The 45,232-nt window shown below is 69.7% G+C and carries 46 protein-coding genes and 3 tRNA genes; 26 read left to right on the forward strand and 23 right to left on the reverse strand.

What is annotated here, in order from left to right:
- The 6 genes from ACO1X9_RS08055 to ACO1X9_RS08080 form a co-directional block, all read left to right on the forward strand.
- A partial coding sequence (locus tag ACO1X9_RS08055; protein WP_486350307.1) for a DNA gyrase C-terminal beta-propeller domain-containing protein occupies positions 1–880 on the forward strand: 880 nt, incomplete at its 5' end.
- Positions 877–1,281, forward strand: coding sequence for a DUF3566 domain-containing protein (locus ACO1X9_RS08060; protein WP_486350308.1), 405 nt, complete (start codon positions 877–879; stop codon positions 1,279–1,281). The genes ACO1X9_RS08055 and ACO1X9_RS08060, both read left to right, overlap by 4 nt.
- A 36-nt stretch (positions 1,282–1,317) precedes the next feature.
- Positions 1,318–1,391 (forward strand) — tRNA-Ile (locus ACO1X9_RS08065).
- A gap of 84 nt (positions 1,392–1,475) precedes the next feature.
- A tRNA-Ala gene (locus ACO1X9_RS08070) sits at positions 1,476–1,548 on the forward strand.
- A gap of 374 nt (positions 1,549–1,922) precedes the next feature.
- Complete coding sequence (locus ACO1X9_RS08075; RefSeq protein ID WP_486350309.1) at positions 1,923–5,378, forward strand: NACHT domain-containing protein; 3,456 nt, start codon at positions 1,923–1,925, stop codon at positions 5,376–5,378.
- Positions 5,379–5,638: 260 nt separating this feature from the next.
- A complete protein-coding gene (locus ACO1X9_RS08080; RefSeq protein WP_486350310.1) occupies positions 5,639–6,397 on the forward strand; it encodes a hypothetical protein in 759 nt (252 codons plus the stop codon).
- Between the two features lie 137 nt (positions 6,398–6,534).
- Here the strand turns inward: ACO1X9_RS08080 and ACO1X9_RS08085 are convergent, their stop codons facing one another.
- The 8 genes from ACO1X9_RS08085 to ACO1X9_RS08120 form a co-directional block, all read right to left on the reverse strand.
- Entirely contained in the window at positions 6,535–7,383 is an 849-nt protein-coding gene (locus tag ACO1X9_RS08085) for a helix-hairpin-helix domain-containing protein (protein ID WP_486350311.1), read from the reverse strand.
- A 6-nt stretch (positions 7,384–7,389) separates the two neighbouring features.
- Positions 7,390–7,908: a hypothetical protein gene (locus ACO1X9_RS08090; RefSeq protein WP_486350312.1), complete on the reverse strand. Its 519-nt coding sequence runs from the start codon at positions 7,906–7,908 to the stop codon at positions 7,390–7,392.
- Positions 7,905–8,624: a 4Fe-4S single cluster domain-containing protein gene (locus ACO1X9_RS08095; protein WP_486350313.1), complete on the reverse strand. Its 720-nt coding sequence runs from the start codon at positions 8,622–8,624 to the stop codon at positions 7,905–7,907. The genes ACO1X9_RS08090 and ACO1X9_RS08095 overlap by 4 nt, the downstream gene beginning before the upstream one ends.
- Positions 8,617–8,829, reverse strand: a complete 213-nt coding sequence (locus ACO1X9_RS08100) for a DUF2997 domain-containing protein (protein WP_486350314.1) — start codon at positions 8,827–8,829, stop codon at positions 8,617–8,619. Before ACO1X9_RS08100 ends, ACO1X9_RS08095 begins: the two co-directional genes overlap by 8 nt.
- Before the next feature lie 28 nt (positions 8,830–8,857).
- Entirely contained in the window at positions 8,858–10,492 is a 1,635-nt protein-coding gene (locus ACO1X9_RS08105) for an AAA family ATPase (protein WP_486350315.1), read from the reverse strand.
- Positions 10,489–11,325 (reverse strand): hypothetical protein, encoded by an 837-nt coding sequence (locus ACO1X9_RS08110; protein ID WP_486350316.1) that lies wholly within the window; start codon positions 11,323–11,325, stop codon positions 10,489–10,491. Before ACO1X9_RS08110 ends, ACO1X9_RS08105 begins: the two co-directional genes overlap by 4 nt.
- A gap of 78 nt (positions 11,326–11,403) precedes the next feature.
- The gene (locus tag ACO1X9_RS08115; RefSeq protein ID WP_486350317.1) at positions 11,404–12,543 is read right to left on the reverse strand and encodes a DNA glycosylase AlkZ-like family protein; all 1,140 of its coding nucleotides are present in this window, start codon (positions 12,541–12,543) and stop codon (positions 11,404–11,406) included.
- Positions 12,500–13,039 (reverse strand): hypothetical protein, encoded by a 540-nt coding sequence (locus ACO1X9_RS08120; protein ID WP_486350318.1) that lies wholly within the window; start codon positions 13,037–13,039, stop codon positions 12,500–12,502. Before ACO1X9_RS08120 ends, ACO1X9_RS08115 begins: the two co-directional genes overlap by 44 nt.
- A 102-nt stretch (positions 13,040–13,141) precedes the next feature.
- Between ACO1X9_RS08120 and ACO1X9_RS08125 the strand changes: the two genes are divergently transcribed.
- Entirely contained in the window at positions 13,142–13,681 is a 540-nt protein-coding gene (locus tag ACO1X9_RS08125) for a peptidylprolyl isomerase (RefSeq protein WP_486350319.1), read from the forward strand.
- Positions 13,682–13,703: 22 nt separating this feature from the next.
- The gene (locus ACO1X9_RS08130; RefSeq protein ID WP_486350320.1) at positions 13,704–14,597 is read left to right on the forward strand and encodes a rhomboid family intramembrane serine protease; all 894 of its coding nucleotides are present in this window, start codon (positions 13,704–13,706) and stop codon (positions 14,595–14,597) included.
- A gap of 81 nt (positions 14,598–14,678) precedes the next feature.
- Here ACO1X9_RS08130 and ACO1X9_RS08135 read toward each other — a convergent pair whose 3' ends face one another.
- On the reverse strand, positions 14,679–14,930 hold the full coding sequence (locus tag ACO1X9_RS08135) for a cell division protein CrgA (RefSeq protein ID WP_486350321.1): 252 nt from the start codon (positions 14,928–14,930) through the stop codon (positions 14,679–14,681).
- A gap of 93 nt (positions 14,931–15,023) precedes the next feature.
- On the opposite strand from ACO1X9_RS08135, the gene ACO1X9_RS08140 reads away from it, so the two are divergent.
- From ACO1X9_RS08140 to ACO1X9_RS08150, 3 genes are read left to right on the forward strand one after another with little or no spacing between them, the layout of a single operon-like run.
- Positions 15,024–15,830 carry a class E sortase gene (locus ACO1X9_RS08140; protein ID WP_486350322.1) on the forward strand — a complete coding sequence of 269 codons (807 nt, stop codon included), beginning with the start codon at positions 15,024–15,026 and terminating at the stop codon, positions 15,828–15,830.
- On the forward strand, positions 15,830–15,988 hold the full coding sequence (locus tag ACO1X9_RS08145; protein WP_486350323.1) for a hypothetical protein: 159 nt from the start codon (positions 15,830–15,832) through the stop codon (positions 15,986–15,988). The genes ACO1X9_RS08140 and ACO1X9_RS08145 overlap by 1 nt, the downstream gene beginning before the upstream one ends.
- Positions 15,985–16,623: an anthranilate synthase component II gene (locus ACO1X9_RS08150; protein ID WP_486350324.1), complete on the forward strand. Its 639-nt coding sequence runs from the start codon at positions 15,985–15,987 to the stop codon at positions 16,621–16,623. Before ACO1X9_RS08145 ends, ACO1X9_RS08150 begins: the two co-directional genes overlap by 4 nt.
- 62 nt (positions 16,624–16,685) lie before the next feature.
- On the opposite strand, the gene pknB is transcribed toward ACO1X9_RS08150, so the two are convergent.
- The 7 genes from pknB to ACO1X9_RS08185 are packed head-to-tail and all read right to left on the reverse strand — an operon-like array spanning position 16,686 to position 25,496.
- Entirely contained in the window at positions 16,686–18,416 is a 1,731-nt protein-coding gene (gene pknB / locus ACO1X9_RS08155) for a Stk1 family PASTA domain-containing Ser/Thr kinase (protein WP_486350325.1), read from the reverse strand.
- Positions 18,417–18,446: 30 nt separating this feature from the next.
- Positions 18,447–20,108 (reverse strand): protein kinase domain-containing protein, encoded by a 1,662-nt coding sequence (locus tag ACO1X9_RS08160; protein WP_486350326.1) that lies wholly within the window; start codon positions 20,106–20,108, stop codon positions 18,447–18,449.
- On the reverse strand, positions 20,105–21,553 hold the full coding sequence (locus tag ACO1X9_RS08165) for a peptidoglycan D,D-transpeptidase FtsI family protein (RefSeq protein WP_486350327.1): 1,449 nt from the start codon (positions 21,551–21,553) through the stop codon (positions 20,105–20,107). The genes ACO1X9_RS08160 and ACO1X9_RS08165 overlap by 4 nt, the downstream gene beginning before the upstream one ends.
- Before the next feature lie 2 nt (positions 21,554–21,555).
- On the reverse strand, positions 21,556–22,938 hold the full coding sequence (locus tag ACO1X9_RS08170) for an FtsW/RodA/SpoVE family cell cycle protein (protein ID WP_486350352.1): 1,383 nt from the start codon (positions 22,936–22,938) through the stop codon (positions 21,556–21,558).
- Positions 22,939–22,996: 58 nt separating this feature from the next.
- On the reverse strand, positions 22,997–24,262 hold the full coding sequence (locus tag ACO1X9_RS08175) for a PP2C family protein-serine/threonine phosphatase (RefSeq protein ID WP_486350328.1): 1,266 nt from the start codon (positions 24,260–24,262) through the stop codon (positions 22,997–22,999).
- A 2-nt stretch (positions 24,263–24,264) separates the two neighbouring features.
- Positions 24,265–24,792: an FHA domain-containing protein FhaB/FipA gene (locus tag ACO1X9_RS08180; RefSeq protein ID WP_486350329.1), complete on the reverse strand. Its 528-nt coding sequence runs from the start codon at positions 24,790–24,792 to the stop codon at positions 24,265–24,267.
- An 8-nt stretch (positions 24,793–24,800) separates the two neighbouring features.
- Positions 24,801–25,496 carry an FHA domain-containing protein gene (locus ACO1X9_RS08185; protein WP_486350330.1) on the reverse strand — a complete coding sequence of 232 codons (696 nt, stop codon included), beginning with the start codon at positions 25,494–25,496 and terminating at the stop codon, positions 24,801–24,803.
- Between the two features lie 116 nt (positions 25,497–25,612).
- Here ACO1X9_RS08185 and ACO1X9_RS08190 point away from each other — a divergent pair.
- Positions 25,613–25,698 (forward strand) — tRNA-Leu (locus ACO1X9_RS08190).
- A gap of 62 nt (positions 25,699–25,760) precedes the next feature.
- Here ACO1X9_RS08190 and ACO1X9_RS08195 read toward each other — a convergent pair.
- Complete coding sequence (locus ACO1X9_RS08195) at positions 25,761–26,543, reverse strand: DeoR/GlpR family DNA-binding transcription regulator (RefSeq protein ID WP_486350331.1); 783 nt, start codon at positions 26,541–26,543, stop codon at positions 25,761–25,763.
- A gap of 47 nt (positions 26,544–26,590) precedes the next feature.
- On the opposite strand from ACO1X9_RS08195, the gene galE reads away from it, so the two are divergent.
- From galE to ACO1X9_RS08215, 4 genes are read left to right on the forward strand one after another with little or no spacing between them, the layout of a single operon-like run.
- Complete coding sequence (gene galE, locus ACO1X9_RS08200; protein ID WP_486350332.1) at positions 26,591–27,553, forward strand: UDP-glucose 4-epimerase GalE; 963 nt, start codon at positions 26,591–26,593, stop codon at positions 27,551–27,553.
- A gap of 58 nt (positions 27,554–27,611) precedes the next feature.
- Complete coding sequence (locus tag ACO1X9_RS08205; protein WP_486350333.1) at positions 27,612–28,220, forward strand: hypothetical protein; 609 nt, start codon at positions 27,612–27,614, stop codon at positions 28,218–28,220.
- Complete coding sequence (locus ACO1X9_RS08210; RefSeq protein WP_486350334.1) at positions 28,217–28,945, forward strand: SDR family NAD(P)-dependent oxidoreductase; 729 nt, start codon at positions 28,217–28,219, stop codon at positions 28,943–28,945. Before ACO1X9_RS08205 ends, ACO1X9_RS08210 begins: the two co-directional genes overlap by 4 nt.
- Positions 28,945–29,511 (forward strand): TetR/AcrR family transcriptional regulator, encoded by a 567-nt coding sequence (locus tag ACO1X9_RS08215; protein ID WP_486350335.1) that lies wholly within the window; start codon positions 28,945–28,947, stop codon positions 29,509–29,511. Before ACO1X9_RS08210 ends, ACO1X9_RS08215 begins: the two co-directional genes overlap by 1 nt.
- Before the next feature lie 400 nt (positions 29,512–29,911).
- Here the strand turns inward: ACO1X9_RS08215 and ACO1X9_RS08220 are convergent, their stop codons facing one another.
- Positions 29,912–30,808, reverse strand: coding sequence for a bile acid:sodium symporter family protein (locus ACO1X9_RS08220; RefSeq protein WP_486350336.1), 897 nt, complete (start codon positions 30,806–30,808; stop codon positions 29,912–29,914).
- 52 nt (positions 30,809–30,860) lie between these two features.
- On the opposite strand from ACO1X9_RS08220, the gene ACO1X9_RS08225 reads away from it, so the two are divergent.
- Positions 30,861–31,922 carry an NAD(P)-dependent alcohol dehydrogenase gene (locus ACO1X9_RS08225; protein ID WP_486350337.1) on the forward strand — a complete coding sequence of 354 codons (1,062 nt, stop codon included), beginning with the start codon at positions 30,861–30,863 and terminating at the stop codon, positions 31,920–31,922.
- On the opposite strand, the gene ACO1X9_RS08230 is transcribed toward ACO1X9_RS08225, so the two are convergent.
- Both ACO1X9_RS08230 and ACO1X9_RS08235 read right to left on the reverse strand, forming a co-directional pair.
- The gene (locus ACO1X9_RS08230; protein WP_486350338.1) at positions 31,910–32,887 is read right to left on the reverse strand and encodes a Gfo/Idh/MocA family protein; all 978 of its coding nucleotides are present in this window, start codon (positions 32,885–32,887) and stop codon (positions 31,910–31,912) included. The genes ACO1X9_RS08225 and ACO1X9_RS08230 overlap by 13 nt on opposite strands.
- Positions 32,884–33,456 (reverse strand): RBBP9/YdeN family alpha/beta hydrolase, encoded by a 573-nt coding sequence (locus ACO1X9_RS08235; protein WP_486350339.1) that lies wholly within the window; start codon positions 33,454–33,456, stop codon positions 32,884–32,886. The genes ACO1X9_RS08230 and ACO1X9_RS08235 overlap by 4 nt, the downstream gene beginning before the upstream one ends.
- A 35-nt stretch (positions 33,457–33,491) precedes the next feature.
- Between ACO1X9_RS08235 and ACO1X9_RS08240 the strand changes: the two genes are divergently transcribed.
- On the forward strand, positions 33,492–34,130 hold the full coding sequence (locus tag ACO1X9_RS08240; protein ID WP_486350340.1) for a LysE family translocator: 639 nt from the start codon (positions 33,492–33,494) through the stop codon (positions 34,128–34,130).
- 40 nt (positions 34,131–34,170) lie between these two features.
- On the opposite strand, the gene ACO1X9_RS08245 is transcribed toward ACO1X9_RS08240, so the two are convergent.
- Together ACO1X9_RS08245 and ACO1X9_RS08250 are read right to left on the reverse strand one after the other, a co-directional pair.
- Positions 34,171–35,682: a molybdopterin-dependent oxidoreductase gene (locus tag ACO1X9_RS08245; RefSeq protein WP_486350341.1), complete on the reverse strand. Its 1,512-nt coding sequence runs from the start codon at positions 35,680–35,682 to the stop codon at positions 34,171–34,173.
- 151 nt (positions 35,683–35,833) lie between these two features.
- A complete protein-coding gene (locus tag ACO1X9_RS08250; protein ID WP_486350342.1) occupies positions 35,834–37,183 on the reverse strand; it encodes an MFS transporter in 1,350 nt (449 codons plus the stop codon).
- A gap of 85 nt (positions 37,184–37,268) precedes the next feature.
- Here ACO1X9_RS08250 and ACO1X9_RS08255 point away from each other — a divergent pair, with 85 nt between their 5' ends.
- From ACO1X9_RS08255 to ACO1X9_RS08290, 8 genes are all read left to right on the forward strand, one after another.
- A complete protein-coding gene (locus ACO1X9_RS08255) occupies positions 37,269–37,721 on the forward strand; it encodes a rhodanese-like domain-containing protein (protein WP_486350343.1) in 453 nt (150 codons plus the stop codon).
- Positions 37,722–37,874: 153 nt separating this feature from the next.
- A complete protein-coding gene (locus ACO1X9_RS08260) occupies positions 37,875–38,531 on the forward strand; it encodes a GntR family transcriptional regulator (RefSeq protein WP_486350344.1) in 657 nt (218 codons plus the stop codon).
- A complete protein-coding gene (locus ACO1X9_RS08265; RefSeq protein WP_486350345.1) occupies positions 38,528–40,033 on the forward strand; it encodes an MmgE/PrpD family protein in 1,506 nt (501 codons plus the stop codon). Before ACO1X9_RS08260 ends, ACO1X9_RS08265 begins: the two co-directional genes overlap by 4 nt.
- Positions 40,033–40,941: a methylisocitrate lyase gene (gene prpB / locus ACO1X9_RS08270; protein WP_486350346.1), complete on the forward strand. Its 909-nt coding sequence runs from the start codon at positions 40,033–40,035 to the stop codon at positions 40,939–40,941. The genes ACO1X9_RS08265 and prpB overlap by 1 nt, the downstream gene beginning before the upstream one ends.
- Before the next feature lies 1 nt (position 40,942).
- Entirely contained in the window at positions 40,943–42,067 is a 1,125-nt protein-coding gene (locus ACO1X9_RS08275; protein ID WP_486350347.1) for a bifunctional 2-methylcitrate synthase/citrate synthase, read from the forward strand.
- A 116-nt stretch (positions 42,068–42,183) separates the two neighbouring features.
- Entirely contained in the window at positions 42,184–43,251 is a 1,068-nt protein-coding gene (locus ACO1X9_RS08280; RefSeq protein WP_486350348.1) for a type III polyketide synthase, read from the forward strand.
- Positions 43,248–43,787 (forward strand): isoprenylcysteine carboxyl methyltransferase family protein, encoded by a 540-nt coding sequence (locus ACO1X9_RS08285; protein WP_486350349.1) that lies wholly within the window; start codon positions 43,248–43,250, stop codon positions 43,785–43,787. Before ACO1X9_RS08280 ends, ACO1X9_RS08285 begins: the two co-directional genes overlap by 4 nt.
- The gene (locus ACO1X9_RS08290; protein WP_486350350.1) at positions 43,784–44,812 is read left to right on the forward strand and encodes an NAD(P)/FAD-dependent oxidoreductase; all 1,029 of its coding nucleotides are present in this window, start codon (positions 43,784–43,786) and stop codon (positions 44,810–44,812) included. Before ACO1X9_RS08285 ends, ACO1X9_RS08290 begins: the two co-directional genes overlap by 4 nt.
- A gap of 129 nt (positions 44,813–44,941) precedes the next feature.
- On the opposite strand, the gene ACO1X9_RS08295 is transcribed toward ACO1X9_RS08290, so the two are convergent.
- A partial coding sequence (locus tag ACO1X9_RS08295) for an HAD hydrolase-like protein (protein WP_486350351.1) occupies positions 44,942–45,232 on the reverse strand: 291 nt, incomplete at its 5' end.

Consider the following 45,232-nt stretch of genomic DNA (forward strand, 5'->3'; position numbering starts at 1 on the left):
CGTCACGACGACCCACCACTGGTTGCTGTTCTTCACCGACAAGGGCCGGGTCTACCGCGCGAAGGCGTACGAGATCCAGGAGGCCGGCCGCGACGCGAAGGGCCAGCACGTCGCGAACCTGCTCGCCCTGCAGCCGGACGAGCAGATCGCCCAGGTGCTCGACATCCGCGACTACTCGGTGGCGACCTACCTCGTGCTCGCCACCCGCGGCGGGCTCGTGAAGAAGACCGCGCTCACCGAGTACGACACCAACCGCACGGGTGGCATCATCGCGATCAATCTGCGCGAGGGCGACGAGGTCGTGTCGGCGATGCTCGTCGAGGACGGCACCGAGGTGCTGCTCGTCTCGCGCAAGGGTCAGTCGATCCGCTTCGCGGCGACGGATGCGGCGATGCGCCCGATGGGACGCTCGACCTCGGGCGTGAAGGGCATGGACTTCCGGGCGGGCGACGCGCTGCTGTCGGCGTCGGTCGTCGCCGACTTCGGTCACGTCTTCGTCGTCACCGAGGGCGGCTACGCGAAACGCACCGCCGTCACCGAGTACCGCGTGCAGAACCGCGGCGGGCTCGGCATCAAGGTGGCCAAGCTCAGCGAGACCCGCGGCGACTTGGCCGGCGCGCTCATCGTCGCCGAAGACGACGAGGTGCTCGTCGTGCTGTCGAGTGGCAAGGTCGTACGTTCAGCAGTTGCCGAGGTTCCTGCCAAGGGGCGGGATACGATGGGCGTCGTCTTCGCCCGTTTCGACGACGAAGACAAGATCATCGCGGTCGCCAAGAACAGCGAACGCAACATCGAGACCGTCGACGAAGCCTCGGCCGAGGTCGCCGAATCCACCGAGTCCCCCGAGCCCCCGGCCGACGGAGAGAGCGAGTCGCAGTGAGCGTCGCGGAGAAGCTGCAGCGCAAGGAGATGCGCCAGACGTCCAGCCGTCAGGTGCGCCTGAAGCTGGTGTACATCGACGTCTGGTCGCTCGTGAAGCTGTCGTTCCTCGTGTGGCTGTGTCTCGGCATCGTGCTCGTCGTCGCGAGCATCCTGATCTGGGTCGTGCTCTTCTCGACCGGCATCTTCGACACGCTCGACGAGACCCTCCGCGACGTGATCGGCGACGAGAACTTCGCGATCGCCGACCGCTTCGGCATCGGCCAGGTCGCACTGTTCGCCTTCATCGTCGCGGCGCTCAACACGATCGTCGGCACGGCACTCGGCGCGATCGGCGGCTTCCTCTACAACCTCAGCGTGCGCTTCACCGGCGGCCTTCTCGTCGGATTCCAGAACTCCTAGAGGCTGGTACGCTGATCCTCGGCCTTCGGGTCGTTCGGGGCTATAGCTCAGGTGGTTAGAGCGCTTCGCTGATAACGAAGAGGTCCCAGGTTCAAGTCCTGGTAGCCCCACGCCGCAAGTCCCCGCGAGGGGACTTCGTCGTTTCGGTGGTCGAGTAGCGCCGCAAGGCGCGTGTCGAGACCGTCACCCGGCACGGGGCCTTAGCTCAATTGGTAGAGCGCCTGCTTTGCAAGCAGGAGGTCAGGGGTTCGATTCCCCTAGGCTCCACTCCTTCGTAGAACCATTCCGTATCTGTGACCCCGCCAGCTATCGCCGGGCGGCGTTCCGCGCGATGACGACGCGGCCAGTACCTCCGAAAGCCCCTCTTCGTCGCCAACACGGCTCCGCTTGCGAGACAGGTCCTGGGTGCGCATCCGGTCGTTGAAGAAGCAGGCTCCAGTTCGCTCCGAGTAGCGGCAGGACTTCGCTCACGCCAAAGGTAGTGACGACTTTCCTCATACTGGGTGGGACGACCGTCTGGTTCGATAGCCTCGATCGCAATCAGGGAGGTGAGAGTCGCAGTGCCATTCCGATACGAAGACCTCGGCCCGGACCGCTTCCAGCGACTCTGCCAAGCGCTCGTCATCTTGGCAGATGACGGTGTGACTGCGACACCGACGGGACAGGCCGATGGCGGCTTCGACGGCTTCCGCCTCGCACCCGGGACAACCATCAAGGAGCAGGCACTCCAGGTGAAGTGGACGGCGGCACCCGATAGAGTTCGTCACCCGGCGGCGTGGCTCCTGAAAGCGCTCGAAGGAGAGGGTCAGAAGATCCAGGCGATGAAGGGGCAAGGGACGAAGACCTACCTGCTCATCACAAACGTGCGAGGCACTGCGGCGCCGGAGCGGGGAGCGATCGACCGGACCAACCGACAGTTGTTGAAGTTGCAGCAGGAGTTGGGCGTTGAACTCAAAGTCTGGTGGCGCGAGGATCTCGACCGTCGCCTAGAACTAGCGCCCGCGGCACTCAAGCACGAGTACCCCGAAATCCTCGTCGGTGCCGCGGCGATGATCGCCTTCCTTCAAGATGCACTGCACCTGCGGGGTGGAAGAAAACAACTTGACGTCCTAATGGACGCCGTGCGGAAACAGCACGAAGACGACTCCGTGATCGGCTTTCGGCAGGGTCGACTCAAACCTACGCCGCTCGACGACCTCTTCGTCGATGTCACCACCACCCCCCGCACCGGGCGCCGAGCCTCCGACTCGAAACCACAAGGCGCTGTCGACCTAATGGCCTCAGCTGGCGGACCCGACCGAAGCGTCATCTTCGGAGCACCCGGGCAAGGCAAGTCGACGCTCGTCCAAAAACTCTGCCAAGTGCATCGAACGAACCTCATAGAACGACACCACGATCAAGACGCGGACGCCGACACTGTCAGGCTCCCCTTCAAGGTAATCCTCCGCGACTACGGCTCGTGGCTAAACGGCGTCGACCCGTTCGCGTTCGAAGAGGATACCAATCGACCGCGAGGCGCTATCGACTCGATTGAATCGTTCGTGTCCCACATGATCAGCGTCGCGTCAGGCGGTCAGACGTTCTCAGTCGACGATCTCGTGAGTATTTGCGATCGACTTCCGACACTGTTCGCTTTCGACGGCCTCGACGAAGTAGCCGACATCGAAGTGCGACAGAGAGTGGTCGACGAGATCACTGCATTCGAAAAGCGAACGCGTCGTCGAGCGAGCCGACCGCGACTCGTCGTTACGTCCCGCCCGAGCTACGACCGCCTGCCCGAACCATCGAGTGACATCTTCATCAATCTGAACCTCGATCCGCTTCACAAGGACCTGCGTCTGAGCTACCTGCGCAAGTGGGCGTCAACGAATAACCTCGACAAGCGCGACCGTCAGCGGCTCGAGCGGATCTTCCGTGAACGGTCCGACCAGGCTCACGTTCGCGAGCTCGCAACTAACCCGATGCAGCTCACGATTCTCCTCTATCTGATTCAGCAACGCGGGGAGTCGATTCCCGACCGACGTACGGAGCTCTACAAGAACTACGTCGAGTCGTTCCTCGACCGGGAAGCGGAGAAGTCTGCCGACGTACTGGAGTTCCGCGACGACCTCGAGATGGTCACCGCATTCCTCGGCTGGTACCTGCAGTCGACAGCCGAAGCAGACAACGGCAACGGTCGTGCGCCTCGTAGCGCCTTGCTCCGAGAGATGCGACACTTTCTCGCCGACAATCGACGCGACACGAGCCTGGTAGAGCGGCTCTTCACCGCGGTGACCCTGCGCGTCTGGGTCCTAACGAGTCGTGTGACAGACACTTACGAGTTCGATGTCCAGTCGATCCGCGAGTACTTCGCTGCTCAATTCGTGTTCGACCGCACCCCAGGTGGCCAAGAGGTATTCACTCGGTTTCACGAGCTGGCGATACGCCCCTACTGGAACAACGTCACTCGCTTCATGGCCGGCTTGTTCCGGTTCAGCGAGAAGTCGCAATTGGCCGACGACTTCCTCGGCCGACTTTGCGCCGGAGAAGACGGGTTCGCCTTCCGCCGCCTAGTGCTGATCCTGCTCGCCGACGGCATCTGGGACCAACACGCGGCGCCCCGCAAACGTCTCGTCACAGCACTCTTCGACCCGCTCGGCGTTCGACTTGCCGTCGACGACTACGGCATCGGCGCCCTCCGGCCACCAACCCTCGATCGGGGTGGACGTGAACTCATCAGCAAGCTGAAGGCCGAGCTTGAAGTCGCGCCAAGCGATGCCTTCGCACCACAACGGGCGATGCTTCTCATGCAGGTCGTGGCCGCCAACGGGCCCCTTCGTTCAGACCTTGACGAGGTCATCACATGGTGGCTCGGCCACGTCACGTCGGGCGCACAAGATCGGGCCGCGTGGGTATCCTTCGGTCGCTGGATGGACGTCGGCACACGCCTCACGAAGACGCAAATTGCCGAACACTTCGAGCCAACGATCGCCGACGCGATCGAACTAGTTCGCATGGGCGCCACAGCAGCAACCCCCGAGTTGGCGGAAGTCATGCTGAGGGTTGTACTCGACGGACACCACGAGGCGCATCTCGAGGGGAAGTCGGATGCCGCAGGGATCGCACGACTCATCGAACCCGCCGATATCCTGGCAACCGATTCGAAGGGGGACCGGCTGGTTTGGCGCCTCCCCCGAAGGGTCGAATCTCGGCTCCGTGATCGCGAACCGGCGATCATCAAGGCGTACACCAGAGCCCACAACCCTTCCGTCGGGCAAGTCGGGACGACGTCGGCGCTTGTCGCGCTCGCCGACGCCATAGCTGGGGTCCACGGGAACAACTGGATCTCCAACGAACTCGTGATCGCAGCTGCACTCTCGAAAGCGCGGACGGGCCACACTGCACAACCAGATGACAAGCCGTTCGGCTACCGGGCTAAGCCTTCGGCACTGCTCCGAGACCTCCGCACATTGGGGCACGAGATCGACTGGTGGTTGAACACCCACGAAATTCTCGACGAACCGCTTGACCAGCAGACTTGGCTCGCGGCCGCTGTGGTGCTCGCCCCCACCGCCAAGGGGCCAGAAATCGTCGACGCGATGATCGAGATCGTTGCCGAACTCGAGCCCCGCCGTCTCGACATCATCTGGCGCTCCCTCGCTAGCCTCGCCGAGGTCATAACGCCACCAGCAGATCACCACCCGCTCCAAGACATCCTCGAGTACTCGCCCGACCTCGCGGCCATGCTCGGGCTCTTCCACGGGCCACGTCTGTCATCCGAGCGAGGAACTACTCGAGGCGAGTTGTGGAAGCAGACCCTGGCTCGGGCCATCTGGCACCGCCTGATGTACGCGCTAGACGAGACGATCACGCCCGACGACCTCTACGTCATTCTCGAAACTGACGGCCCCATGTATCACCACGCGTATGACCGCAACTGGGACTACCCACCCCTATTCGCACAACACATCGAGGATCACCACCCGTGGCCCCTCCTATTGGCGCGGGATCGAGCGGAATCCCAAGCGCGAGGCCTCAACGCTCTCGCGTCAATCGCCGACGACCAAGGATGGTTCGACATCGAGCAAGGTGCGCCCGCTGACCCGGAGGCACGTTAGCCGGAACGTATTCGGCGCGATGAGTAGCGCACGAACGCCGCACGCATCCCGGCTCGACGTGCTCTGCGGGAGTTAGGAACGGGGGCAAGCACAAGGTCGGAGAACAATCGACTGGAGCTTGAGCTGTTCCTGAGACATCAGGACGCAGCCCCGCCGGTGGAACGCGAAGAACACCTTGAACAACGCTTCCGCTAACTTGGCGGCACAGGCTCGCGCGAGCCTGTCGCTCATGGAGCCTTTCGAAACAGACCGAGGAACGCGTGGACAAATCGATAGTGCTCAGGTTGCCGAACGATCTTGAGTATTTGACCCGCCCGCCAGCCCGCGCCCGCGAACTCGCCCGTTCAAGTGACGATCGGTCTTTGTCGGTGCGAATGGAAAAGGATCTACCGAACGCGGCGTTGCAGCGCGTCAACAGAGTGTCTCGGGCAGAGATTGCTTCGGGCACATCCGCGGCTCGGCCCGACTGGCTTGGAGGGAGCGCAATACCACGCCTAGTGATCACAGCACGATACGAGGGCGCCGACGCCTTCGGCGCATCACGCCTCTTGACCGACCTGGACCTCGCGGCCCGCAGAACGGTGGCTGTTCAGCGGCGACTTCTCCGAGCGGAGCAGCCAAAGACGATGCCGCGTGCGATCCCAACGCATCAGGGGGGCCTCCGGATTCTAGAGGCCAGCGAAGGCTCGTTCGAAGTAGTCCTAACTATGTGGGGCGCCTTGGTGAGCCTGGCGACGAGCTCCCCGGTCGCGGTGGCCGGGCTCTTCAGCTTGATCTGGGACGTGACTCGCGCAGGATTCACTGCTGCCCACTGGATTGGTGGTCTCCTGGCCGACGGAGAGGCCGAGCGACCGTCATTGGCCGTGCCGGCGGTAGGCCTTAAATGGGGCGTGAAGCACACAAAGGCACTGCTGCCCGTGATGGAGAGTGCCGTCGAACAGGGGCAGGGGTTCGAACTACTGGTGGATGAGGGCTCGCAGCAGATCAAGCTCACGGTTCTACCGAAGGCGCGAGACTAGGCGTACTCCCCACTTGCGTTCCGGACTGCCTGCGAGCTGGGGCTCTCCCGAGTCACGGGGTACCAGTGGTCCGATGAGCCGCTTCCGTCGGGTTGAGCGGCGTAGCACGGACGTCAGTCCTGCAGCGACCCTGAGACTCAGAGGTCGACGCGGCGGCCGAAGGACTTGCGACGCGGGTGGGAGCAGGTGAGACGGTCGCGCAGTTGCACGAGCTGGTGCGGCTGGAGCCCGAGGTCGTCGGCGAACTCCTGCACCGAGGCGAAGCGACCGCGGCGGGCACGGGCGTCGACGGCGGCGCGGGCGCGCTTTCCGCTGAAGCCGGGGAGCGACTTGAAGTCGTCCTCGGTCGCGGTGTTGACGTCGACCGTCGTCGCCGGCTCCTCGTGCGCCGGCGCGGCGGGCTGCGCGGCGGGAGGCGGCGGCGAACCTCCGCGGCGCCGACCGCGCGGCGGAGGCAGCGGGGCGGGGGCCGGGTCGGCGAGATAGTCGGAGCGATCGGTACCCGACGCCGCGAGCAGCGCGTCGGCCTCCTGGGGCACCTCGGCCGCGCGACGCCGCGAACGGCGGGACGGCTGTCGATCAGCCGGCTGACGACCGGGCCGCGCGGGGCGCGGCGTGACGCCCCGACCCCACCATTGCTCGCCGCGCTCGAGGCGTCCCCAGATCGTGATGAGCAGGCGACGGTTGGCGACCATCGCGTGGATGATCGAGACGAACTGCAGCACGCCGCTCGCGACGATGCGCGCCCCCTCGTCGGGCAGCGTCGCGGCCACGATCGCCCAGATCGCGTAGACGCCCGCCGCGACGAGCCAGGTCGTGCGCAGCAGCATCGAACCGATGATGAGGAAGCCGAGCCACGCGCCGTTGCCGGCGAAGAACAACACGGGCACCAGCCACAGGCTCGTGCCGAGGATCCACCCGGCGCCGGGCAGGCGGCCGCGCGCCGCGGTCGCGGTGACGTCTGCCCTCCAGGCCGGATCGGTCATCGAGGCTCAGGCCCCCGCGCGCACGTTGAGCACCATGGTGACCTCCTGGTCATCCCCGACCGTCTCCGAGACGAGTTCGAGCCCGGCATCCCCCGCCCGGGAGCGGATGCGTTCGGCGACCGCCGTCTGCACGCGCGCGGCGTAGGCGGCGTCGAGTCGCTCGGCGAGCTTCGTCGCCGCCTCGGTCGTCACCGCGGGCGCACCCTTCGCGGGCGTGAAGTTCGCTGCCCAGACACCCTCGGGCGTCGACTGCATGACGAGCTGGATGCCGTCCACCGTCGCCGCGACCTGGTCGCCGACCTCGACATCCACCGCGCCCAGGTCGCCGAGCGCCTTGGCGAGCAGTCCGCGATCCTTCATGCGGGTGCGCACCTGCAGCGTCGTCGCCTCCTCGGCGCCCCCGCCGCGCAGCGAGCTGATCATGCCCGCGACGCCCGCGCCGATGCCGACCGCTCCGGCTCCCCCGGCCGCGGCCGAGGCGATCGCGGCGATGGCGGCGGGGATGAGGATGATGCTGACGCTCATGCGAGCTCCTTCTGTCGTGAGGTGTGACGCGCGAGGTCGGAGCGCACGCCGAGGCCGCCGAGCAGCGCCTCGAGCACGTCGTCGTCGGCCCAGCCGTTGACGGCGATCGTGCCGTCGCGGCCGATGCGGATCTCCAGCCGGTCGAGCCCGCCGTGCTGCTCGATCGCGGCGATCGTGTCGCGGTAGGCGGGGGTCAGGGCGCGCAGCCCCTGGTTGGTCGAGCCGATCCAGGGGCGGATGCCGTCGGGCCGGTCGCGCAGGTACGGTCCGTCGGCGAGGAGGTCGGTCGCGTCGAGCAGTGCGGCGAGGTCGGGGCGGTCGGCCGACCACGCGTGCAACTGGTCGAGCGTGTAGCCCGTGAACGTCATCACGGTCAGGCCGGCGTCTCGGAATGCCTGGGCGACCACCGCGAGGGCCGCCGCCTGGTCGAAAGGCTCCCCGCCGAGCAGGGTGATGCCCTCCGAGCCGGCCGCCCGGGTCGCCGCGACCCACTCCGCGGCGAGCGACTCGGGCGCGTCGTCCCGACCGCCGCGCTCCGCCCACAGGTGCGGGTTGAAGCAGCCGGGGCACTTCACCGAGCAACCCTGCACCCAGATGGCCGCGCGCGTTCCCGGACCCTCCGCCGTCGTGGCGGGGAGGAAGCGCGACCAGCGCAGCGATCCCGCATCCCGAGGGCGCGGGATCGTGAGCGATCCGGGGGGCAGGAGGTCAGTCATCGCCCACCTTCTGCACGGCTGCGGCACTGTCGCCCTGCGCGGTCGCGGTGTAGTCGGCGGTGTACGTGCTCGACGCGACCTCGGCATCCAGCAGGTCTTCGAGCACCGCGAAGTAGTCGAGGCATTCCTCGCCGTACATGCCGACGGTCTCGGCGTGCACGGTGCCGTCTTTGCGGACGCTGACGATGAGCTGCTTCTGCGCCATGAGGGGTGCTCCTTCGTGTCTCGGAAACTCAGAAGTCGACGGTGCGGCCGCCGCGGTGCGACGGGAGTTTGGGCGACTCGGCTTTCGCCGCGGGCTCGACCTTCTCGTCGGCCTCGATGTCTTCGCTGCCGGTCGCGAGCACCGCGCGCATGCTCGCCCATGACCGGATGGCGGCGATGCGCTCGTGCTGCGTGACGGCGAGCGGTACGGTCGTCGCGACCGCCTGCGCCAGGTCTTCCGGCGTGACGGCGCGTCCGCCGGCGAACGCCTCGTACATCGCCCCGACCACGGCCTGCTCGATCTCGGCTCCCGAGAAGTCGACGCTCACCTCGGCGAGCGTCTCGATCACCTTCTCGTCCTTCGCGAGCGGGCCGAGCCCGTTGGCCTCGGTCGTGTGGCGCTTCAGCTGGATGCCCCAGATCTGCCGTCGCTCGCCCGAGGTCGGCAGATCGACGAAGAAGATCTCGTCGAAGCGCCCCTTGCGCATGAACTCCGGCGGCAGGGCGTCGATGTTGTTCGCCGTGGCCACGACGAAGACGGGTTTCGTCTTCTCCTGCATCCACGACAGGAAGTAGCCGAAGACACGCGAGGAGGTGCCCGAGTCGAGCTGCCCGGCGCCCGCGGTGTTCCCCGAGAAGCCCTTCTCGATCTCGTCGATCCACAGCACGCAGGGCGCCGCCGCCTCGGCGGTCGCGATCGCGGTGCGGAGGTTCTGCTCGCTCGAGCCGACGAGCCCCGAGAAGACGCGCCCGATGTCGAGGCGCAGGAGGGGAACGCCCCAGGATGCCGCGGTCGCCTTCGCCGTGAGCGACTTGCCGGTGCCGGGCACACCCGTGATGAGCACGCCCTTCGGGGCGGGGAGCCCGTACGCCTCCGCCTTCGACAGCCACGCGCCGTTGCGGCGCGAGAGCCAGCGCTTGAGGTTGTTGAGCCCGCCGATGCCGCTGAGGTCGGAGGGCGAGTCGACGAAGTCGAGCAGCCCGGCCTTGCGCACCGCCTGCCGCTTCTCCTGCAGCACGACCGCGACGTCGTCTTTCGAGAGTCGCGCGTCGTCGACCATCGCGCGGGCGAACGCGTTCTCCGCCTCGAGCATCGTCAGACCGAGGGCGGCCTGCACGAGCTGCTCGAGCTCGTCTTCGTCCGCCTCGACCGTCACTCCCCCGTCGGAGTTGCTGCTGATCATCGAGTCCAGCAGCGACCGCAGCTCGTCACGGCCCGGCAGCGGGAACTCCAGCAGGGTCGTGACCTTGTCGATCTCTGCCGGGATCGCGAGCATCGGCGACGAGATCATGAGCGTCTTCGAGCGCTCGGCCTGCCGGAAGTCGGCCGCCGCCTCACGGATCTTGCGGATCACCGCCGGGTCGCCCGGGCGGTTGTCACTGCCGAGGAAGGCGTGCAGGTCGCAGAACAGGAAGACCGCATCCTCGTCGAGGCCGAGCGCGTGGTCGAGCGCGCGCACCGGGTTCGTCGTGTTCGCGACCGGACGGCCGTCGGGGCCGGCGAGTCCCACCGCCGTCGTCCAGACCCACGTCTCGCGCGGGTTGCGCAGCGCGGCGGCGACCCGCGTCACCGCCTCCTGTAGGCGAAGCTCCTCGCTCGTCTCCACATAGAGCAGCGGCAGCCGCGCCTTGAAGGCCTGGTCGAGCGTCTGGTCGAAGGTCATCCGTCGGTCTCCGTCGGTTGCGGTGTCGGGGTCGAGGGGGGCGTGGAGGTCGGGCTCGGAGTGGAGGGCGCGAGCTGCTCGATGTCGATCGACCACGCGCCGCGGTCACCGTCGGACTCGATCTCGAACAGCACCCACGAGTCGGGCGCCCACGAGATGCGTTGGTTGACGTCGCCCGAGTCGATGATCGCGCCGCCGTCGCGGTCGTACGCCGTGTAGACGCCGACGAAGAAGATGCCGTCGCCGATGTGCTGGAACCGTGCGCTGACGGCATCCCCGGTGTAGAGGATGACGGCGTTGCCGCGGCCGTCGTAGTCGTCGTCGATCGTGACGAGGTCGGTCACGGGGGCGAGCCGCAGCTGCCACGCGCCGGGTGCCCGCACCCAGAGCTCGAGGTCGTCGCCCGTCGGCACGATGAGGGCGTCGCCGTCGCCGTAGAGGTAGTCGAAGTACTCGGGCCAGGGCTGCTCGCCGCCCGCCTCGGCCAAGTCGGCCGGATTGGTGCGGTAGAGGTCGACCTCGTCGCCGCGCGTGAGCGTCGCACGCAGTGGCGCGTCGAGGTCGGAGGCGGGGATGCGGATGACACCCGAAGCGTCGGCGGCCCACTCCCCCGGCTCGACCTCCTCGGCTTCGAGCGGGTCCTCGTCCTGCCACGGATAGGCGTTCGGGTTGTACAGCCCGCCGCCGGGAACGTAGGGGCCGACGACGAAGGCGTACGCCGAGGTGGCGCCGACGACGACGAGCACGATCGCGGCGACGATCCAGAGCAGACCGTTGGCGAGTCCGAGGCGCCGCGTGGCGATGCCGGACGCGGTCGGCGGCGCGAAGGTCATGCTGGGTGCTCCTCCGCCCGCTCGAGGATGAGAAGAAGGCTCGACTTCACGATAGCCGGTCGGTCGTGCCCGCCGGCGTCACGCGACCCGCAGCCCGAGCCAGCGGGCGAGTGCGGCGATCTCGGCATCCACCGCGTCGCGGGTCTCCGTGTCGAACGGCTGGTCCTCGTGCACGGCGTTGATGCGCAGCGCGGCGACGGCCCGATCGGCCGTCGCGTCGAGCTTGCCGATGAGTCGGTCGCCGTGCAGGATCGGCAGCGCGAAGTAGCCCCAGCGGCGCTTCGCCTTGGCCTTGAACATCTCGAGCGCGAAGTCGAACCCGAAGAGCCCGAGCGCTCGATCGCGGTCGTAGACCAGACGGTCGAAGGGTGAGAGCAGCGCGGTGCGCCCCTCGAACTCGTCGTCGAGCCACGGCAGCACATCGGGATGCACGCGCCAGTCGGCATCCGACCCCTCGATCCGCGCGGGCAGACCCGGCAGCGGGAGGGTCTTCGGCTGCTCGGGAGCGCGCGGCCACTTCGCCGGCGCGACGCCGAGCGCGCGAAGCTGCGTGTCGCGACGCAGCAGCCAGGCGTCGTCGTACGAGATCTCGGGAAGGCCCTCGGGGTAGACCCGCTCGGCGAGGTCCCACACGCGCTGCCCGTTCTCCTGCCCGGAGATCGCGACGAGTCCGCGCATCATGAGCACTTCGAGCATCGTCGTGACGTTGCGGTTGTTCGTCCAGCCCGAGGACGGCCACGGGAACCGCGCCGTGTCGGGGATCTCTCTCGCGTGCAGGGGGCCGCGATCCTCGAGCTCGCGCAGCACGTCGTCGCGGAACTCCGCGTTGATCTCGAGCCACTCGCGCGGCTTCTCGTACATCGCGGGGCGGGCCATCTGCGCGCGGAACATCGCGAGGTGCTCCATCGGGCGGATCATGCCGTCGAGCTCGAGCAGGCTGCGCGTCACCTCGAGTTCGCGCTGCAGATCGTCGGGCTCGTACCGAGAGCCGATCCTGCTCCACAGCACGAGGTCGGCGCTCGGCGCGACATCGGCGTAGGGGTATCGCTGCACGACCCCGAGCGAGCGCACCACCTCGACGACACTCACCGGGCGGTGCGCGTCGAGGCGCTGAGCGCGCACCGCGAGACGACGCGCCTGTTCGCGCGTCAGCTCGATCAGAGCCGGAACCGGATCAGAGGTCGTCGTCGTCGCCGATGTCGGCGCTGCCGGGGTCACCGAGGTCTTCGATCCACAGCTCGTCGTCGGCGCGCAGCGTCTGCCACGCGGCGTACGCGACGCCCGCGAACGCGACGACCCCGAGACCGATCAGGATGTACTTGCCGGGACCCGACGACTTCTTCGGCATCGTGACGACTCCCGCCTTGGTGCCGGCGCGCGACACCTTGCGCACGACCTCCCGCACCTGCGGGTTCTTCGCGGCCTCGAGCACCGCGAGCGCCGAGCCGATCGTGCCCGAGATCGCGGGCAGCACGTCGTCGACGAAACGATCACGGGCCGACGAGGCCGCGTGCGACGCGGTGCGGCGTGCGGAGGCGAAACCTTCGTCGACGCGAGGGCGGATCTCCTCGCGCGCGTAGTTCGCGGCCTGGCGGCGGGCATCCTTCAGAACGTGGGTGGCGTGGTCGATCGCCTCGCGCTGCTCATCCCAGAGCCGCTCGGCGTCGCGCTTGAGCCGCTTGAGTTCGCGCTGCCGCTTGCGGGACAGTGCCATGAGGACCTCCGATGATCGGATCAGGACTTTGCACCATCCTGCCACGCGGGGTCGGATGCGCCGTAGGGCTTGCCAAGGGGACCGTCATGCGACAATGGCCCAATGCCTGCGCCTACGCACGTCGCGACCATCCACACCACCCTCGGCGACATCAAGGTCGACCTCTACGGTCACCACGCCCCCGTCACCGTCGAGAACTTCGTCGGGCTCGCCACCGGCGAGAAGGAGTGGCAAGACCCGGCGACCGGTGAGACGAAGACCACCCCGCTCTACGACGGCGTGATCTTCCACCGCATCATCAAGCAGTTCATGCTCCAGGGCGGCGACCCCCTCGGCAAGGGCATCGGTGGCCCCGGCTACCAGTTCGACGACGAGATCCACCCCGAGCTGCACTTCAACGAGCCCTACCTGCTCGCGATGGCGAACGCCGGCATCCAGATGGGACGCGGCACCAACGGCTCGCAGTTCTTCATCTCGACCGTGCCGACGCCGTGGCTCAACGGCAAGCACACGATCTTCGGTGCCGTCGTCGACGACGAGTCGAAGCGCGTGGTCGACGCGATCGAGGCCGTCGAGACCGACGGTCGCGACAAGCCGCTGGAGGATGTCGTCATCACCTCGATCTCCGTCGACAAGGCCTGACCCCCGCGTGAGCGGCCGGGCGATGTCGGCGGACGTCTGCTACCGCCATCCGCAGCGGGAGAGCTGGACGCTGTGCCAGCGCTGCGGACGCACGATCTGCCCGGAGTGCCAGATCCTGACGCCCTCGGGCGTGCGCTGCCCCGACTGCGTGCGTGAGACGGGCGGCTCCGTGCAGTGGCAGAGCGCGGGCGGCGAGATCAAGCGGCCACCGTCGAAGGTCAGGCAAACCCGAGCACGGCGCACCCCGGCCAGTTCGAGTTCGCCGTTCGCGCAGCGTTTCGGCGAACTGCTCCGGCCGGGTGGCGAGGCACCGGTCCTCAGCTGGGGCACGCTCGCGATCGTCGTCGTGCTCTTCATCGCGGGGTTCGTGACGGCCAACCTGCCGCTCGCGCTGCTGTTCGCCGATCCCACGGTCGCACTCCAGGTGTGGCGGTACGTCACGGCGTCGTTCACCTATCCCGCCATCCCGCAGATGATCCTGAGCATCCTGCTCAACGGGCTGTTCTTCGCGATCACGGCACCCGCCGTGGAGAAGAACCTGGGACGGGGACGCTTCTCGGTCGTGTTCCTGGCATCCGCCGTCGTCGGCAACGCGGCCATGGTGATCGCCGGGTTCTCCGGCTACGGGCTCATCTCGGTGCTGTTCGGGATGTTCGGTGCCTACCTGATCTTCGTCTGGCAGTATCCGCCGGCCCGCACGCAGATCCTCATCATCCTCGGCATCAACCTGCTGATCAGCCTCGCCTTCGGCGCTCGCTCCCTGCCCGCCCTCATCGGCGGACTCATCGCGGGAGCCGGCGCGACCTATCTGATGCAGCGCTACGAGGGACGGAACGCCCGCACCGGCTACCTCATCATCGGGGCGGTCGCCGCAGGGTTCGTGCTCTTCGCGATCATCCGATCACTGGCGTTCTGAGCCCGGGACGGCGTTGTCCACAGGTTCATCCACAGTTGTGGAGGAATCACACCGGTGTGATTCACCCGCGGGTGGAGAGAGTCAGCGCCACCGCGTGGTCATGAAGAAGCCGATGATGAGGAAGCCGAAACCGATCGCGATGTTGCCGACGTCGATGCCCGGCACCGGCAGCAGCCCCTTGCTGAGGTAGAACGTGATGATCCAGGCGAGACCGAGCAGCATGAAACCGAACATGATCGGCTTGAACCACACCGGATTCGGCAGATTCTCACGCCCCTCGTTCTCGCGGGTCTCGGTGCTCCGCGGGGTGGGTGTCGTCTTCGGTCGGGCCATGCGGAGCAGTCTAACCGAGCCGATTCCGAGCGCACCCCGGGCGGGAAGGCACGGGCGTCGGTCGGTCGCGGCTCGCGACGTAGAATCAGGGGCATGACGGACGGGGTCGCGACGATCGACGGGAGCGCGCGTCGCCGTGCCGCGCGCGGGCGCCCCGCCGGAACCAAGCCGCCGCGCCGCCGCATCTCGGTGGTGGGCGTGCTCGGCGAGCTCCTCATCACGGCGGGTCTGGTCGTGCTCGCGTTCCTCGGCTGGCAGGTCTGGCTGGGTGACCTCATCGTCGGCGGGCAGGTCGGGGCGGAAGCCCAGGCGCAGTCGGCCGAGTGGAACGCCGACTATGCCGACGTGCCGCCGAGTGAAGCCGGCGAGCCGGGTCTCACCGACGTCGTGCCCGTCGCGGCTGTCGGTGCCAACGCCGAGCAGTTCGCGACGCTCATCATCCCGCGCTTCGGCGGCGACTACTACCGCCCCATCGCCGAGGGCATCGGCACGCGCGACGTGCTCAACAAGGCGTTCATCGGCCACTACCCGACGACGCAGGTGCCTGGCGAGCCCGGCAACTTCGCGCTCGCCGCCCACCGGTCGAGCGGCGGCGGGCACTTCCACGACCTGCACCAACTCGTGGTGGGCGACCACATCTACGTCGAGACGGCCGACGGCTGGTACCAGTACACCTTCCGCAACCTCGAGTACGTGCGCCCCACCGGTGTCGGCGTGCTCAACGCCGTGCCCCAGGCCGACGGCATCGACGCGACCGAGAGCTACATCACGCTCACGACGTGCAACCCGTTCTTCTCCACCGCCGAGCGGCTCATCGCCTACGGCACCTACGACTCCTTCTACCCGCGAGCCGGCGGCGTGCCCGCCGAGATCGCCTCGAACGTGATCGGAGCGGGCTGATGTACGCGGCGTTGTGGCGGGCTCTGCCCGGACCGTGGTTCGTGCGGGTGCTCATCCTGCTCGTCGCGGTGGCCGCGATCCTCGCGGCGCTCGTGTTCTGGGTCTTCCCCTGGGTCGACACCCTCGTCGCTCCGGAAGACGTCGTGGTCACCGAATGACGCGCGTCCTCGTCCTCGACAACTACGACTCGTTCGTCTACACGCTCGACGGCTACCTTCAGCAACTCGGCGCGGAGACCGACGTCGTGCGCAACGACTCGTTCGCGGCGACGGACGCCGCGACGCGCATCGCGGAGTACGACGCGGTGCTCATCTCCCCCGGTCCGGGAACGCCGGCCGCCGCGGGCGTCTCCATCCCCGTCGTGCACGCCGCGCTCGCCGCCGGATCGCCGCTGCTCGGAGTCTGCCTCGGACATCAGGCGATCGCCGAGGCGCTCGGTGCGACGGTGACCCACGCCGACGAGCTCATGCATGGCAAGACGTCGCTCATCGAGCACGACGGCAGCGACTTCTACGAGGGGGTGCCGCAGCCGTTCCGCGCGACGCGGTACCACTCGCTCGCGGTCGTCGACGGCACCGTGCCCGACGAGCTCGAGGTCACCTCGCGCACCTCCGGCGGGGTGATCATGGGACTACGGCACCGCTCGGCACCGGTCTTCGGCGTGCAGTTCCATCCGGAGTCGGTGCTCACCGAGGGCGGCTACCGCATGCTCGGCAACTGGCTCGCCGACTCGGGGCTGCCCGAAGCTGCGGAGCGCGCGGTCGCGCTCAGCCCGCTCGTCAAACTGGGGTAGCCGCGACACGGGTCTCGACACGCCGCCATCGACGGCTACTCGACGGCCGAGGGGCGGCGTGCTCAGCCGTTGCAGAAGCGGAGCGTCACCGCGGTGCCCTGCGCGACCTCGCCGATCACCGACTGCTCGGTGACCGCGCCACCCGTGCACGACGTGTCGGGCTGGATGTTGACGGGCAGCTGGAGGCTGCCCCCCGAGAGTTGCGAACGGGCGGACGCGATCGGCTGGCCCTTCACGTCGGGCACGAGCACGAGCCCGTTCGACACGACGAGGTCGACGACCGTGCCGACCTTCACCTCGGTCGCCGTGGTGACGATCTCGGTGCTGCCGTCGATCATGACGCCCATGACGATTCCACTCGCGACGTTGGGCGAGTAGGCGACGGTGGTCGCGCCGTAGGTGAGCTCGAGTTCCGCGATCTTGGCCTGCGCTGCCTCCTGCGTCTGGAAGACGAGCCCCGGGAGCGTGACCGGCTGGGGTCCGGAGGAGACGACGAGCTCGATCGTCGTGTCCGGGCCGACGCGGATGCCTTCTTCGGGCGTCTGCTCCATCACGATGCCTTCGGCGACATCCTCGGACGACTCGGTGCGCTGTGAGGTGGTGAGTCCGAGTTCCTGGAGTTCGGCGACCGCGTCGTCGACCTGGGCTCCGACGACGTTCGGCACCTCGACGGCGGCACCCGCGCCGACGAGCTGCTCCGACTGGAGCGAGAAGATCCAGACGCCGGCGGCGACGAGGATGACGAGGAACATCGAGATGCCCGCCCAGATCCAGGCGACGGGCGGTCGGCTCTGCGTGCGGGGGACGCCGTCGTCGCCGTCGTCGTCGGAGAGGCGGCGGAGGGCCGCCTCGGATGCGGCGGTCGAGGCGGGGTTCACCCCGAAGAGGGTCGACGTGAAGTCTTCGCCCACGGGCGCGCGATCGACGGCCTTTCCGCTCACCGCAGCCTCGAGGTCGTGCTTGAAGTCGCCCGCGGTCTGGAAGCGCTCGAAGCGGTCTTTCGCGAGCGCGTGCAGCACGACCGCGTCGAGGGCGGGCGTGACGGCCGGGTTGATCCGGCTGGGAGGCGTCGGTGCCTCGCTCACGTGCTGGTACGCGGTGGCGACCGCGGTCTCGCCCTGGAAAGGCGGACGACCGGTGAGCAGTTCGTAGAGCACGACGCCGGTCGAGTAGAGGTCGGTGCGGGCATCCACGGATTCACCGCGGGCCTGCTCGGGCGAGAAGTACTGGGCGGTGCCGAGAATGGCACTCGTCTGCGCGACCGTCGCCGACGAGTCGGAGATCGCCCGCGCGATGCCGAAGTCCATGACCTTCACCTGGCCGGTGGAGGTGACCATCACGTTGCCGGGCTTGATGTCGCGGTGCACGACACCGGCGCGGTGCGAGTACTCGAGGGCGGTGAGGATGCCGTCGACGACGTGCACGGCCTGCTCGGCGGGCAGAGGACCTTCGGCGACGAGGTCTTTGAGCAGGCGGCCCTCCACGTGCTCCATGACGATGAACGGAACCTGGAGCTCGCGGCCGGCCGAGTCGCGGGCGATCTCCTCGCCGGCGTCGAAGACGCGCACGATCGTCGGGTGCGCCATGCGGGCGGCGGCCTGCGCCTCCTGGCGGAAGCGGGTGCGGAACGCCGGGTCGTTTGCGAGCGAGGGCTTGAGCAGCTTGATGGCGACGCGGCGGCCGAGGCGGGCGTCGAGTCCGACGTGCACGTCGGCCATACCGCCGCGGCCGAGGAGCTCGCCGATCTGATACCGGCCCGCGAGCAGGCGCGGTCCCGCGGAGGTGTCGGTCACCGTGTCAGTGTAACCGCGAGACCGTCACGGTCAGCTGACGGTGATCGAGAGCTGCGGCGACGACGACGACGGAGGCATGTCGGCTCCGCACAAGGCGACGTAGCTGAGCGTGGCGGTGCCGCTGTCCTGCACGATGAACCCGAGCTCCGTGACGCCGGCGCTGACCTCGTTGCCGCCGGCGAGGTTGCCGTTGCTCGTGGTGAACCGGTAGCCGCTCAGCGACGTGCCGCTCGGACATCCCGCGTACGCGGACCAGCTGATCGTGACCTCGTCGTTCGGGGCCACGGGGCCCGCCGGGGTCGCCGTGAGCGCGCCCGGCGCCGGCGGGGAGCCGACCGCGCTGTAGACACGCACCTCGATCTCGCGGCCCTTCTGCAGGTTGCCTTCGGGGTTGATGCTCACCACCCGACCGACGTCACCGGGGGTCGGTGCCGCGGGTCCGGGCACCTGCTTGACCCCGAAGCCGAGCTCGATGAGCGCGTCGCGCGCCTCCTCGTAGGTGAGCCCCACATAGTCGTCGCCGTCGATGTTGACCAGGTTGCTCGACGGTGTCGTCGACGGGGTGACCGGCGGAGAGCTGCTCGAGCCGGTGGGCGGCGGGGTCTCGTCGCCGCCACCGGTGTTCGGCACGACGAGGAGCACGATGATGATCGCGACGAGGGCGACCGCGAGCACCGACACGGCGGCGACGAGCGGCCAGGTCCACGGGCTGCGTCGGCGGTCGGCGATCGGCTGCTCGGCGGTCGTGCCGCGGGCGTCGCCGGAGGGGAGCACGCGCGTGACGGCGCTCGTCGCGCCACCGGCACCGAGCACCTGGGTGAACGTCGCCTCGCGGCCCGCGATGCCGGGGACCGCGGCCTCCGCGCCCGCGATGTCGCCGCGGCGCAGGGCCTGGGCGGCACGCGCGAGATGCGCAGCCGTCTGCGGCCGATCGGCCGGCTTCTTCGCGATGCACGCGTAGACCAGGTTGCGCACGGGCTCCGAGATCGTCACGGGAAGGTCGGGCGGCGCCTCGTTGATCTGCGCCATCGCGATCGCGACCTGCGATTCGCCCGTGAACGGGCGTCGCCCCGCGAGGGCTTCGTAGGCGACGATGCCGAGGCTGTAGACATCCGTGGTCGGTGATGCCGGCGTGCCACTCGCCTGCTCGGGCGACAGATACTGCACGGTGCCCATGACCTGGCCGGTCGCCGTGAGCGGCACCTGATCGGCGATGCGCGCGATGCCGAAGTCGGTGATCTTGACCCGACCCTCGGGCGTGATGAGGAGGTTGCCCGGCTTGATGTCGCGGTGCACGAGTCCGGCCTGGTGGGCGGCCTGGAGCGCCGATGCCGTCTGGGCGACGTAGTCGAGCACCTTGTCGGTGGGCAGCACACGCTCGCGCTCGAGAATCGTGGAGAGCGCTTCGCCGGGCACCAGTTCCATCACGAGGTAGGCGGAGCCGTCCTCCTCGCCGTAGTCGAAGACGTTCGCGATGCCCTCGTGGTTCACGAGCGCGGCGTGGCGTGCTTCGGCGCGGAACCGCTCGAGGAAGCCGGGGTCGCCGAGGTACTCGTCCTTGAGGATCTTGATCGCGACCGTACGTCCGATGACCAGGTCGGTCGCCTGCCACACCTCGCCCATGCCGCCGATGGCGACGCGCGAGGAGAGCTGGTACCGGCCGCCGAAGGTGAGGCCATTGGTAGGTCTCATCTGTTCAACACCGCCTCCATGACCTGCTTCGCGATCGGTGCCGCGATCAGGTTCCCGAACCCCGTGGACCGATCCTCGATCACGACCGCGATAGCGACCTGGGGGTCGTTCGCGGGCGCGAACCCGGTGAACCACAGGGTGTAGGGCTCGCCCGGGCCGTTCTCTGCCGTCCCGGTCTTCCCTGCGACCTCGACACCGTCGATTCTGGCATTGTTCGCGACGCCATTGGCGACGCCTTGCACCATCATCTGGGTCATCGTCGCCGAGGTCTCCGGGCTGATCGGGGTCGAGAACGTCTTGGGCTGGAACTCCTGGAGCACCGAGAGGTCGGGCGCGACGATGCTCTCGACGATGGTCGGCTGCATGAGCACTCCCCGGTTGGCGATCGCGGCGGACACCATCGCCATCTGCAGCGGCGACGTGCGCACGTTGGCCTGCCCGAAGCCGGTGAGCCAGACCTGGGCCTCGTCGTTGTCCTCGATCTGCGGATACACGCTCGGCTCGACGCGCATCGGGATGCCGAACTCCTGTCCGAAGCCGAACTGCTGGGCCTGCTCGCGGATGGCGTCCTGTCCGAGGGCACCGGCCAGCTGCGCGAACGTGGTGTTGCACGAGAGCCGCAGCCCCGTGGCGATCGACGCCGTCTCCGCACCGCCGCACGTTCCATCGGCGGAGTTCGAGATCGGGGTCGACGTGCCCGGGAGGTCGAGCGACGGCGGGTTCGGGAACTCACTCTCGGGGGAGTACTGCCCGCTCTCGAGAGCCGCGGCCGTGACGACGAGCTTGAACACCGAGCCGGGTGGATTGAGGTCGCCCGCGATCGCGCGGTCGACGAGCGGGTCGTTCGGGTCGGCGTCGAGCGCGTCGTAGGTCGCTTCGACGGCGTCGGGGTCGAGCACCGCGAGTCCGTTGGGGTCGTACGTGGGTTTCGAGACGAGGGCGAGGATGGCACCCGTCTCCGGGTCGAGCGCGACGATGGCGCCGCGCTCGTCACCGAGTGCATCCCAAGCCGCCTGCTGCACGACCGGGTCGATGGTCAGTTCGACGGCCGAGCCCTGCGGGTCCTGCCCGGTGAGGATCGCGTTGAGGCGCGCGAGGAACTGGGCGTCGGAGTCGCCGGTGAGGTAGGAGTTGAGCTCGTGCTCGAGGCCGCCCGTCGAGGGCAGCACGGTGAAGAAGCCCGTGACGGTCGAATAGAGCTCCCCCGCCGGGTAGACCCGCTGGTAGTTGTAGCGACTGTCGACCCGCTCGGAGTAGGCGATCGGTTGACCGTCGACGAGGATCGGGCCGCGCTGCGAGTCGAAGCTCGCGTAGAGCACGCGGGCGTTGCGGCCGTCGGACTTGAGGTTGCCCTGCTGGAACACCTGGATGATGCTCGACGACGCGAAGAGCGCGACGAACATCAGCACGACCAGGATGGAGACGCGACGTAGTTCTCTGTTCATGGCTACTCGAGCACCAGCCTCGGTTGCGCGCGCACGGAGTCGGAGATGCGCACGAGCAGCGCGACGATGACCCAGTTCGCGACGAGCGAGGAACCGCCGGCGGCGAGGAACGGCGTCGTGAGTCCGGTGAGCGGGATGACGCGCGTGACGCCGCCGACGACGATGAAGACCTGCAGGGCGACGACGAACGAGAGGCCGACGCCGAGAAGGCGGCCGAAGTCATCCTGACCCGCGAAGCCGATGTGGAAGCCGCGCGAGACGAACACGAGGTAGAGCACGAGCAGCGCGAACAGTCCGATCAGCCCGAGCTCCTCGCCGAGGCTCGCGATGATGAAGTCGCTCTCGGCGAGCGGGGTGATGTCGGGGTTGCCGCGTCCGAGCCCGGTGCCGACGAGGCCGCCGTCGGCGAGGCCGAAGAGTCCCTGGGCGAGCTGGTAGCTCCCGCCGCCCTGGGCATAGAGGTCGGGATCGAAGGTGTTGAGCCAGCCGTAGAAGCGGCCGCCGACGTACTGCAGCGTCTGCGAGGCGACCCACGCCCCACCGACGAAGAGCACGACTCCGAGCACCACCCAGCCCGCCCGGCCCGTGGCGACGTAGATCATGACGAGGAACAGGCCGAAGTAGAGCAGACCGGAGCCGAGGTCGCGTTGGAAGACGATGACCGCCATCGAGAGCGCCCAGAACACGAGGATGGGCCCGAGGTCACGCAAGCGCGGGAAGGTGACGCCGAGCACCTTGCGCCCGACGATGCTGAGCGAGTCGCGCGCAGTGACCAGGTAGCCGGCGAAGAACACCGCGAGGGCGATCTTCGCGATCTCGCCGGGCTGGAAGGTGGCGATGCCGAGACCGATCCAGGCCTGTGCGCCGTTCACGTTGCGCCCGATGATCGGCAGGAACGGCAGCACGAGCAGCGCGATCGCGACGAAGCCCGCGACGTAGCGGTAGCGCTGCAGCGCCCGGTGGTTGCGCACGACGATCAGCACGGCGGCGGCCGAGGCGACCGCGATCGCCGACCAGGCGACCTGCCGCACGCCGAAGGCGTCCCAGCCGAGGTAGCCCTCCGCGATGTCGAGGCGTGTGATCTCGGCGATGCCGAGGAGGTTGAGCAGCGTCGCGATGGGCACCAGGAACGGGTCGGCCTCTGCCGCGACGACGCGCAGCACGACGTGCAGCACGAGGACGAGCACCGAGAAGCCGATCACGAGCCCGAGCACACCCGGGTCGACGCGGCCGAGGGCTCCGAGCTCGGCGAGGATGAGCGCGCAGACGCCGATCCCGATCGCGACGACCAGCAGGGCCAGCTCGAGGTTGCGGCGACGCGCGGGGGCGCGGAGACGGATGCGGATCGACCCCGTGAAGGTCGACGGCGAGCCGCTCGACTCGATCGGCGGGCTCGACACGACGCCCGTTCCCTGCCCGGTGGCGGCGTTCACGGCACGGCGCTCACGGTGTCACGCTCGATTCGGCGGCGCGGCTGAGGCGATCGAGGATGTCGTGGGCGTCGCGCAGGTCGTCGGCGTTGATCGTCGCCTCGACTTGCTGGCGCTGGAACGGCGGGAGGTCGTCAACGAGCAGCTGCGACGTCTGTTCGACATGCGACAGGGCGATCGGTCCGATGTTCTGCTGCACGCCCTGGAAGATCGCGACGCGGCCGTCGTCGGTGGCGCCGACGTAGTAGTGCGTCTGCGTCCACTGGTAGGCGAGCACGATGGCCGCGACGATCGCCGCGACGACGACGAGGGTGCCCACGAGCCAGGTGATGCGACGCCGGCGGGCGCGCCGACGGTCTTCCTCGATGAGCTGCTCGAGGAACTCCTCGCGCTCGGGCTCGAAGTGCGCGTCTTCCGGTTGCGCGGCCTTGAGCGGGTGGAGCAGCAGGGTGGGGAGACGGATGGGGCGCCGCTCGTTCTCCGAACCCTCGAACATGAGGGGTGCGGCGGCCGAGCCCACGAATCCGAGGGGTTCCGGGAGGTCGGCGCCGGGATCGTCGGCGTCGATGTCGGCGATGATCACCGTGACGTTGTCGGGGGCGCCGTGGTCGAGGCTCTCCTTGACCAGGCGGTCGGCGGCACCCTGCGAGGTGCGTACGGTCGCGAGGATCTGGCTGATCTTGTCTTCGGAGACGTAGCTCGAGAGCCCGTCGGAGCACAGCAGCCAGCGGTCGCCTGCCCGCGTGTCGAGGATCTTGGTGTCGATCTCGGGGGCGGCGTCGACATCCCCCAACACACGCATGAGCACCGAGCGACGCGGATGCACGGCCGCCTCCTCGGGCGTGATGCGCCCGGAGTCGACGAGGCGCTGCACGAACGTGTGGTCGGCGGTGACCTGCTCGAGCTTGCCGTCGCGGAAGAGGTAGATGCGCGAGTCGCCGATGTGAGCGAGCGCGACCTGGTTGCCGACCCGCAGGATGCCCGAGACGGTCGTACCCATGCCGGTGAGCTCGCTGTGCTCGAAGACGGTCTCGGCGAGGAGCGAGTTCGCCGCGATGAGGGCCGACTGCAGCGCCGACTCCGCGTCGACCGCCGCGGCGAAGGCTTCGTCGGCTTCGGCGATGCGCTTGGTGGCGATCGCCGACGCCACGTCGCCGCCCGCGTGGCCGCCCATCCCGTCGGCGACGACGAACAGGTGGCGCCCGGCGTATCCGGAGTCCTGGTTGTTGGAGCGGATCTTGCCGACGTGCGAGACCGCGGCGCTCAGTTGCGTCGCCATGCCTACCGCCGCAGCTCGAACGTCGTCGTGCCGATCGTCACCGGGGTGCCCGGGGGGATGGCCGTCGGGAGTGTGACCCGCACGCCGTCGAGGAAGGTGCCGTTGGTCGAGTCGAGGTCTTGGATGACCCAGTTCGCATCCCACAGCATGAGGCGCGCGTGGTGAGTCGAGGTGTAGTCGTCGCGGATGACGAGCCCCGACTCGCTCGACCGCCCGATCGTGAGCTGCTCGCCGGGCAGGTCGATCTCCATGCCTTCGCGCGGTCCGCTCGTGATCACGAGTCGCGTCGGGGTGTCGTCGTCGGCGGCGGGCTCGGCACGGCGCACCGGCTCGGCAGCCGGGGATGCCGTGGGCGCCGAGCGGGCGGGCGCGGTCGGTGCGGGGGCCGTCTCCTGCGGTGCGGGCGCCGGAAGGCGGCGGGCGCGCTGACCGAACAGGTCGGAGCGGAGCGAGTAGATGACGAAGAAGACGAAGCCCCACAGCAGCAGCAGGAAGGCCAGCTGCAGCACGAGGAGGGTCAGTTCGCTCATCACATCACCTACCGGAGATCTGCGAACTGGTCGACGTCGGCGGCTTGGGCGAGCACCCGGAAGACGATACGCGTTCGGCCGATCTCGATCACCGAATCGGCGGGAAGCGGTGCCTTCGTCACCGGCTGACCGTTGAGCTTCGAGCCGTTGGTCGAGCCGAGGTCGTTGACCTGCCCGCGCGTGCCGTCCCAGAGGATCTCGATGTGCTGGCGCGACGTGCCCGAATCGTCGATCGTGATGTCGGCATCCGAACCCCGACCGATGACCGTGCGCGACTTCGCGAGCGGATAGCGTTTGCCGCCGATGTCGAGCACGGGATTCCAGGCGACCTCGCCCTTCACGTTCTGCGACTCGATGCGCACCGTGCCCTCGGCGATGGCGGGGTCGAGCACGAGCTTGATCGAGATGCCGCCGGCGAAGGCGTAATGCTGCGCCTTCGCGTGCCGCTGCACGAGTTCGGTGAGCTCGTCGATGAGCGCGGGACCGACCTCGGTCATGCGCGCGTGGTCGGCTCGGCTCAGGCGCACCGAGAAGCGGTTGGGCACGAGGATGCGGTCGCGCGCGACCACGGCGGCCTTCGTGTCGAGCTCGCGGCGGAGGGCGGCCGCCACCTCGAGGGGCTGCAGACCGCTCTTGAAGGCCCTCGCGAACGCGCCGTTGACGACGCGCTCGAGTCCTTTCTCGAAGCTGTCGAGGATCCCCACGCGGCCCCTTCGGAAGCTGGACGGCACCCTTGTGGGGGCCGTGGCGGTCAGGTCGATGTTAGTCGGGCCGCCCGGGGAAGCCGATGTGAGCACGCCCGTGATACCGTTGCGGTCGCGCGCGAGTGGCGGAATGGCAGACGCGCTGGCTTCAGGTGCCAGTACTCGTAAGGGTGTGGGGGTTCAAGTCCCCCCTCGCGCACCACCTCGAAAAGCCCCGGCTCTCTGGTTCTCAGAGGCCGGGGTTTCTCGTCGACCGGCCTGTCGTCAGTCCGCCGACAGCACCCGCGTGGCACCGGCGGCCGGAACCGTGGCGAGCAGCTCCGCACCGCGCGCCGACGTCACCACGGTCGCGAAGTCGGCGAGGTCGCCGATGCGCCCGAGGTGCCGCTGCCCCACCTTGGAACCGTCGGCGACGAGGATCGCCGACCCGGAGCTGCGCAGCATCGCGCGTTTCACCTCGGCCTCCGGCAGGTTGACGTTCGTGACGGCACCCTGCCGGTCGATCCCGTTGCAGCCGAGGATGGCGACATCGACGTGCAGGTCGGCGAGCGTCGCCGACGCGACGGGATCGACGAGTGAGTGCTGCAGCGGCCGCAGGGTGCCGCCCGTGACGACGACCGTGAAGCGCGGGATGGCGGGCTCGAGCGCGAGCGCGATGCCGAGCCCGTTGGTGACGACGACGAGGTCGGTGAGGTCGGTGCGGGCGACGAGGGCTCGGGCGACGGCGAGCACGGTCGAGCCGACATCGAGCAGGATGCTGCTGCCGTTCTCGACGAGCGCGGCGGCGGCGCGTCCGATGGCCCGCTTCTGCTCCGCCTCCCGTCGCGAGGTGGCCTCGACACTCGCCTCGCGCTGCTCGCTGCGCACCGCCATCGCACCGCCGTGCACCCGCCGCACGCGCCCGGCGTCGTCGAGCGCCTGGAGGTCGGCGCGGATGGTGACCTCGCTCACGCCGAGCGCGCCGGCGGCCTCCGAGACCCGCAGGAACCCGTCGACGGCGACGAGCGCCTCGAGTCGCTCGCGCCGGGATGCGGCGAGCTCGTCCATCCGACTCCTTTCGAAACCGCAAGAGTGTCTTCGATACCGTAACGCGCATGAGCTGGCTCGTCACCGGCGGCGCCGGCTACATCGGATCCCACGTCGTCCGCGCGCTGAAGGACGCAGGCATCCCGGCGGTCGTGATCGACGACCTCTCGACGGGTCGCGCGTCGTTCGTCCCCGCCGGGGTGCCGCTCGTCGAGGGGTCGATCCTCGATCAGGAGCTGGTCGAGAAGGTGCTCGCCGGGCATGCCGTGCGCGGCGTCATCCATGTCGCGGGCTTCAAGTACGCAGGAGTCTCGGTCGAGCGTCCGCTGCACACCTACGAACAGAACGTCGAAGGCACGCGCTCGCTGCTCGCCGCGATGCAGGCGCGGGGCGTCGACAGGATCGTCTTCTCGTCGAGCGCCGCCGTGTACGGGACGCCCGACATCGACCTCGTCACCGAGCAGACTCCGAAAGCGCCCGAGTCGCCCTACGGCGAGTCGAAGCTGATCGGCGAATGGCTGCTGCGCGACCAGGCCGTCGCGACCGGGCTGCGCCACACGTCGCTGCGCTACTTCAACGTCGTCGGCTCGGGGCCGGACGGCGTGTACGACGTGAGCCCGCACAACCTCATCCCGAAGGTGTTCGAGGCGCTCCTCGCGGTTCGCACCCCGTCGATCAACGGCGACGACTACCCGACGCCCGACGGCACGAACGTGCGCGACTACCTGCACGTGACAGACCTCGCGCTCGCCCACGTGGCCGCGGCTCGTCGGCTCGACGCCGGTGAGCCGCTCGAGCCCGCCTACAACCTCGGCTCGGGCGACGGCTCGTCGGTGCGGCAGGTGATGGATGCCGTGGCACGCGCCACGGGGATCGAGTTCACGCCCGGGATCGCACCGCGTCGCCCGGGGGACCCGGCGAGGATCGTCGCGTCGGGCGACCTCGCGACGCGCGACCTCGGCTGGGCGATGCGGTACACGCTCGACGAGATGGTCGCGAGCGCCTGGGCGGCGCGCAGCATCAACGCGTGATGCCGCGGCGTCCGGATTGGCCCGCGCTCAATATTGTACGACCGCATAATTTGGGGGTATGACCGCCGTCGAACCACCCCCCGGCCAAAGGCCCGACCCGATCTACGGCACCGGCGCCACCCTCACCGAGAAGAACCTCGCCCGCGTGACGGGCCTGGTCGGCGCAGTCGTCGTGTGCGGCCTCGTCGGCCTGACCGACGCGGAGGCGTGGGCGCCGTGGCAGTACGCCGTCGCAGCCGTGCTCGCGTTCGATCTCGTCGGCGGCGTCGTGGCCAACGCCCTCGCGCCGGCCAAACGCGAACACGCGCGGCCCGACCGCCCGGGAGACGGGATGCTGGTGCGGCTCGTGCGCCGACCGATCGCGTTCAGCGCGTTGCACGTGCAGCCGATCCTCGTCGGCCTGCTCTTCCCCGGAACGGTCTGGTGGTGGGGCGTCGCGTGCTACGCGATCGTGCTGCTCGCCGTCGTGGCCGTGCGGCGGGTGCCGACGGCGCTCGCCCGGCCCACCGCTCTCGGGTTCGCCGCCGCCGTCGCGCTCGTGTCGCCCGCCCTCGGGAGTCCCGTCGGGTTCGCCTGGCTGCCCGTCGTGATGGCGCTCAAGCTCGTCGTCGCCCACGCCGTGCCGTCCGACGTCGAGACCGCACATCGCGGGGCGGTGCACGCATGAGCCGGCACCTGCTCGTGACGGGCGGTTCGCGCGGCATCGGGGCCGAGATCGTGCGCGGCGCCGTCGCCGTCGGCGACCGCGTCACGTTCACCTACCGCGACCGGGCGGATGCCGCGGACGCCCTCGTCACCGAACTCGGCCCCGCGACGCGCGCCGTGCAGGGCGACGTCGCGACGCTCGACGCGGAGTCGCTCGTCGCCGACGCGGTGGACGCGTTCGGCCCGCTCGACGTGCTCGTCAACAACGCAGGCGTGACGGGGCCGCTGGGCCCGTTCGCCGAACTCGACGACGACGTGCTGCGCCGCATCTTCGAGGTCAACGTGTTCGGGATGCTGCGGCTGAGCCGCGCCGCCGTCGGCCACTGGCGCGCGACGGGCCGGGCAGGTGTCATCGTCAACGTCGGCTCGATCGCCGCGGCGACGGGCGCTCCGGGGGAGTACATCGCCTACGCCGGGTCGAAGGCCGCGCTGGAGTCGATCACGCGGGGGCTCGGGCGCGAGCTCGCGTCGGACGGCATCCGGGTCGTCGCGATTGTGCCGGGCACGACCGACACCGAGATCCACGCCACCGCTGGAGACCCTGACCGTCCCGCTCGCGTCGCGACCCGGGTGCCGCTCGGCCGGGTGGCGCGACCGGGCGAGATCGCCGAGGCGGTGCTCTGGGCATCGTCGGAGCGCGCCTCCTACGTGACGGCCACGTCGATCACCGTCGCCGGCGGACTCTGATGGGCATCGAGCGCGGGGAGCGGCGACGGGAGGAGTTGCTCCGCGCCGCGACGACGTGTCTCGTCCGCGACGGCTGGGCCGGACTCACACACCGCCGGGTCGCCGAGGGGGCGGGCGCCACCGTCGGGCTCGTGCGCTACCACTTCGGCAGCCTCGGCGGACTCCGCACGGCGCTCGCCACCGAGGTGAGCACGGTGCTCATCGCACCGTTCGCGGACGCGCTCGTCGTGACCCGCTCGACGGAGGAGCTCGTCGCGACGACGACGGCCCTCGTACGCGAGGCACTCGCCGACCGCGACGGCGGCATCCTGCTCGCGCAGATCGTGCTCGGCTCTGCGCATTACGCCGACGTCGCCGCGATCGTCACGGCGTCCCTGGAGGGGTCGCTCGCGGCGCTCGCATCCCACCTCGAAAGTCTCGATCCCGCCCGCACGTCGACGACGGCGCGCGAGGCCGCCGAGCTGCTCCTCGCGGCGATCGACGGGCTCATGCTGCGCGGGATCGCGCGCCCGGGGGCGGTCGTGCCGCCGATCGAACCTCTCGTCCGCGCCATTCTCGCCCCCTGAGGCGACCGCAGTTCGACCTCGTCCCCGGCGACACCCCGTCGTCTCGGGCGGATCGCTCGCCGGCCTGCTCTCGGTGTACTCGCTCTCGAAGCAGTCGAACCTCGCGGGCTACCGCGCGGCGTTCGCAGCCGGCGACCCGGCGTTGATCGCCCGCCTCCTCGACGCGCGACTGCACCTCGGCATGTGGCCGCCCGCGCCGCAGCAGGCGGCGATGGTCGCCAGGTACGGTTCTCGCTCACCGCTCCGGGTGTCGCGATCGCCGCCGCGGCGGAGCGGCTGCGATCGCTCTGAACCCGCCCGGGGGTCGGCAACTCAGGAGATCCGCGTCTGAGGCTCCGCTGGCGGTTGCATTCGGCACGAACCTCCTGAGTTGCATCCCACCGAGGGGTGTCCAGGGCGGCTAGGCGGGTGGTGGCGGTGGCGTGATCGCCGGCTCGGCCTTCTTCGCGGGCACGGTGCGCCGGATGAGGAACCCGAACGCCAGCGCCACGAAGAACATGAGCACCCCGTAGATCGCCGCCGGAAGCGACATCTCGACGCTGCCGATGACGGTCTGCGCGATCACGATCGCGAGGGTCGCGTTGTGGATGCCGATCTCGAACGAGCTCGCGACCGCCTGACGCGGCTCGACCCGGAAGAGGCGCGGCACGAAGAAGCCGATGGTGAGCGAGAGCACGCAGAACAGCACCGTGATCCCCGCGAGGCTCGCGAGGTTGGGGAAGAACAGGTCGCGGTTGGAGATGATCGCACCGACGATGACGACGGCGAGGATGATCATCGACGCGATGCGCACGGGCTTGTCCATCTTGTCGGCGAAGGCCGGGGCGAAGCGCCGCACGATCATGCCGAGCACGACGGGGCCGAGCACGATGAGGAAGACCTCGACGGCCTTGCTGAACTGGATGCCGAGGCCCTCCGACTCGGGGAGGAACACCGAGATCGCGAAGTTCGTGAGCAGCGGCAGCGTGAACAGCGCGACGATCGAGTTGATCGCCGTGAGCGTCACGTTGAGGGCCACGTCGCCGCGGAACAGGTGCGAGTAGAGGTTGGCGGTCGTGCCTCCCGGGCTCGCGGCGAGGAGAACCATGCCGACCGCGAGGATCGGCGGCAGTTGGAACAGCACGACGAGCCCGAAGCACAGCGCGGGCAGCAGCACGAGCTGGCAGACGAGCGCGACGACCACCGCCTTCGGATGCTTCCCCACCCGGGCGAAGTCGGCGGGGGTGAGCGAGAGGCCGAGCCCGAACATGATGATGCCGAGGGCGACCGGGAGTCCGATGGTTGTCAACGCTGACATGACGACATCGTGGCAGAGCCGAGCGCTCAGCGGCAGCATCTAACGTGGACGGGTGATGACCGTCACGGCCTACGCCGCCGCCTCCCCCACCGCCGACATCCTGCCCACCACGATCGAGCGACGGGACGTCGGCTCGTCCGATGTGCTCATCGAGATCCGGTACGCGGGCATCTGCCACTCCGACATCCACACGATCCGCGGCGACTGGGGTCCGCAGACCTACCCGCAGACCGTGGGACACGAGATCGCCGGCATCGTCGCCGCGGTCGGTTCCGACGTGACCATGTGGGCTGTCGGCGACCGGGTCGGGGTCGGCTGCATGGTCAACTCGTGCCGCGAGTGCGAGAACTGCAAGGCCGGGCTCGAGCAGTACTGCTGGAACGGCAACATCCAGACCTACGGCGGGGTCGACCGTGACGGCACGGTGACGCAGGGCGGCTACTCGACGCACATCGTCGTCGACCAGGACTTCGTGCTGCGCATCCCGGAGTCGCTCGACCTGGCCGTCGTCGCGCCGCTGCTGTGCGCCGGCATCACCACGTACTCGCCGCTCCAGCACTGGCGCGCCGGCCCGGGTCGCAAGGTGGCGGTCGTCGGGATGGGCGGCCTCGGCCACCTCGGCGTGAAGATCGCCGCGGCTCTCGGTGCCGAGGTGACGGTGCTCTCGCAGACGCTGTCGAAGGAGGCGGACGGTCGCGCCTTCGGTGCGGTGCACTACTACGCGACGAGCGACCCGGACACGTTCGAGAAGCTGAAGAACGGCTTCGACCTGATCCTGAACACCGTCTCGGCCGAGCTCGACATGGCGGCGTACCTGAAGCTGCTGCGCCTCGACGGTGTGCTCATCAACGTCGGCGCCCCGGCCGAGCCGCTGCCCATCCAGGTGTTCACGCTGTTCGGCAACCGCCGGTCGTTCGCCGGCTCGAGCATCGGCGGCATCCGCGAGACGCAGGAGATGCTCGACTTCTGCGCCGACAAGGGCATCGTGCCCGAGACCGAGCTGATCGCCGCCGACGGGATCAACGACGCCTGGGCGCGCGTGCTGAGCTCCGACGTGCGCTACCGCTTCGTCATCGACGTCGCGACGATGGCGGAGCCGGCTCAGCTCGGGTAGGTCAGCCCGATCTGTCGCCGCACCTCGTCGAGGGTCTCCATGATGCCGACGGTCTCCGCCGGCGGCAGGATCTCTCCCGTGAGCTCCCCCGACGCGACGATGCGCTCCAACTCCGCGGCCTGGAACTGCATGCCGCGTCCGTCGACGGTCTCGTCGAAGCGCTCGACGACCTCGCCGCCTTTGTCGTAGCGCGTGAAGCCGACGGGGGTGTACCAGACCGACTCGATCTCGATGCGGCCTTCGGTGCCGACGATCGCCGCGCGGTTCGGCCCGGTGCCGCTCATCTGCGTCTGCAGCACGGCATGCGCGCCCGACGGGTAGCCGAGGATGATCGCGGTCTCGCGGTCGACACCCGCGTCGGTCAGCGTGGCATGGGCCAGCACCGTCGAGGGGGCGCCGAAGACGTCCCACGCGAACGACACGGGGTAGATGCCGAGGTCGAGCAGGGCGCCGCCGCCGAGCTCGGGCTTGTACATGCGCTCGACGTGCTCGTTGTTCTGGTCGTGGTCGGCGAGCAGGACGCGCACGTCGCCGAGCAGACCCTCGGCGAGGATCTCGCGGATGCGCACCATGTGCGGCAGCCAGCGGGTCCACATCGCTTCGAGGATGACGAGGTTCTTCGACGCGGCGAGGTCGACGATCGACCGGGCCTCGGCGGCATCCATCGTGAAGGGCTTCTCGACGAGCACATGCTTGCCGCCCTCGAGCGCGACGCGCGCGGCGTCGGCGTGGGTCGGATGCACCGTCGCGACGTAGATCGCGTCGACGTTCGGGTCGGCGGCGAGCTCCTCGTACGAGCCGTACGCCGTCGGCACGCCCATCTCGTCGGCCCATGCCTGCGCCTTGCCGAGCTCGCGGGCCGCGACCGCGACCACGTCGAAGTCGTGCAGCTTCATGTCCTTGACCTGGGCCTTGGCGATACCGCCCGCCCCGAGGATGCCCCAGCGAAGTCCGTTCTGCGTCATGGGTCCAGCATCCCACTCAGCGCCCAGTCGAGGATCCGCGGCCACGGCCCGAACCCCGACGCCGGAATGAGGTGGCCGCCGCCCGGCACGAGTTCGACCGGCACGGCCTGATCGATCGCGTACGAGGCGCGCACCCCGCCGGGCGCGTACTCGTCGCCCTCGCCCTCGAACACGTGCGTCTCCACCCCGGGGAGCGCGTCGATGCGCGGCGGGTGGTCGGTGAACGATGCGACGACGGTCGGCGCGAGCACTGAGGGCGCCGGGATCGCGACGAGTGCGACCCGGCGCACGAGCCCCGTCGACGCGCCGCGTGCGAGGCGCGTGAGCCAGAGGGATGTCGCCAGGCTGTGCACGATCAGGGTCACGGGTCGCTCCCCGCGGGTCACGAGCCCGTCGAGGAGGTGGAGCCATTCCTCGACATCCGGGGTGTCGGGATCCGGCAGCTGCGGATAGTCGACCTCGTAGCCGCGAGCGACGAGCTCGTCGAACAGCCAGTGCTCCCAATGGTCGGCGGGGCGACGGTTCTCCCAGCCGTGGACGATCACGAAGCGGGGGGAGACGGGCGGCATCCGTCGATCGTGCCGCACGGGAGTACCGTGGCGCCATGCTTCCGCTGCCGAACCTCGTCGCATTCCTGGCGGCGGCGGTCGTGCTCGTGATCATGCCCGGCCCGACCGTGCTCTTCGTCGTCGGCCGTTCGCTCTCCCTGGGGCGCCGCGGCGGGCTCCTCAGCGTGCTCGGCAACGCCCTGGGACTCATCCCGATCGTCGTCGCGGTGGCCTTCGGCGTGGGGGCTCTCATCGCGGAGTCGGTCGTCGTCTTCACGATCATCAAGTTCGCCGGGGCGGCCTACATCGTGTTCCTCGGGGTGCAGGCGATCCGGCATCGCGCCCGCGCCGCGGCGGCGGTCTCGGCCGGGGTCGCCCACCGGTCGGCGCGCCGGATGCTCGCGGAGGGATTCATCGTCGGCGTCACCAACCCGAAGACGATCGCGTTCTTCCTCGCGGTGCTGCCGCAGTTCGTCGCGCCGAGCGCCGGATGGGTGCCGGGCCAGCTGTTGCTGCTCGGCGGGCTCTTCATCGTGCTCGCCCTCGTCTCCGACGGCGCGTGGGCGCTCGCGGCGGGGTCGGCGCGCGACTGGTTCGCCCGCTCCCCGAAGCGCGTCGAGCGGCTCGGCGCGACCGGCGGGGTCATGATGATCGGCCTCGGCGGCGTACTCGCGCTCACCGGATCCTCGAAGTAACTCCGCGGTCGAGTAGCCCGCGCAGCGGGCGTGTCGAGACCTATTGCACCGGGATGGTGACCCGGTGGTGGCCCGTCGCCCCGTCGGGCACGACGCCCTGCTGCCGCGCGGTCTGCACCTCGCCGTCGACGCTCGTCGCGCGCACCGCGATCTCGTGGCTGCCCGCGGTCGCCTCCCAGAGGTAGCTCCACTGCACCCACGTGTCGACGTTGATCGCGGTCGCGAGCTGCGCCTCGCGCCACGGACCGTCGTCGACCGAGACCTCGACCTTGGCGATGCCGGTGTGCTGATGCCAGGCGACCCCCGCGACGACGGTCTCGCCGGCGACGACCGTGCCGCGCGGCACGTCGATGCGCGACGACAGCTTGATCGGGCCCCGCTCGCTCCAGCCGCGGTCGGTCCAGTAGGCGCGCGCGGCGTCGAAGCGCGTGACCTCGAGCTCGGTGACCCACTTCGTCGCCGAGACGTAGCCATAGAGCCCCGGCACGACGAGCCGCGTGGGGAAGCCGTGCTCGAGCGGCAGCGGCTCGCCGTTCATGCCGATCGCGAGGATCGCGTTGCGGTCGTCGGTGAATGCCTCGATCGGGCTCGACGCGGTGAACCCGTCGATGCTGCGCGACAACACCATGTCGGCGCGCGACGTCGGGCGCGCCTGGGCGAGCAGCTCGCGCAGCGGGTAGCCGAGCCAGCGGGCGGTGCCGATGAGGTCGCCGCCGACGACGTTCGACACGCACATGAGCGTCGTGACGCTCTCCTCGAGCGGCAGCGCGACGAGCTCGTCCCAGGTGAGCACGACCTCCTGCTCGACGAGCCCGTGGATGCGCAGGCTCCACGTCGACGGGTCGACGTTGGGCACCTGCAGCGCGGTGTCGATCCGGTAGAAGTCGGCATTCGGCGTGATGACGGGGGAGAGGCGCGGGATGCCGAGCTCGGCTCCCGCGGGAACGGGCGGCGCGTCGACGGCGGCGCGCGGCAGCGTGAACGTCTCGCGTACGGCGGTGACGGCGCGCGCTCCGGTCTGCAGGGCGAGGCCTCCGAGGGCGCCGAGCACGCCGATCGCCCCGGCACCGCCCGCCCAGGCGAGGAAGCGCCGGCGGGACGGGTCGCCCGCGGGGGCGTCGTCGCGCGGACGTCGGGCGAGCAGACCGGCCAGCCCGAGCACGGCCGCGACGGTCGCCGCCGTGGCGGGGACGGCATCCAGGATCGACGCGCCCTCGCGCGTCACCGCCGCGACGATGCCGAAGACGCCGCCCGCGACGATCAGCAGCCGAGCCACGATCGGTCGCCATGCGTGCAGGATGCCGGCGAGTGCGGCCAGTCCGACGAGCACGACCCCGATGCCGACGAGGAGGGCGACCTTGTCGGCGGTGCCGAAGATCGCGATGGCGGCATCCTTCGCCCACGGCGGTGCGAGGTCGATGAGCAGCGAGCCGACGACCACGACGGGGCTCGCGCGCGGCGCGAGGATCCCTGCGACGAGCTCGGCGAGTCCGAGGCCGAACGCCACCGCGGCGATGCCGGCGAGGGCTGCGAGCAGCCGGGGGCGTCTCATGACAGCACCCTACGCGCGGCATTCCGGGTCATGCCGGGGATTCGGAGCGATCGGCGTCGTCGCTCGGACCCGGTTCCGCGAGGTTGGACCCTGCACGAGGTGGGTCCCTCCTCGCTTGGCTGGAGCCGAGCGGCCGTCAGGGGTCAGGGCGTCAGGGCGTCGGGGTGCGGGCGTCGTACTCGCGGAAGGACTTCTGCGTCCGCACGAGCAGCGCGATGAGCCCGATGATGAGGATGCCGCCCAGCACGGGCGGGAACCAGAGGGCGACGGCGGTGGCGAAGACGCCGATGTAGAGGTCGCCGACGCGGGGGCCGCCGGCGACGACGACGGTGAAGATGCCCTGCAGTCGCCCGCGCATCCCGTCGGGTGCCGCCATGAGCAGCATCGTGCCGCGGAAGATCGCGCTGATCTCGTCGCTCGCACCCATGCCGAGCATCGCGAACGCCGCGATCCCGAGGGCGACGAAGTTGGCCTGGGTGATCTCCTCGCCGACCGGGGCGACCCAGCCTTCGGCGAGCGACCATTGCATCCCCAGCACCGCGAGTCCGAGCAGCAGCACGAAGCCGCCGTACACGGTGATCGCGCGGCCGACGGCGAGGCCGTGGCGGTGCACGTGGCCGACCGGCCCGCTGAACAGGCTCGCGAGGAAGGTGCCCACCGCCATCGCGGCGGTGAGGATGCCGACCGTGACCGGCCCGCCGCCGAAGACGAGGGCGCCGAGCGCGGGGAACAGCACGTGCGGGCGCCCGAAGGTCATCGCGACGATGTCGACGATGAACGACATGCGGATGTTGGGCGCCGTGCGCAGGAACTCGAGCCCCTGCTTGAGCGACTTCCACCCGGGACGCTCGACGCCGTCGGCGGCGGCGAGCCGGGGGAGCGTGATGATGCCGAGGAACATCGTGCTGAACAGCACGACGTCGACGAGGTAGGTCCAGCCGAAGCCGACCGTCGCGACGAGCACGCCCGCGAGCGCGGGGCCGAGGGTGAGCTGGATGCCGAACGCGATGCCGTTGAGGGCGCTCGCCGCGGGCACGAGTTCGCCCGGGATGAGCCGCGGCGTCACCGACGAGCGCGTCGTCATCTGCACGGTCGCGGCGACCGAGCCGAGGGTGGCGAGCACGTAGAGCGGCCAGACCGGCGGATGGGCGAGCGTCGTGTCGAGCCAGGCGATGAGCGCGAGGCCGATCGTCGAGCTCCACCCGATGAGCGCGCTCACGAGCAGCACGAGCTTGCGGTCGAACGCGTCGGCGATCATGCCGCCCCAGAGCCCGGCGACGATCATCGGGATGAGGCCGATGCCGCCGACGAGGGCGACGGCGAAGGTGTCTTCGGTGATCTCGTAGATCTGCAGGCCCACCGCGACGACGGTGAGCATCGCGCCGATGCCCGAGATCGCGCCGCCGAACCACAACCGGGCGAAGGCCGGCGAGACCCGGAGCGGGGTGATGTCGACGAACCGTCGGCGCTTGGCGGGGGCCTCGGGGGACGCGTCACTCACTCCCCCGAGAGTACTGGCGGGAACGCGGCGCTCGCTGTCCGACGTCCCACTGTCCGGGCGCGGGCCGGAGCACTTGACTCGGCGCATGACCCTCACCGCCACCGAGCAGGATGCCGCCGTCGAGCACTTCGCCGCGAAGCTCCGTTTCGAGACCGACCCCTCCGACGTCGCCGCGGCGTTCGCGGCGCGCGACGAGTTCGTGCTCGTCGACGTGCGCGGCCACGCGTCGTGGCACCAGGGCCGCGTCGCGGGAGCGATCCATCTCCCTCACTCCGAGATCCCGGAGCGCGCCGCCGACCTCATCCCGGCCGGCGTCCCGGTCGTCGTCTACTGCTGGGGCCCCGCGTGCAACGGCGCCACCCGCGGCGCGCTGCAGTTCGCCCGCCTCGGCTACCCCGTGAAGGAGATGATCGGCGGCTTCGAGTACTGGGCCCGCGAGGGCCTCGAGATCGTCGACGACTCCGGCAGCATCACCCGCGCGGTCGACACCCTCACCTCTCCCCGGCCCTCAGCGGCGGGGATCTCGTGCGACTGCTGAGGGTTTCGTCGACTTAGTTGCACATTGCTCCGTCGTCCGGGGTGATTCTGCAACTCCGGCGACATCGGGTTCTGGATACGGAACAGGCTCTCGGATGCCGTGACGGGCATCCAAAGCCTTGTTCTGTATACAAATGAGGCGTAACGTCGTCGTGTGCGCGCATCCGACAAGGCCTACGCCCGGCTGAGAGAGGACATCCTCACCGGTCGGCTGGCGGCCGGCACCGCGCTCTCCGAGGTCGAACTGGCCGAGAAACTCGGCGTCTCCCGCACCCCGCTCCGCGCCGCCCTCGCCCGCCTCGCGCTCGAGGGACTGGTCGACACGACGCGCGGGCGCACCGGCGTCGTCTCCGCCGTATCGGCGGAGAGCATCACCGCACTCTTCGAGCTGCGTGAGGCGCTCGAGACCCAGGCCGCACGCCTCGCAGCGCGGCGCTGCGACCCGGCCGTCTTCGACGAACTCGTCGAGCGCTTCGCGGCCGCCCCCGCCCTGCTGCGCGACGCCGGCGTCGACGCGTACTACTCGCTCGTCGCCGAGTTCGACGCCGCCCTCGACGCCGCACTGGGCAACGCCGTCTACCGCGGCGCCCTCGACGGCGTACGGCTGCACCTCGCCCGCGCCCGCCGCCTCGCGAGCGACGACCCCGAGCGGCTCGTGCGCTCCGCCGAGGAGCACCGGCTCATCTGCGCCGCCATCCGCGACGGGGATGCCGCGCTCGCCGCCTCGGCGACGACGGTGCACCTCAAGGCATCCCTCACCACCATCCTCGCGACCCTGTCGCCCCGCGACGCTCAGAAAGGCACCGCATGAAGCTCCACCCGCTCCGCACCTACCGCTCCGACGAGAATCTCGCGAAGGAGGATCAGCTCGCCTGGAAGGTGGCGCAGGTCGCCGCCGATCCGGTCGCCGTCGAGCCCGAGGTCGCCGAGATGATCGTCAACCGCGTCATCGACAACGCCGCCGTCGCGGTCGCGTCGATCGGTCGCGCCCCGGCGGTCGCCGCCCGCGGGCAGGCGGAGGCCCACCCCGTCACGAAGACCGGCGCCGGCTCGACCGTCTTCGGCGTCGACGGGAAGTTCAGCCCGGAGTGGGCGGCGTTCGCGAACGGGGTCGCCGTGCGCGAGCTCGACTACCACGACACCTTCCTCGCGGCGGACTACTCGCATCCCGGTGACAACATCCCGCCGATCCTCGCGGTGGCGCAGCACACCGGTGCGGACGGAGCGGCGCTCGTGCGCGGCATCGCGACCGGGTACGAGATCCAGGTCGACCTCGTGAAGGCGATCTCGCTGCACAAGCACAAGATCGACCATGTCGCCCACCTCGGCCCGTCGGCCGCCGCCGGCATCGGCACCCTGCTCGGGCTCGACCCCGCGGTGATCTATCAGGCCGTGTCGCAGGCGCTGCACACGACGACCGCCACGCGCCAGTCGCGCAAGGGCGAGATCTCCACCTGGAAGGCCTACGCCCCGGCCTTCGCCGGGAAGATGGCCGTCGAGGCGGTCGACCGGGCGATGCGCGGCCAGACCAGCCCGAGCCCGATCTGGGAGGGCGAGGACGGCGTCATCGCGTGGCTGCTCGACGGACCCGAGGGTCGCTACGAGGTGCCGCTGCCGGAGGCGGGCGAGGCGAAGCGCGCGATCCTCGACACCTACACGAAGGAGCATTCCGCCGAGTACCAGGCGCAGGCGTGGATCGACCTCGCGCGCGACCTCGGGGCACGGCATCCCGAGCTGCGCGACCCGGCGAACGTGACGCGCATCGTGCTGCACACGAGCCACCACACGCACTACGTGATCGGCTCGGGCGCGAACGACCCGCAGAAGTTCGACCCCACGGCGAGCCGGGAGACGCTCGACCACTCGATCCCGTACATCTTCGCCGTCGCCCTGCAGGACGGCACGTGGCACCACGTCGACTCCTATCTGCCGGCGCGCGCCTCCCGTGAAGACACCGTCGCGCTGTGGCACAAGGTGTCGACCGTAGAGGACCCGGAGTGGACCCGCCGGTACCACTCGAACGACCTCGCGGAGAAGGCGTTCGGCGGCCGCGTCGAGATCGACCTCGCCGACGGGTCGCGCATCGTCGACGAGATCGCCGTCGCCGACGCCCACCCGCTCGGCGCTCGGCCGTTCGCGCGGAAGCAGTACATCCACAAGTTCCGCACCCTCGCCGAGGGCGTGTTGGCGGACGCCGAGGTGGATCGGTTCCTCGGCCTCGCGGAGCGCCTGCCCGAGCTCTCGGCGGTCGAGGTGGCCGCCCTCAACGTGCACGCGACCGGTCTGCCGACCCCGCCGAAGGGCCTCTTCTGATGCTGCATACCCACGTCACCCCGGCCGAGAAGCGTCAGGCCTTTCGCGCCGGACTCGCGAGCGGCACCATCCAGCGCTTCCCCGGCGCGTTCACGCCCCTCTCCGCCCGACTCATCCAGGAGAAGGGATTCGAGGGCGTCTACATCTCGGGCGCCGTCATGGCGAACGAGCTCGGACTGCCCGACATCGGGCTCACGACCCTCACCGAGGTCGCGCAGCGCGGGTCGCAGATCTCCCGCAACACCGACCTGCCGACGCTCATCGACGGCGACACGGGGTTCGGCGAGCCGATGAACGTCGCGCGCACGGTGCAGCTGCTCGAGGATGCCGGCGTCGCCGGGGTGCACCTCGAGGATCAGGTCAACCCGAAGCGCTGCGGCCACCTCGACGGGAAGGACGTCGTCGACGAGTCCACGGCGGTCAAGCGCATCCGGGCCGCCGTCGCCGCGCGCCGGGACCCGGGCTTCGTGATCATGGCGCGCACCGACATCCGCGGCGTCGACGGGCTCACCGCGGCGCTCGATCGCGCGAAGGCGCTGCAGGATGCCGGAGCCGACGCGATCTTCGCCGAGGCGATGGCCGACCTCGGCGAGTTCGAGGCGATGCGGAAGGCCGTCGACGTGCCGATCCTGGCCAACATGACGGAGTTCGGCAAGAGCGACCTCTTCACCGTGCAACAGCTGCAGGATGTCGGCGTGAACATGGTGATCTTCCCCGTGTCGCTGCAGCGCATCGCGATGGGCGCGATCGAGCGCGGGCTCGATGCGCTCGCCGCGTCCGGCAGCCTCGCCGGGGTGGTGCCCGAGATGCAGACCCGCGCGCGACTCTACGAACTCGTCGACTACGCCGCGTACGGTGAATTCGACTCGAACGTCTTCACCTTCGACCTCTCGACCAACAGGAGCTGACATGACCGACAGTGACATCCGCAAGGGACTCGCCGGCGTCGTCGTCGACACGACCTCCGTCTCGAAGGTCAACCCCGAGACCAACTCGCTGCTCTACCGCGGCTACCCGGTGCAAGACCTGGCGGCGAACTGCACCTTCGAGGAGGTCGCCTACCTGCTGTGGAAGGGCGAACTCCCCGACCCCGGCCAGCTCGAAGGTTTCGAGCGCCTCGAGCGCTCGCGTCGGCACCTCCCGTCGGTGGCGAAGGAGGCGATCGACCTGCTCCCCGTCGACGCCCACCCGATGGATGTCGTGCGCACGGCGGTGAGCGCGCTCGGCGCCGCCGACCCGCACGCCGCCGACTCGAGTCCCGAGGCGAACCTCGACAAGGCGATCACGCTCTTCGCGCAGCTGCCGTCGATCGTCGCCTACATCCAACGACGCCGTCGCGGCGAGGACCTCGTGGAGCCGCGCGACGACCTCGGCTACTCGGCGAACTTCCTGCACATGACCTTCGGCCAGCTGCCCGACCTCGTCGTCGTGTCGGCGTTCGACGTGTCGATGATCCTGTACGCCGAGCACTCGTTCAACGCGTCCACGTTCACCGCGCGGGTCGTCACGTCGACGCTCGCCGACCTCTACTCGGCGGTCGTCGCGGCGATCGGCGCGCTCAAGGGCCCGCTGCACGGCGGCGCCAACGAGGCGGTCATGCACGTCTTCGACGAGATCGGCTCGGCCGACCACGCCGTCGAGTGGCTCGACTCGGCGCTCGTCGAGAAGCGCAAGATCATGGGCTTCGGGCACCGCGTCTACAAGAACGGCGACTCGCGTGTGCCGACGATGAAGGCGGCGCTCGACACGCTCGTCGAAGAGTACGACCGCCCCGACCTCGCCGAGCTCTACGCGACCCTCGAGCAGGCGATGGACGAGCGGAAGGGCATCAAGCCCAACCTCGACTACCCGTCGGGGCCGGCATATCACCTCATCGGTTTCGAGACCGAGCTGTTCACGCCGCTCTTCGTCGCGGCGCGCGTGACGGGGTGGACGGCCCACATCCGCGAGCAGCTCGAGGCCAACGCGCTCATCCGCCCGCTCTCGCAGTACGTCGGACCCGAGCAGCGCGAGGTGCCCGTCTCCTCCTCCTGATTCGCCACTGAACCCTCACTGACGTCGATGACCCCGGCACGCGGGGTTCGGTCGGCTCAGTGAGGGTTCGCTGCAAGCCCCCGGGACGACGGACCCGCCGGTGGTACGGTCCGGACATGTCCCGCATCGTGGCCGTCGCGCCCGCGTTGCCCGAGCACGCGTACGCCCAGGCCGAGATCACAGCCGAGCTGTCGGGCCTCATCACCCACGACGCGACGAAGCGCGCCGTCATGGAGCGGTTCCACGCGGCGAGCGGCATCGGCACCCGGCACACCGTGCTGCCGATCGAGCAGTACCGCGACCTGCGCTCCTTCGGCGACGCCAACGACATCTGGATCCGCGAAGGCACCGCACTCGCCGCGCGCGCCGTCGCGGACGCCCTCACCCGCACGGGGCTGTCGGCAGAGGATGTCGACTACCTGTTCTTCACCTCCGTGACGGGCATCGCGGCACCGTCGATCGACGCGCGGCTCGTTCCCGCCCTGGGGCTGCGGGGGGACATCAAGCGGGTGCCCTCGTTCGGCCTCGGCTGCGTCGCGGGCGCCGCAGGACTCGCGCGCGTGCACGACTACCTGCTCGGGCATCCCGGTGAGATCGCGTTGCTCGTGTCGGTCGAGCTCTGCTCGCTGACCCTCCAGCACGGCGACGACTCGGTCGCCAACTTCGTCGCCTCGGGACTGTTCGGCGACGGGGCGGCCGCCGTCGTGGTCGCGGGCGCCGACCGGGCGCGCGAGCTCGGACTGCCCGGCCCCGACATCCTCGGTACCCGCTCCGAGCTCTACCCCGACAGCGAAAGCGTCATCGGCTGGGACATCGGCGGCACGGGCTTCCGCATCCTGCTCACTGCGGCGGTGTCCGACACGATCGACGCGAACATCGCCGCCGACGTCGCCGGGCTGCTCGCCGCGAACGGCGTGACGCGGGATGCCGTGGGCGCCTGGATCGCGCATCCGGGCGGCCCGCGCGTGCTCGAGGCGTTCGAGCGGGGCCTCGACCTCCACCGGTCCGACCTCGCGGCGTCGTGGAAATCCCTGGACGCCGTCGGCAACATGTCGTCGTCATCGGTGCTCCACGTGCTGTCCGACATGCTCGATCAGCCGCCCGGCACGCACGGGGTGCTCTTCGCCCTCGGCCCGGGTGTGACGAGCGAGTACGTGCTGCTGAAGTGGGCGGAGGCCGCATGATCCTGATCACCGCCGTCTGGTTCACGGTCTTCGTGCTCGCGACCGGGGTCGAACGGGTCGTCGAGCTCGTCATCTCGAAACGCAACGCGGCGTGGGCCTTCGCGCAGGGCGGCGTCGAGTCGGGCCGCGGACACTTCCCCGCGATGGTGACGCTGCACACGGGGCTCCTCCTCGGGGCGATCGCCGAGGTGTGGCTGCTCGGGCGACCCTTCATCCCGGGTCTCGGCTGGACCATGCTCGTGATCGCCCTGCTCTGCCAGGTCGGCCGTTACGCCGTCATCTGGTCGCTCGGCCGCCAGTGGAACACGCGCGTCATCGTCGTGCCCGGCCTGCCGCTCTCGCGGCGCGGGCTGTACCGCTGGGAGTGGCTGCGGCATCCCAACTACTGGATCGTCGCGATCGAGGGTGTCGCACTGCCGCTCGTGCACTCGGCGTGGATCACCGCGCTCGTCTTCACGGTGCTCAACGCCGTGCTCTTGCTCGGATTCCGCATCCCCGCCGAGGAGCGGGCGCTGAAGGCCGCGGCCCCGGCGTGACGACCGACACCCGCGTGCTCGTCGCCGGAGGCGGCCCGATCGGGCTCGCCGTCGCGATCGAGGCGCGGCTCGCGGGACTCGACGTCGTCGTCGCCGAGCCGCGTGGGGGAGCGATCGACAAGGCGTGTGGCGAAGGCCTCATGCCGGGGGCGCTGCCCGCACTCGCGCGCCTCGGGATCGACCCGCACGGGATGCCATTCCACGGGATCGCCTACCTCGACGGTCGCCGCCGCGTCGAGCACCGGTTCTCCGGTGGTGCGGGGCGCGGGGTGCGACGCACCGTGCTGCATACGGCGCTGCGGGTGCGGGCGGAGTCGCTCGGAGCGGACTTCGTGGATGCCCGGGTCGAGTCGTTCACGCAGCGCGCGGGAGTCGTCACGGCGGCGGACGTGCGCGCGTCGTGGCTGGTCGGCGCCGACGGACTGCACTCGGCGGTCGCCCGGGAAGCCGGACTCGTCCGTCCGACGCCGCGGGTGCGCCGCCGGTTCGGGCAGCGCCGGCACTACGCGGTCGCGCCGGGGTCGGAGTACGTCGAGGTGCTGTGGACGCCCCGCGGCGAGTTCTACGTCACCCCGGTCGCACCCGACACCGTGGGGGTCGCGCTGCTCGCCCGGCGCGGGGTGCACTTCGAGGAGGCGCTCGCGGCCGCGCCCGCGCTCGCCGAGCGTCTCGCCGGGGCCGCACCGGCATCCGAGCTCCGCGGGGCGGGGCCGTTGCGGCAGGTGACGCGTCGCCGCACGGCGGGTCGCGTGCTGCTCGTCGGCGACGCCTCCGGCTACGTCGACGCCCTCACGGGGGAGGGGCTTCGGATCGGGTTCGGGCAGGCTCGGGCCGCCGTGGCCGCGATCGTCGACGACGACCCCGGGTCGTACGAGCGGGCGTGGGCCGACGAGACCCGCGACTTCCGGCGGCTCACGGGCGCCCTCGTGCGGCTCGCCGGCTCCCCCCTGCGCGGTGCCGTCGTGCCCGTCGCCGCGCGATTCCCGGGCGTCTTCGCGTCGGCCGTCGAGCGTCTGGCGCGGTGAAGGTTTTGTCGGGTTAGTTGCACATTGCTCCGTCCTCCGCGTGCATTCTGCAACTGGAGGACACGTCGCCTGTCGTGAGTTGCAGAATGTCGCCGGAAGACGGAGCAATGTGCAACTAACGCGACACAACTACGGCCCCGACAACCCGAGCTCCACGAGCAACTCGTCGGCGGTCGAGACGACGGCGACGGTGCCCGCGGTCTCCTCGGGGGCTCCGTAGCCCCACTCGACGTAGATCGTCGGCACGTCGTGCGCGGCCGCTCCGTGCACGTCGTGCGACCGGTCGCCGACCATGACGGGACGCGAGAGGTCGTCGCCGCGCAGCCGCAGCCGGCGCAGGGCCTCGGCCACGACATCCGCCTTCGCGCTGCGCACCTCGTCTTCGCTCGCGCCGGTGAGCTCGTCGAAGTACTGCGCGAG

Source organism: Pseudolysinimonas sp. (assembly GCF_057350545.1).

What these genes read in the sequence shown, in the direction of transcription:
- ACO1X9_RS08205 (WP_486350333.1), top strand. Translation starts at nt 27,612, where the DNA reads ATGACCGCCGTCGAACCACCCCCCGGCCAAAGGCCCGACCCGATCTAC.
- ACO1X9_RS08145 (WP_486350323.1), top strand. Translation starts at nt 15,830, where the DNA reads ATGTACGCGGCGTTGTGGCGGGCTCTGCCCGGACCGTGGTTCGTGCGG.
- ACO1X9_RS08230 (WP_486350338.1), bottom strand. Translation starts at nt 32,887, where the DNA reads ATGACGCAGAACGGACTTCGCTGGGGCATCCTCGGGGCGGGCGGTATC.
- ACO1X9_RS08275 (WP_486350347.1), top strand. Translation starts at nt 40,943, where the DNA reads ATGACCGACAGTGACATCCGCAAGGGACTCGCCGGCGTCGTCGTCGAC.
- ACO1X9_RS08285 (WP_486350349.1), top strand. Translation starts at nt 43,248, where the DNA reads ATGATCCTGATCACCGCCGTCTGGTTCACGGTCTTCGTGCTCGCGACC.
- ACO1X9_RS08110 (WP_486350316.1), bottom strand. Translation starts at nt 11,325, where the DNA reads ATGACCTTCGCGCCGCCGACCGCGTCCGGCATCGCCACGCGGCGCCTC.
- ACO1X9_RS08150 (WP_486350324.1), top strand. Translation starts at nt 15,985, where the DNA reads ATGACGCGCGTCCTCGTCCTCGACAACTACGACTCGTTCGTCTACACG.
- ACO1X9_RS08130 (WP_486350320.1), top strand. Translation starts at nt 13,704, where the DNA reads ATGTCGGCGGACGTCTGCTACCGCCATCCGCAGCGGGAGAGCTGGACG.
- ACO1X9_RS08180 (WP_486350329.1), bottom strand. Translation starts at nt 24,792, where the DNA reads ATGAGCGAACTGACCCTCCTCGTGCTGCAGCTGGCCTTCCTGCTGCTG.
- ACO1X9_RS08100 (WP_486350314.1), bottom strand. Translation starts at nt 8,829, where the DNA reads ATGGCGCAGAAGCAGCTCATCGTCAGCGTCCGCAAAGACGGCACCGTG.
- ACO1X9_RS08195 (WP_486350331.1), bottom strand. Translation starts at nt 26,543, where the DNA reads ATGGACGAGCTCGCCGCATCCCGGCGCGAGCGACTCGAGGCGCTCGTC.
- ACO1X9_RS08255 (WP_486350343.1), top strand. Translation starts at nt 37,269, where the DNA reads ATGACCCTCACCGCCACCGAGCAGGATGCCGCCGTCGAGCACTTCGCC.
- ACO1X9_RS08210 (WP_486350334.1), top strand. Translation starts at nt 28,217, where the DNA reads ATGAGCCGGCACCTGCTCGTGACGGGCGGTTCGCGCGGCATCGGGGCC.
- ACO1X9_RS08135 (WP_486350321.1), bottom strand. Translation starts at nt 14,930, where the DNA reads ATGGCCCGACCGAAGACGACACCCACCCCGCGGAGCACCGAGACCCGC.
- ACO1X9_RS08175 (WP_486350328.1), bottom strand. Translation starts at nt 24,262, where the DNA reads ATGGCGACGCAACTGAGCGCCGCGGTCTCGCACGTCGGCAAGATCCGC.
- ACO1X9_RS08220 (WP_486350336.1), bottom strand. Translation starts at nt 30,808, where the DNA reads ATGTCAGCGTTGACAACCATCGGACTCCCGGTCGCCCTCGGCATCATC.
- ACO1X9_RS08165 (WP_486350327.1), bottom strand. Translation starts at nt 21,553, where the DNA reads ATGAACAGAGAACTACGTCGCGTCTCCATCCTGGTCGTGCTGATGTTC.
- ACO1X9_RS08120 (WP_486350318.1), bottom strand. Translation starts at nt 13,039, where the DNA reads ATGGCACTGTCCCGCAAGCGGCAGCGCGAACTCAAGCGGCTCAAGCGC.
- prpB (WP_486350346.1), top strand. Translation starts at nt 40,033, where the DNA reads ATGCTGCATACCCACGTCACCCCGGCCGAGAAGCGTCAGGCCTTTCGC.
- ACO1X9_RS08160 (WP_486350326.1), bottom strand. Translation starts at nt 20,108, where the DNA reads ATGAGACCTACCAATGGCCTCACCTTCGGCGGCCGGTACCAGCTCTCC.
- galE (WP_486350332.1), top strand. Translation starts at nt 26,591, where the DNA reads ATGAGCTGGCTCGTCACCGGCGGCGCCGGCTACATCGGATCCCACGTC.
- ACO1X9_RS08085 (WP_486350311.1), bottom strand. Translation starts at nt 7,383, where the DNA reads ATGACCGATCCGGCCTGGAGGGCAGACGTCACCGCGACCGCGGCGCGC.
- ACO1X9_RS08240 (WP_486350340.1), top strand. Translation starts at nt 33,492, where the DNA reads ATGCTTCCGCTGCCGAACCTCGTCGCATTCCTGGCGGCGGCGGTCGTG.
- ACO1X9_RS08125 (WP_486350319.1), top strand. Translation starts at nt 13,142, where the DNA reads ATGCCTGCGCCTACGCACGTCGCGACCATCCACACCACCCTCGGCGAC.
- ACO1X9_RS08245 (WP_486350341.1), bottom strand. Translation starts at nt 35,682, where the DNA reads ATGAGACGCCCCCGGCTGCTCGCAGCCCTCGCCGGCATCGCCGCGGTG.
- ACO1X9_RS08140 (WP_486350322.1), top strand. Translation starts at nt 15,024, where the DNA reads ATGACGGACGGGGTCGCGACGATCGACGGGAGCGCGCGTCGCCGTGCC.
- ACO1X9_RS08095 (WP_486350313.1), bottom strand. Translation starts at nt 8,624, where the DNA reads ATGACTGACCTCCTGCCCCCCGGATCGCTCACGATCCCGCGCCCTCGG.
- ACO1X9_RS08090 (WP_486350312.1), bottom strand. Translation starts at nt 7,908, where the DNA reads ATGAGCGTCAGCATCATCCTCATCCCCGCCGCCATCGCCGCGATCGCC.
- ACO1X9_RS08215 (WP_486350335.1), top strand. Translation starts at nt 28,945, where the DNA reads ATGGGCATCGAGCGCGGGGAGCGGCGACGGGAGGAGTTGCTCCGCGCC.
- ACO1X9_RS08265 (WP_486350345.1), top strand. Translation starts at nt 38,528, where the DNA reads ATGAAGCTCCACCCGCTCCGCACCTACCGCTCCGACGAGAATCTCGCG.
- ACO1X9_RS08280 (WP_486350348.1), top strand. Translation starts at nt 42,184, where the DNA reads ATGTCCCGCATCGTGGCCGTCGCGCCCGCGTTGCCCGAGCACGCGTAC.
- ACO1X9_RS08105 (WP_486350315.1), bottom strand. Translation starts at nt 10,492, where the DNA reads ATGACCTTCGACCAGACGCTCGACCAGGCCTTCAAGGCGCGGCTGCCG.
- ACO1X9_RS08235 (WP_486350339.1), bottom strand. Translation starts at nt 33,456, where the DNA reads ATGCCGCCCGTCTCCCCCCGCTTCGTGATCGTCCACGGCTGGGAGAAC.